Below are 56,802 nucleotides of genomic sequence, written 5' to 3'. Positions count from 1 at the left end.
ACATTAGATTCAGTGATGTCACGCTCAACGGCGTTACCGTCGATGTCGAAGATGTTCACTTCGCGGCGGGTGACCTCGGCCACGTCGCCCTCTTCTAAGAAAGCAAAACGGCGGGTAACCGGCAGCAGTGCCAGTTGATCCGACGCCACAAAATGCTCGCCGACACCGTAACCTATCACCAGTGGCGAACCCGAGCGAGCCACAACCAAACGCTCTGGCTGACGACGGTCGACCACTACGGTGCCGTAAGCGCCGTGCAGTTGCTTAACCGTTACCTGTACTGCAGCCAGCAAGCTATCGGCGGATTTCAGTTCATGATGCACCAAGTGGGCGATCACTTCGGTATCGGTATCAGAAGCAAAAACGTAACCCAAGCCTTGCAGCATGCTGCGCAGCTCTACGTGGTTTTCGATAATGCCGTTGTGCACAACGGCAATGTCATCGCACGACAAATGTGGGTGGGCGTTACGCTCAGAAGGTTCACCGTGGGTCGCCCAGCGGGTGTGGGCAATCCCGGTGCCACCAGATAACGGCTGCTCGGTCAGGGCGTTGCGAAGTTGCTTAACTTTGCCGACGCGGCGAGCACGGCCTAAGTTACCTTGCTCATCTAAGATGGCCACACCGGCGGAGTCGTAACCGCGGTATTCCAAACGCTGCAATCCTTCCACCAGGATCTCTGATACATCACGCTGCGCTACTGCGCCAACAATGCCACACATAAGCAAAATGCTCCTTAAGCTTGGGTAGGGGCGCAAATCACCTGCACCCCTTGAGATTCTATTTGCTGACGGAGCTCTTCCGCCAAGCGATTGTCGGTGATCAGTCGCGTCACCTTGGCCCAAGGCAGCTCCAGATTGGGAATGCGTCGTCCAATCTTATCGGCCTCTACCAATACGTTTACCTCGCGCGCCACTTCGGCCATAACCCGAGATAAACCAATCAATTCATTAAAGGTCGTGGTGCCCCGTTCGACATCAATGCCATCGGCGCCGATAAACAATTGATCGAAATCGTAAGAGCGCAGCACTTGCTCGGCCACTTGACCTTGAAACGAGCCGGAGTGCGGATCCCAGGTACCACCGGTCATCAAAATGGTCGGCTCTGGCTCCAGCTGGCGCAAAGCCTCTGCGCCATTAAGGGCGTTGGTCATCACCACCAAGCCCCGCTTGATTTTCAGCTCGGGAACCAAGGCTGCCGTGGTGCGACCGCTATCAATCACGATGCGTTGATAATCTTTAATTTGCGCCGCTGCCGCTTGCCCTATCGCCTGTTTAAAGCGAGAGATCTTATGCAGTGGATCATCGCTGATCACTTCTTGCGGTAAGGCCAAGGCCCCACCGAAACGGCGCAACAGCAACCCTGCGGTTTCCAATGCCGCCAGATCTTTACGAACGGTCACTTCCGAGGTTTCAAATTGGTGCGCGAGCTGTTCTACGCTCACTTCGCCAAGCTGATTCACCACCGCGACGATGTTATGACGTCGCTGTTGGGTGTTACGTTTCGACATCGCTCATAAGTTTCATTTTGAAAGATGCGTAAGTATATATCGAAATTTAAGTAGCGCAAGTTGACCGTTGTAAGAGATTCACTCGCAGTTACCACAGCAATATCAATTAAGTTTCATATTGAAACTTTTAAGGTTTCTGCCCAAGCAACAATGAAAAAAGCAGCCCTAAGGCTGCTTTTTCGCTAACGCTGACACCAAATGGCCGAGCGTTACTTCTTGGTTTTAACCGGACGCACCCAGTTAGGCAGGTGTTTTTGCTTCGTGCGGGTTAACACCAACTCGTTGGCAGCCACGTCTTTGGTGACGGTAGAGCCGGCCGCAACGGTAGCGCCTTTGCCGATGGTCACCGGCGCAACCAATTGGCTGTCGGAACCCACAAACACCTCATCTTCGATGGTGGTTAGGTGCTTGTTGGCGCCATCGTAGTTACAGGTAATGGTACCGGCACCGATGTTAACCATGCTGCCGATCTGAGCATCGCCAATGTAGCTTAGATGGCTGGCTTTTGAGCCTTTGCCCAAGCGGGCTTTTTTCATTTCAACAAAGTTACCAATGTGGCTGTCTTCCACCAGTTCGGCACCAGGGCGTAAACGAGCAAAAGGCCCTGCGCTGCACGCAGGTCCCATGCTGGCGCTTTCCACAATGGTCATCGGTTTGACCACGGCGTTGTCGCCAATGGTGCAGTTGTGCAGAACACAACCCGCCCCAATCACCGCGTTGTTGCCGATGGTCACCTTGCCTTCAATCACCACGTTAACGTCGATAAACACATCGGTGCCAACGGTTAGTTCACCGCGCACGTCAAAACGAGCCGGATCGGCCAAAGTCGCGCCAGCCAGCATCGCTTTCTCCGCGGCACGGGCTTGAAAGGCGCGTTCCAGCTGCGCCAACTGCACTCGGTTGTTGGCGCCTTCCACTTCGATGGCAGTATCCGGTTGTGCGGTAGCAACGCCACCAGCCGCGGCAGCCATGGCGATCACGTCAGTCAGGTAGTATTCACCTTGGGCGTTGTCGTTCGATAGGTTGGCCAACCACTGTTTCAACGCTTTACCAGGTGCCACTAAGATGCCGGTGTTCACTTCAGCGATGGCACGCTGGGCGTCGTTAGCGTCTTTGTGCTCAACAATCGCCTGCACCGTACCGCTGTCATCACGGACAATGCGGCCATAGCCACTTGGATCGTCCAGGTTAACCGTCAGCAAGCCAATGCCGTTGGCTGGCTGCACATCCAGCAACCGCTGCAGGGTTTCGGTTTGGATCAGTGGTACATCGCCATACAGAACCAACACGGTGCTATTGTCATCCCAGTTGGCTTGATCAACGGCATGGCCCGTGCCCAACTGTTGCGCCTGCAATGCCCATTGCACCGAGTTGTGGCTCAATGCGGCTTGCAGTTGCTCGCCACCATGACCATACACTAAGTGGGTGCGGCTAGGCTGCAGTGCCGCAGCGGCATCAATGGCGTGTTGCACCATCGGCTTACCGGCAATGCCGTGCAGAACTTTCGGTAAGGCAGAGCGCATGCGAGTGCCTTTACCCGCCGCTAAGATGACAACTTCCAACTTCATGCTGTGTTCCAATTAAAAATGCTGGCCGAATTATACCCATGAGTTAGCTTGAGTTAAGTCTAATCTAGGTAAAACAGCGATCTTAGCCGCGATAATGGCGATTGGCTTACCGCATAATGTGCGACTTTCTTACTGCTACCCATAGGCCACCATGACCTCTGCACCACGGGCTCATCTGTATCTACTGATTTATGCGGTGTTGATCAGCACCTCTTACCCTTTGGCGAATTTCTTGGGTCAAAGCTACCCACCGCTGTTAACTACGTTGCTGCGCTACCTGATTGCCGCCGTCGGCTTCATTCTGTTGCTGCTGATGCGTGGTCAGCTCAACCCCATTCGTCTCGAAGCCTTTGGGCGCTATAGCGTGATCAGCTTGCCGTTGATCGCCTTTTTCCTATTGATGTTTGTGGCCGCAGACAGCGCCAGTGCCATCGCCATGAGCAGCCTCTCCACCACGGTGCCACTGTTCAGTGTGCTGTTTGCGTATCTGGGCTGGCGTCAACCCAGCAGCCTCAGTCGGGTACTGGTGTTACTGGGCGGTGGTGCGGGGGCGTTATGGTTGATCAGCCAAGGGCAATTAAACCATCTGTTGCAAGGGGGATGGCCGCTGGGCAACAGTCAATTTTTACTGGGGTGTGCTTTTATGGGGTTATACCCATTGCTGGTAAAGCAATTGCACCGAGGTGAACCAATGCTGGTGATCACCGGCTGGTCGTTGATCTGTGGCTGTCTGTGGCTGCTGTTGGTGTGTGCGGTGGTGCAACCGCACTGGTTGTGGCCCAGTGCCAGCCAAACCGTGGCGATTGTGTGGTTGGCGACCGCCAATACCATGCTGACTTTTTTCTTATTTCAAAGCGCCAGTGTGGTGGTGGGGGGCAGCAGTGCCAGCGCCTATGCGTTGTTGTCGCCAGCAATTGTGATTGTGATTAATGTGCTGTTGGGGCAACCCTGGCCAGCGCCATCGGTACTGCTGGGGTTAATCCCAATTTTTGCAACCTTGCTGTGGCTGTTAAAACAGGATCAGCAGGCATAAAAAAAGCGTCGCAGTTGCGACGCTTTTTTGTAGGCTCTGTAAGCTTATTTGCCCAGATTCTTGCTGATCAGCTCAATCACTCGCAGCTGCGCCAGGGCTTTTTCAAGCTCGACAACGGCTTTGTCGTGATCGATATCAGACGCAGAGGAAGCCAGTTGCTCTTCCGCTGCCTGCTTGGCAGCTTTCGCTGCTTCGGCATCAATATCTTCTGCGCGAACGGCAACGTCAGCCATCACGGTTAAGTAATCTGGCTGTACCTCAAGGATACCGCCAGAGAGGTAAATTACCTCTTCTTCACCGTGCTGCTTAACGAGACGAACCATGCCGGGCTTGATGGCAGTCAGTAACGGCATGTGGCCAGGATAGATCCCCAACTCACCCATTTGACCGGTGATTTGGATCTTCTCTACCAGACCAGAGAACATCTTCTCATGCGCGCTAACGACATCCAGATGAACAGTCATTGCCATCTTATCCTCCCGGAAAGATTAAAGGGTCTTCGCTTTCTCAGCAGCTTCGTCGATAGAACCAACCATGTAGAAGGCTTGCTCTGGCAGGTGATCGTACTCACCGTTCAGAATGCCTTTAAAGCCACGGATGGTTTCAGCCAAAGATACGTACTTACCAGGCGAACCGGTAAATACTTCGGCTACGAAGAATGGCTGAGACAGGAAGCGCTCAATCTTACGGGCACGGGATACGGTTTGCTTATCTTCTTCAGACAGCTCATCCATACCCAGGATCGCAATGATGTCTTTCAGCTCTTTGTAACGCTGCAGGTTAGTCTGCACGCCACGAGCTACACCGTAGTGCTCTTCACCGATAACCAGTGGGTCCAACTGACGAGAGGTGGAATCCAGTGGGTCAATTGCTGGGTAAATACCACGGCCAGCAATTTCACGGCTCAGTACAACGGTTGCATCCAAGTGAGCAAAGGTGGTCGCAGGGGATGGATCCGTTAAGTCATCCGCAGGTACGTATACCGCCTGAACGGAAGTAATGGAACCGCTCTTAGTGGAGGTAATACGCTCCTGCAGAACACCCATCTCTTCCGCCAGAGTTGGCTGGTAACCTACCGCAGAAGGCATACGACCCAACAGAGCAGATACTTCAGTACCGGCCAAGGTGTAACGGTAGATGTTGTCCACGAACAACAGTACGTCACGACCTTCGTCACGGAACTTCTCGGCCATGGTCAGACCGGTCAACGCTACGCGCAGACGGTTACCTGGTGGCTCGTTCATCTGACCGTAAACCATGGCTACTTTAGACTGTACTTTGTCGTCTAAGTTAACAACGCCAGATTCAGCCATTTCGTAGTAGAAGTCGTTACCTTCACGGGTACGCTCACCAACACCAGCGAATACAGACAAACCGGAGTGTGCCTTCGCGATGTTGTTGATCAACTCCATCATGTTTACGGTTTTACCAACACCGGCACCACCGAACAGACCAATTTTACCACCCTTAGCGAATGGACAAACCAGGTCGATTACCTTGATGCCAGTTTCCAGCAGCTCAGTGGCGCTGGATTGGTCTTCGTAGCTTGGCGCTTCACGGTGGATTTCCCAACGATCTTCTTCGCCCACATCGCCACATTCGTCGATAGGGTCGCCCAGCACGTTCATGATGCGGCCTAGGGTCGCAGTACCTACTGGTACCTTAATCGCGCTGCCGGTGTTGGTTACTACCAACCCACGGCGCAGACCTTCAGATGCACCCATTGCAATGGTACGTACAACGCCACCGCCCAGCTGCTGCTGTACTTCCAGCACCAACTTGCTAGCGCCTTCGGTAGCAACGTTCAGTGCGTCGTATACCTGAGGTACGGAATCCTGTGGAAACTCCACATCGACAACCGCACCAATCACTTGAACAACAGTACCTGTGCTCATGATTAATCCTCTGATTCTTAAACCGTTGCCTTAAACCGCTGCGGCACCGGCACAGATCTCACCAAGCTCTTGAGTAATAGCAGCCTGACGAGCCTTGTTGTATACCAGTTGCAGAGCGTCGATAAGGTCACCAGCGTTATCGGTTGCGGATTTCATCGCAACCATACGGGCGGCCTGTTCAGACGCAGCGTTCTCAACCACACCTTGGTAAACCAACGACTCTACGTAGCGTTTCAGCAACATGTCGATGATCGGCTTCGGCTCGTCTGGTTCGTAGACGTAATCCCAAGTCTTCGGTGCTTCTTGAGTGTCGCTCTTTGGCAACGGCAGAAGTTGATCGATCACTGGTTCTTGCTTCATGGTGTTTACAAACTCGTTGTACACCACGAATAAGCGATCCAGTTTGCCCTCGTCATAGGCATCCAACATAACTTTGATGGCACCGATCAGATCGTTCAGTTCTGGCGCATCGCCAAAACCGGACGCCTGAGCGACAACATTACCGCCAAAGCCAGGGAAGAACGCGGCACCTTTGGTGCCCAGGGTAGCCAGCTGTACGTCTACGCCTTGTTTCTGCCAATCGGCAGAGGCTTTCAGTACTTGCTTGAACGCGTTGATGTTCAGGCCACCACACAGACCGCGATCGGTAGAGATTACGATGTAACCTACCGCCTTAACCTCGCGCTCTTCCATGTACGGATGCTTGTATTCGAGAGAGCCCTGCGCGATGTGACCGATCACCTTACGCATGCTTTCTGCATAGGGACGAGAAGCGTGCATCCGATCCTGCGCTTTACGCATTTTCGAAGCGGCAACCATCTCCATGGCAGAAGTGATCTTCTGAGTGTTTTTCACACTCGCGATCTTGGTACGGATCTCTTTAGCGCCGGACATCTCTTACTCTCCTATCCTGTTACCAGGTTTGAGTGGCAACGAACTTTTCCAATGCCGCTTGCAGCTGACCTTCGATGTCGGAGTTGTAGTCTCCAGTCTCGTTGATGGTCTTCAGCAAATCAGCTTGTTCGCTGGTCACGTAAGAAAGCAGAGCATCCTCAAATGCGCCGATCTTGGCTACTTCAACAGACTTCAGGAAGCCTTTTTCAGCGGCAAAGATGACAACAGCTTGCTGTGCAACGCTCATTGGCGCGTACTGCTTCTGCTTCATCAGCTCGGTTACACGCTCACCGTGATCCAGCTGCGCCTTAGTGGCGTCATCCAAATCAGAGGAGAACTGAGCAAATGCAGCAAGTTCGCGGTACTGAGCCAAAGCGGTACGAATACCACCGGACAGCTTCTTGATGATCTTGGTCTGTGCTGCACCACCTACACGGGATACAGAGATACCTGGGTTAACAGCAGGACGTAAGCCAGCGTTAAACAGGTCGGTTTCCAAGAAGATCTGACCGTCGGTAATGGAAATTACGTTGGTCGGTACGAACGCGGATACGTCACCCGCTTGGGTTTCAATGATTGGCAATGCAGTCAAAGAACCGGTCTTACCTTTCACTTCACCGTTGGTGAACTTTTCTACGTAGGCTGCGTTTACACGAGCCGCACGTTCCAGCAGACGGGAGTGGAGGTAGAAAACGTCACCTGGGAATGCTTCACGACCTGGTGGGCGCTTCAGCAACAGGGAGATCTGACGGTATGCAACAGCCTGCTTAGACAGGTCATCGTATACGATCAAAGCGTCTTCACCACGGTCACGGAAGTATTCACCCATGGCACAACCAGAGTATGGCGCCAGGTATTGCAGAGCAGCAGCTTCAGAAGCAGATGCCACCACAACGATGGTGTTCTTCAGTGCGTCGTGCTCTTCCAGCTTACGTACCACGTTGGCGATGGTAGAAGCCTTCTGGCCAATAGCAACGTATACGGAGTAGATGCCAGAATCTTTCTGGTTGATGATCGCATCGATCGCCATCGCGGTTTTACCGGTCTGACGGTCACCAATGATCAGCTCACGCTGGCCACGGCCGATTGGGATCATCGCATCAACAGACTTGTAGCCTGTTTGTACTGGCTGGGATACACCTTCACGTTCAATTACGCCTGGGGCGATAACTTCAACCGGAGAGAATGTATCGGTCGCAATAGGACCTTTACCATCGATAGGTTCACCCAAGGTGTTAACCACACGACCCAACAGGGCACGGCCAACTGGAACTTCCAGAATACGACCGGTGGATTTAACTTTGGTGCCTTCAGCCAAGTCGGCGTATGGGCCCATAACTACCGCACCTACGGAGTCACGCTCCAAGTTCAGTGCAATAGCGAAACGGTTGCCAGGTAGCTCGATCATTTCACCCTGCATCACATCGGCCAGGCCGTGGATGCGGATAATACCGTCGCTTACAGAAACGATGGTACCTTCGTTACGAGCTTCACTAACAACATTGAACTGTTCAATACGACTCTTGATCAGTTCGCTGATTTCAGTGGAATTCAGTTGCATGCTCAAATCCCCAATTAGGATTGCAGCTTGTCAGCAAGGCGGCTGAGCTTGCCACGTACCGACCCATCGATAACCGTATCACCTGCGCGAATTACCACGCCTGCAATCAGTTCCGGGTTGATAGTGCAATTCAGTTTAACCTTACGTGCCAAACGTTGTTCCAGAGACGCGGCTATAGCCTTCTGTTGCTCTGCAGATAACTCTGTAGCGGAAGTCACCTCAGCGGTGATCTCTTCCTTCCACTGTTCACGCAATTGCGTGAACTGTTCTGCAACAGCAGGTAGCGCGACTAGGCGTCCATTTTCTGCCAGAATTTTAATAAAATTCTGACCTTGCTCATCGATCTGCTCGCCGCCAATCTTGATAAAGATGTCGGCCAGTTGCTCGGCATTAGTTTGACCGGTCAGCATGGCAGCAACGGTTTCGTTGGTTGCCACTTCGGCCAAAAAGGCCAGCATCTCAGTCCACTTATCTACCGCTTGCTTCTCGACAGCAAAATCGAAAGCCGCTTTGGCATAAGGGCGAGCAACAGTGGTCAGTTCAGACATTTAGCCCTCTCCCTTTGCTTACAGCTCCGCAGCAAGCTTATCAATGATGTCGTTATGTGCATCGACATCAATAGTACGCTCGATGATCTTCTCCGCACCGGCCACAGCCAAGGCTGCAACGTGAGAGCGCAATTGCTCTTTGGTACGGTTACGTTCCGCTTCGATTTCCACTTCGCCTTGGGCAATGATCTTGTCACGCACCACGACAGCTTCGGTCTTAGCTTCTTCTACGATCTGAGCGCCACGTTTGTTAGCTTGCTCAATGATTTCGGCCGCCTGTAGCTTCGCTTCAGACAATTTTTCAGTAGCGGCTTGTTGCGCCAGCTTCAGATCGTTGCCTGCACGTTCGGCGCTAGCCAAACCGTCAGCGATAGCCTTTTGACGCTCTTCAATAGCACCCATTAATGGGGGCCATACGTACTTCATGCAGAACCACACAAAGACGAGGAAGGCGATACTTTGGCCGATAAGGGTCGCGTTCATGTTCACGACGAAATCCTCCTAAAAAACCCATTGGTCATGCGCATAGCACGACAATAGATGTTGGTTTAAAGGGGTGTCTTATTAAGCAAACAGCATGAACAGACCGATACCAACACCGATCATTGGTACCGCATCCACCAGACCCATCATTACGAAGAAGTTGGTACGTAACAGAGGGATCAGCTCAGGCTGACGAGCGGCACCTTCAAGGAACTTACCACCCAAGATACCGATACCGATAGCTGCACCCAGAGCGGACAGACCCAGCAGGATCGCAACAGCGACGTAATTTAAATCCATTGTAAACTCCAGTTTTTATCAAACTTTAAAAATCAAGTTGTTGAAATTTGTAACTCTAAACCCTAGTGATCTTCACTTGCCATGCTTAGGTAAACGATGGTCAATACCATGAAGATAAACGCCTGCAATGTAATGATCAGGATGTGGAAAATAGCCCAGAACAGCTGCAATGCGCCGCCCATGGTGCCCATAACCCAACCTGCGCTGTACATCACCGCGATAAGGATAAAGATCACTTCACCTGCATACATGTTGCCGAACAGTCGCAAACCCAAAGAAACAGGCTTTGAGAGCAAGCTAATCAGTTCAAGTACCAGGTTAAATGGGATCATTGCCCAGTGATTAAAAGGATGAAGTGTCAGCTCCTTTACAAACCCACCAATGCCTTTGACCTTAATGCTGTAGTACAGCACCAGAGCGAACACACACAACGCCATCGCGATGGTGATGTTGATGTCAGTAGTCGGCACAACCTTGAAGTAAGGTACGCCAGCTGCTGAGGCAACGGATGGCAGCCAATCAATGGCGATCAAATCCATAAAGTTCATCAACCAGATCCAAACGAAAATGGTTAAAGCTAATGGGGCGATCAACGCATTGCGACCGTGGAAGGACTCCTTCACGCTGTTGTCGACAAATTCCACAATCATCTCGACGAAGCATTGCAGCTTGCCGGGAACGCCAGTGGTGGATTTGACCGCAACGCGACGGAACAACCAAAGGAAGAAAACACCAATTCCAATTGAAAACAGCAATGAATCGAGGTTCAAAGTCCAGAACCCTGCATCCTGACAGTGTGCCCACTCGATACCGTGTTCGGTCGAGCAAACCTGTAAGTTCTGCAAGTGGTGCTGAATATATTCCTGCGAATTAGCAGCCATGATTCATCCCAATTGTTTTGGTTGAAACAACAATGGTGCTAACCAATGCATCAGTAGGGCGCCTATGTAACCGACAAACAGAAGGGGTCCTTCCACTTGAACTGCTATAAAGGCCGCGGCAAACATCAACGCGGTTAGCATCAGCTTAATCGCTTCAGCCAGATAAAAGGTGTTAACCGCTTTACCTGCGTCTTGTTCTCGCTTGCGGCGAAAGAAGACGATTGAAGCGAAGGCGTAGTTGGGGATAACAGCGATAGCGCCGCCCAAAAAGAGAAGCATTCCATGCTCTGTATCCTGAACTGCGGTGCCAATTGCACTAAAGAGAACGACCGCCAAGGCTTGGAAGGTGATAAAGCGAAAGGCGATATCCCTGCCAGTTGCTGAAGGTTGTCTAACCAAGTACGTAGACTCCGTAATTCCACTTTAACGATAAGCGACAAACTCCTTTTCAAAGCCGTGCAAATCGCCGCCGTTGCATTTTTAAAGCACTGACAAACGCCAGCGAAACCTTAAAAATCAAGCGAAAGTATACCCCTCTTAATTAAGGATGCAAATTAGGCAAACTGCGTAGTTGTGATTGCGCGCACGAGCGCAGAAAGTTCTGTGAAGCCTCTAATTATTTCAATCACTTACGCATGAGATCGGTATCATTTCCAAAACCATAGTTTATAAATATCATAGACTTAACTAACTTATGCTTTGATAACATTTAGCCTTGTTTGCGCTGTTTTTAAGCAGTTGGGGTATAGCCCTTTTCCTAGTACATTAGCAATTGGGAGCTAGGTTCAATGTCAGGATGCAGGTTTATTCACCACTTTGACTTTAAACGTTCAAATATTCGTACAGTTTATTAATCACTATTTTTCGTGATGCTCAGTAGCAAATATTCCCGATTTTGGAACATGGTTGATCCGCAATAATCACCCTGCTGTCTGCTGGCTCCCAAAATGGGCCACCGCAGCACAAACACCTTGAGCTCGGCCCAGCCACGTGACAGGTTTACATCGGTCTTAAAATGCACAGCAAACACGGTTGTGCGCCAGCTCAAATTTTTGCCATTAAAAAAGCCCGCAAGCGATGCCGGCGGGCTTTCTAGCAGCGTTTTATCGCGGAATTACGATTCCAGCGGCGGCGCTAATTTGGCCATGATCGCATCAAGCTGATCCAAGTCAGCGTAGTTGATCACCAACTTGCCGTTGCCTTTTTTCCCTGGCGCAATCGTCACTTCGGCCCCTAATGAGGCGCTGATGTGTTGGCTTAATCGCTCAATATCCGGATCGGTAACCTTCACGGCTTTCGGCTGTTCCGGCTGCTGCAGCTTGTGCACCAGCTTCTCGGTATCGCGCACCGTTAGCCCCTTCGCCACCACTTGCCGGGCCGCTAAGGTTTGCTCATCGCCTTCCACCCCAAGCAGTGAACGGGCATGACCCATCTCGATATCGCCATGCTCCAACAAGGTTTTCACCTCGTCGTTGAGCTGATTCAAGCGCAGCAGGTTGGTTACGGTAGTCCGTGATTTACCAACGGCTTCAGCCACTTGGGCATGAGTTAGCTCAAATTCATCGGCCAGGCGCTTCAACGCAATGGCTTCTTCCATGGCGTTCAGATCTTCACGCTGAATGTTCTCAATCAGGGCGATGGCAACCGCGGCGTTGTCGTCTACCGGCTTTAAAATGCACGGCACCTGTGCCAAACCCGCTAATTGCGCCGCACGCCAACGTCGTTCACCGGCAATGATCTCATAACGATCACCACTGAGCTGACGCACCAAAATAGGCTGAATGATCCCTTGGGATTTGATCGAAGCACTCAACTCTTCCAACGCATCGTGGGACATATCACGACGAGGCTGATATTTACCACGGCGCAAGCTCTCTACTGGCAACTGCACCAAGCCATGTTCCGCACTGGTGCTGGCCGCGACTGGCGGTTGCTCAACCTGGGCTTGCTGTTGTTGGCTGGCTGCTTGGCTGCTGCCCAAAAGGGCATCCAAGCCTTTACCTAAGCCGCGTTTCTTCAGCGTCATCGGATTCTCTCTGCTGTTATTCGGTTACTAACGAGGTAATGGCACCGGCTTCTTGGCGGCGCAGCATCTCTCCAGCCAACGCCAAGTAGGCTTTGGCACCGGCGCTGCTTTTGTCGTAATACATCGCTGGTGAGCCAAAGCTTGGGGCTTCAGCCAAACGCACATTACGAGGGATCACAGTGCGATACACCTGCTCGGGAAAATGGGTTTTCAGCTGATCGGACACATCATTAGCCAACCGATTTCGAGGATCGTACATGGTGCGTAAAATCCCTTCGATCTGCAGGCTAGGGTTAACCAATTGGCCTAACTTACCGATGGTGTCCATCAACGCGGTCAATCCTTCCAACGCGTAATACTCGCACTGCATCGGGATCAACACCGCATCGGCAGCGCCTAACGCGTTCACGGTCAGCATATTGAGCGAGGGTGGGCAGTCGATAAAGATGTAATCGTAATCGTCTTTCACCGGCGCCAAGGCATTTCGCAGCCGCACTTCCCGAGCGAACACTTCCATCAGTTTGATTTCAGCAGCGGTCACGTCGGCGTTGGCAGCGATAAGATGAAACTTACCGCTGGTTTCACGCTGGATCACCTGCTCGGCGGGCACTTCGTCAACCAACAGATCGTATGCCGTATGCGGCACTTGGTATTTATCAACGCCGCTGCCCATGGTGGCATTGCCCTGTGGATCGAGATCGATCAACAGCACTTTGCGCCGAGTGGCTGCCATTGAGGCCGCTAAGTTGATGGTGGTGGTGGTTTTCCCCACGCCACCTTTTTGGTTGGCAATCGCGATGATTTTAGCCACGGGATCACTCCAGATCAGAGATTATTGGGCACGAACCAACACCAGGTGGCGCTGAGCGTCCAGCTCTGGTACGTCCAATGCGTGTTGATCTACGATGCTAAATCCTGCTGGCATCTGCCCTAACTCAGCGTCGTCTAGCTGACCTTTTAGGGCGTAGAACAGACCCTCTTCCGCTGGCAGGTGATGACACCAGCTCAGCATGTCATTCAACGAGGCAAACGCACGGCTGATAACCCCATCAAACCCTTGTTCAGGCTGATAGGCTTCAACCCGGCTTTCCATCGCAACCACGTTGGTTAAGCCCAACTTGTGGATCACGGTGCGGATAAAACGGATCCGTTTGCCGAGGCTGTCCAGCAGCACAAACTGTTTGTCGGGATTGCAGATCGCCAACGGCAGGCCAGGCAACCCTGGGCCAGTACCGACATCGATAAACCGCGTTCCTTGCAGATATGGGCCAACCACAATGCTGTCCATGATATGACGAACCAGCATCTGCTCCGGTTTGCGCACCGAAGTAAGGTTGTAGGCTTTGTTCCACTTATCCAGCAATTCAACCAGTGCCACCAGTTGTTGCTGCTGCTTGGCTGAGACTTCCAGCTCGGTGCGATCGATCAGGGAGGTAAGGCGTTGCGCCAACACGGACAGTTCCTCTAAAAACAATTAATGGAACATTATGAAGGCGACAACAGGGCATGGAAAGCCCCGTGATGGGTTCCGCGAGTTTGCTTAGGCGCTTTTTCGCAGCAAACCGTGTTTTTTCAGGTAAACCAACAGCAGTGAAATCGCCGCTGGGGTTACCCCAGAGATCCGCGACGCGTTGCCAACGGTTTCCGGTTTATGCTCATTCAACTTGGCCATCACTTCGTTGGAGAGGCCTTTTACGTCGGCGTAATTCAGATCCAAGGGCAGCTTGGTGGCTTCATGGCGACGGGCTTTTTCAATTTCGTCTTTTTGACGTTCGATGTAACCGGCGTATTTGATCTGAATTTCAACTTGCTCGGCGCTGCGCTGATCGTCCACCTTCGGCCCCAACTCGTCTAACGCCATCAACTGATCGTAAGTCACTTCCGGACGGCGGATCAGCTCTTCTAAGTTGGCTTCGCGGGTTAATGGGCTTTTCAGGTTGGGGTTCAGTTTGGCCGCAGCATCGCTGTCTTTTTGAACCCAGGTATCACGCAAACGCTGACGCTCTTGTTCAATGGTGTCGACTTTGTGGTTGAACTTGGCCCAACGTTCGTCGTCCACCAAGCCCAATTCACGGCCTAATGCGGTTAAGCGCAGATCGGCGTTGTCTTCACGCAGCAGCAAGCGGTATTCGGCGCGGCTGGTGAACATGCGGTAGGGCTCTTGGGTGCCCAAACTGGACAGATCATCCACCAGCACGCCTAAGTACGCTTCATCACGACGGGGGGCCCAGCTGGCGTCACCACGGCCGTAACGGGCGGCGTTTAAGCCTGCCAGTAAACCTTGTGCACCCGCTTCTTCGTAGCCGGTGGTGCCGTTGATCTGGCCAGCAAAGAACAAGCCATTGATGAACTTGCTCTCCAGTGACGATTTTAGATCGCGAGGATCAAAGTAATCGTATTCGATGGCGTAACCTGGACGCAGGATCTTGGCTTGTTCAAAACCCGCGATGGAGTGAATGAGATCCAGCTGTACATCAAACGGCAACGAGGTGGAGATCCCATTGGGGTAAATCTCAAAACTGTTTAAGCCTTCCGGCTCAACAAAAATCTGGTGCGAGCTTTTGTCAGCAAAGCGCATGATTTTGTCTTCTACCGATGGGCAGTAGCGTGGGCCAATGCCATCGATCACACCGGTGTACATTGGGCTGCGATCCAGCCCAGCACGAATGATTTCGTGAGTGCGCTCATTGGTGTGGGTGATGTAGCAAGAGATCTGCCGTGGCTGACGGCTGCGATCGCCGATGTAGGAGAAGATCGGCGTTGGATTATCGCCTGCTTGTTCCTGCATCACCTGGTAATTCAAGCTACGGGCGTCTAAACGGGCCGGTGTGCCGGTTTTAAGACGATCGATACGCAATGGCATCTCTCGTAGCTTCTGAGCCAACACAGAGGCGTTGGTGTCGCCAATGCGGCCACCGGCGTAATTGTTTAAGCCGATGTGGATCTTACCGTCCAAGAAGGTGCCAACCGTTAAGACGATGGCTTCGGCATTGAAACGGATCCCAGCGTCGGTGATTACTCCGGTAACGCGATCCTGATCCATGATCAGATCGTTTACCCCTTGCTGGAAGATCTCAAGGTTCGGTTGTGAAAAAAGGATCTGTTGGATCGCGGTTCGATACAAGGCGCGATCCGCTTGGGCTCGAGTGGCTCGAACCGCAGGGCCTTTGGACGCATTGAGGGTACGGAACTGAATGCCCGCACTGTCGGTGGCCAACGCCATTGCGCCGCCAAGGGCGTCGATCTCTTTCACCAGGTGGCCTTTGCCAATCCCACCAATGGCGGGGTTGCAAGACATCTGACCCAGGGTGTCGAGGTTATGGGTAAGCAGCAACGTGCGGCTGCCTGTACGGGCACTGGCCAGCGCCGCCTCGGTGCCGGCATGGCCGCCGCCAACGACGATCACGTCATAGTGTTGTTGTACCTGCATGCTTACCTACCTATCTGCTTAAAACCATGGGTGCCAAAAAAGGCGCTGCATTCTAGCACTGCTCAGCCGCTTTACAAAAGGTCACTTTTCGAGCTGGGGATCTAAGGATCTTGATCTTAATTAAATAAGATCTTTTTAAAGATCCTTTGTTTTTATTTCTATTAAGCAAGACGATCTCTGTTGATAACCGCCGCAAAGCCTAGTGTAGCAAGGCTTTGCGCGGGATCGTTTGTTGTGATCAACGCGGGATCAACCGGATCGGAACCGGTGTATAGATCGCGATCTTATGCACAGGGCAGGATCCTTTTGGATCGCGCCTTTGAATAATGCAACGGTTAACCACAGAGAGATCCAAAGATATACACATAAGCATGTGGTTAACTCGCTATTCTGTGGGTAACTTAGATTAAGCTGTGATCAAAGGATCGTAAAGTGCGATCATTCGATCCCTTTGGGCCACTGTTCGATCCAGCTTAATGCCTGATCTTCGGGAAGATCCAAGTGTTGTACATCGATTTCGATCTTATCCACAAACGGGATCATGCCGCAGGATCGCAATGCCGGTTCGATCTGTTTTAGTGCCCCACAAAAAGTATCGTAACTTCTGTCACCAATGCCACACAGCGCATACTTTTGCCCTTTCAGATCGGGATTTTGCTGCAACCATTGCAGTAACGGCTGCAGATTATCGGGCAGATCACCGGCACCGTGGGTGGAACAAACCACCAGCCACAGCGGGTATTCGGCAATGATTTTCGGCTCTGGAGTAAGGGTATTGAGCACGTCAAAGCCCATGTTTTCGAGTTGCGGTTGCAGTTCATCGGCCACCGCTTCGGCGTTGCCCATGGTGGTGCCAACAATCAAAGCCAGCTTCTGAGTCATGGCGTTAATCCTTATTTGAGGTGAGGTTTAGGTAAGGTAATGGGTCTAAAAAAGCCCACCGTGGGGTGGGCTTGGGTTGTCTGAGGTGGGTTATTTACCGATGCAGAACGACGAGAAGATCCGCCCGAGCAGATCGTCTGAGCTGAACTCGCCGGTGATCTCAGCCAAGTCTTGTTGGGCCAAGCGCAGTTCTTCGGCCAGCAGCTCACCGGCGTGAAACTGTTCCAGCTGTTCGGCGCCTAAGGCCAAGCGTTCGTTGGCGCTGTGCAGCGCTTCGAGGTGACGCTGTCGCGCCATAAAGCCGCCTTCGTTGGTGCCTTCAAAGCCCATGCAGGCTTTTAGGTGCTGCTTGATCTCATCCACACCGGCACCGGTTTTGGCAGACAAACGGAACACCGGTGTGCCTTGTTGTACGCTTTGTCCCATCGCTTCACCGGTGAGATCGGCTTTGTTGCGAATGATGGATAAGCCCATGCCCGCAGGCAGGCGTTCAATAAATTCGGGCCAGATCTGCGCCGGATCCGTGGCTTCGGTGTCGGTGCCATCCACCATCAGCAACACTCTGTCGGCTTGCTCAATCTCATCCCAAGCGCGCTCAATGCCGATGCGTTCTACTTCGTCAGAGGCTTCACGCAGACCGGCGGTGTCGATGATGTGCAGCGGCATGCCATCGATATGGATGTGTTCACGCAGCACGTCGCGGGTGGTGCCGGCAATGTCGGTAACAATGGCCGATTGACGACCGGCAAGGGCGTTCAGCAGGCTCGATTTGCCGGCGTTCGGGCGGCCGGCGATCACCACCTTCATCCCCTCGCGCATCAACGCCCCTTGCTGGGCGCTTTGCTGCACTTTTCCTAGCTGGGCTTGCACGGCGCTCAGCGCCGCGGCAATTTTACCGTCAGCAAGGAAATCGACCTCTTCTTCAGGGAAGTCGATGGCGGCTTCAACGTAGATCCGCAGATGGGTTAGCTTTTCAACCAAGTCGTTCACTTGGGCTGAAAATTCGCCCTGCAGTGAAGATAAGGCACTGCGTACCGCTTGCTCTGAGCTGGCTTCAATCAGATCGGCAATCGCTTCAGCTTGGGCCAGATCCAGTTTGTCGTTTAAGAAGGCGCGTTCGGAAAATTCGCCAGGGCGCGCGGTGCGAACGCCGTCAACGGTCAGCACCGCTCGGATCAGCATGTCGATCACGACGGGACCGCCGTGACCTTGCAGCTCTAATACGTCTTCGCCAGTAAACGAATTAGGCGCTTTAAACATCAAGGCGATGCCTTGATCCAGCACGGCGCCGGTCTGATCTTTAAACGACAAGTATTCGGCGTAGCGGGTTTTCGGTACACGGCCGAGCAGGGCGGTGGCAACGGTTTCGGCTAACTTGCCGGAAACGCGGACGATGCCTACTCCACCACGACCCGGGGCGGTGGCTTGGGCCACAATGGTTTCGCTGTGATCGGTCATAGTATGTGTTTGCTTAAGATTACTGGGGCTAAGAATACCAAAGCGGTTATCGCTACAGGTAAAAAAGGCAAAAAAAATGGCCGCAACACCGAAGTGTTGCGGCCATCAGCATGGGGACATCAGGCTTATTTCAGGCCTTGTTTCTCCAAGCTCTTGTAGATGATCAGCTGTTGAGCAATGGCCACCAGGTTACCCACTAACCAGTACAGAACCAGACCGGATGGGAACCACAGGAAGAACACGGTGAACATCACTGGCAGGTACTGCATGATCTTCTGTTGCATTGGATCCATGTTGGCCATGGTTGGCTGCAGCTTCTGCATGGCGAACATTGAGATCCCCATCAGCACAGGCAACACGTAGAACGGATCCTGTGCGGACAGATCTTGGATCCAGCCAAAGAATGGCGCATGGCGCAGTTCAACGCTTTCTAACAACACCCAGTAGAACGAGATGAAGATAGGGAATTGCAGCAACATTGGGAAACAGCCACCCATAGGGTTCACTTTTTCCTTTTGGTACAACTCCATGGTTGCTTGGCTCATGCGCTGACGATCATCGCCAAAGCGTTCTTTAAGCTCTTGCATCTTCGGTTGCAGGTTACGCATCTTCGCCATTGAGGTGTACTGCGCTTTTGTCAGCGGGTACATGATGCCGCGGATGATCAGCGTCATGGCGATAATGGCCAGACCCCAGTTACCCACTAAACCGTGCAGGAAGATCAGCAGAGCGTATAGCGGCTCAGCCAAGAACCACAACCAACCGTAATCGACAACCAAGTTTAAGGTTTCAGACAACGCCGACAGCGCTTCCTGATCCTTAGGGCCAACGTAGAAGTCGGCTTTCATGGTGGCGGTTGCACCCGCGGCGATCACTTGACTTGGCTGCTTAACCCCAATGATGGCGTAGTTGCCTACGTTGCGGCTGTAGATCTCGTTGTTGCTGTTGGCTGCAGGCACCCACGCGGACACAAAGTAGTGTTGCAGCATGGCCACCCAACCGCCTTGAGTCATCTCGTTCAGATTGTCATCGGCGATGTCGTCAAAGCTGTACTTCTCGTAACGGGTGTCAGCGGTACTGTAAGCGCCACCGCGGTAAGTCGGCATAAACATGCTGCCTTCTTCCACGTTGGTGGTTTGCTTCAGCTGGCTGTACATCTGTACTTGAGCGTTTTGGTTAGAGCCGTTGCGAACGATGTACTCAACCGCAACGTCGTACTGACCTTTATGGAAGGTAAAGCGCTTCTCAAACACAATGCCGTTGGCGTCGGTGTAGCTGAGCGGCACAACCAATTGCTCGCCTTCCATGGTGAAAGACTTCGCGGTGGTTTGGTACTGCGGACGCTGAGCTTGGCCATCTGGGCCTTGGGCACCAATCAAACCGCTTTGCGCGATGTACTGTGCAGACAGGATGGTCAGCGCTTGCTCGCCATCTTGTTCTACTTTGTGCTCTGGCAGTGAAGCCGCGACGATGTCGCCACCGTTGGTATCGATGCTCAGGGTCAAGGTATCGGTTGATACGGTGATCTGATTGGTCGATACGCTGGCTGCCGCCGACGGGATTGCCGCCGCCGTTGCTGGTACATCAGCTGAGGACGCCGCAGGGACATCTTGCTGAGTTTGAGCAACCGGCTCAGGTTGAGGTTGTTGATCAAGCTGCCACTGTTGGAACAGCAAGAAGCTGACAAACAGCAACCCAATCAAAAGTAAATTGCGTTGAGATTCCATAAATTAACAGTCTCTGCCTTGTTTGGCTTTGGGGACCGGATCCTGTCCCCCTTCATTCAAAGGGTGACATCTTATAATGCGCGCGATAGTTAACCAACATCCGTAAACCACACCGTGAGTCGAAATTGCTTCCGCTGCATAGTGTGAGCAAGTTGGCGTAAACCGACAATTAGGCCCCAGTAGGGGACTTAGCCACTTTTGATAGAAACGAACGAAGCCGATTAAGATTCGTTGCAACGGCGAGTGAGTTTGCGCCATAACTTTTCTACCAGTTTGTGAATAGCTGCATTGTCCAACTCATCCACGCCTTTTTTGGCGATCACCACAATATCTACGTTCGGTAAATCGTGTTGGTGAAGGCGAAAGCTATCGCGCACTACTCGCTTGATGCGATTGCGTTGACAGGCTTTTTTGACGTGTTTTTTGGCGACCGTAAGGCCAAGTCTTGGATGGTCTGTATCGGTGGATACAGCAAGAAGAGTGAGATGGGGAGAGGCAGCCCGAGTCGGGTTAGCAAAGACGGATTTAAAATCGCCGGGAGTTAACAGACGTAACTCCCGGCCGAAGGTATATCGCACCTGTGTTGAGGCGCTCTGCATAATAGGATTATGCAGACAGGCGAGCGCGGCCTTTAGCGCGACGACGGGCCAGTACCTGACGACCATTCTTAGTGGCCATACGAGCACGGAAACCGTGGTTACGCTTACGCTTCAATACGCTCGGTTGAAAAGTACGTTTCATAGCTTTTTACCGTAATTCAGTTAACTGTACAGATTAACTTTAGCAGCTGCCTTTAATCCCACTCGGAAGAGTGAAAGCGCGGGCGGCTTAAAAAGAGGCCGAATTCTAATAAAAAACGACCACCAACGTCAATCTCAATTGCGTGCTTTTCTATTCTTATGAGAAATACACCAGTTGTTGTGGATAAAACTGTGTATCAACCACAAGATATAGACACCTCGATCCGCGATCGGATCGAACTGCGGCGATTATAGAGATCATTGCGATCGCTTTCCAGCCCCCGATCTGTCTGAGTTTTTCCATTCGATCTGGTTGTCGATCTGGCGATCCTTGCTGGCGCTAGGATCGCGGATCGGATCTGGGGATAACCTTGGTTTAGTTATGGCGATCAAGCGGTAACCTAGGTAAAATCGACCGCAATTATTAAAAATATTTTTTGGGGTTAAGACGGTGAGTGTACCGATTTGGCAACGTTGTGTGGCTTGGCTCCAGCAGGAGCTACCGGCACAACAGTTCAGCATGTGGATCCGTCCGTTACAGTCCGAAATGCTTGGTGACACCCTAGTGTTGTACGCCCCTAACCGCTTTGTGCTGGATTGGGTGCGCGATAAATATTTGGATAACATCACCGAATACCTGCACAGCGAATTGGGGGATCAGTCACCAACGCTGCGCTTTGATATTGGTAGCAAACCGGAAGCACGACCCAAAGTGGCCATGGGGGAAAGCACTCGCCCAGCGTCAGCGCCGGCTCCCGTGCCCGCCGCCGCCCCCACTTTTGCCCCAAGCCCAGCCCCAACGGCCGCGCCGCTGGTGGCGTCGCCCAACAGCGGCAGTGGCCGCAGCAACATTAACCTCACTTACCAGTTTGATAACTTCGTTGAAGGTAAATCAAACCAATTGGCCCGTGCGGCCGCCACGCAGGTGGCAGACAACCCTGGCGGTGCCTACAACCCGTTGTTCCTCTATGGCGGCACCGGTTTGGGTAAAACTCACCTGTTGCACGCGGTTGGCAACGGCATCATGAAGAACAAACCCAACGCCAAAGTGGTGTACATGCACTCTGAGCGGTTTGTGCAAGACATGGTCAAGGCGTTGCAAAACAATGCCATTGCCGAGTTTAAGCGCTACTACCGCAGCGTGGATGCGTTGTTGATCGATGACATTCAATTCTTTGCCAATAAAGATCGATCCCAAGAAGAGTTCTTCCACACCTTTAATGCGCTGTTGGAAGGCAATCATCAGATCATTCTGACGTCGGATCGTTACCCGAAAGAGATCGACGGCGTTGAAGATCGTCTGAAATCGCGCTTTGGTTGGGGCTTAACGGTGGCGATTGAGCCGCCAGAGCTGGAAACCCGTGTGGCGATTTTGATGCGTAAAGCGGAAGAGTCCAACATTCATCTGCCGGATGAAGTGGCGTTCTTTATTGCTAAGCGTTTGCGGTCTAACGTACGTGAACTGGAAGGCGCCTTGAATCGGGTGATCGCCAACGCCAACTTTACCGGACGGCCGATCACCATCGATTTCGTTCGTGAAGCGTTGCGGGATCTGTTGGCGCTGCAAGAAAAGCTGGTTACCGTGGATAACATTCAAAAAACGGTAGCGGAGTATTACAAGATAAAAGTGGCGGATCTGCTGTCTAAACGTCGCTCTCGTTCGGTGGCGCGCCCACGCCAAGTGGCCATGGCGCTGGCGAAAGAGCTCACCAACCACAGCTTGCCCGAGATCGGCGATGCCTTTGGTGGCCGTGATCACACCACCGTATTGCACGCTTGTCGCAAGATTGAGCAACTGCGGGAAGAGAGCCACGACATCAAAGAAGACTACGCCAACCTGATCCGTACTTTGTCGTCCTGATAGGAGCCTAAATGCTTTTTACCATCACGCAGAATGCACTGTTTAAGCCACTGCAATTGGTCTCTGGCGCGGTAGAGCGCCGCCATAATCTGCCGATCTTGTCGAACGTATTGATGGAAGTCAGCGGCGACGTACTGAAAATTACCGGTACCGATCTGGAAGTGGAACTGATCGGCCAAGTGCAGCTGCAAGGTGAGATCCAACCGGGTCGCACCACGGTGCCAGCGCGTAAGTTTTTAGACATTTGTAAAAGCTTGCCTGATGCGGCTGAGATTAAGATTGAACAGCAAGAAAATCGTCTGCTGATCCGCTCTGGCCGCAGCCGTTTTTCGTTAGCCACTTTACCGGCGGATGAGTTTCCTAATTTAGGCGATTGGCAGGGCGAACTGCAGTTTTCGATGCCGCAAGGCACCCTTAAATCGTTGATTGAATCGACCCAGTTTTCAATGGCACACCAAGATGTGCGCTATTACCTCAACGGCATGCTGTTTGAAACCGAAGGCAATGTGCTGCGAACGGTGTCTACCGATGGTCACCGCTTGGCGGTAAGCCATCGCACCATCGAAGCGCAGCTGCCGGAGAAACAGGTGATTGTGCCGCGCAAAGGGGTGGTGGAGCTGAGCCGTCTGTTTGAAGATGAAAACGAAGTGATCACCCTATGTATTGGGGACAGTTCGATTCGTGCGGTTACCTCCAACGCCATCTTTACCTCTAAGTTGGTGGATGGTCGTTTCCCTGACTACCGCCGCGTATTGCCAAAAGATGGCGATAAAGAGGTGATTGCCGAGCGAGAACTGCTTAAACAAGCGTTTGCTCGTGCGTCGATTTTGTCGAATGAAAAGTTCCGTGGGGTACGGCTGCAACTGGAGAGCAATAAGCTCACCATTACTGCCAACAACCCCGAGCAAGAAGAAGCGGAAGAGGTGCTGGATATTCACTATCCGCACGCGGATCTGGAGATCGGCTTTAACGTGGCTTACGTGTTGGATGTGCTTAATGCGCTTAAGCTCGAGCAGGTTAAGATCACCTTAGGTGGCCCAAACAGCAGTGCGCTGTTTGAAAACGCCGACAACCATGAATCGGTGTATGTGGTTATGCCGATGCGGTTGTAATGCTCACCAAACTGCAACTTGCCCATTTCCGTAATGTTCAGGCCGCTAGCGTTTCTCCCGCTGGTGGCCTGAATCTTATCTACGGCGCCAACGGCAGTGGCAAAACCAGCGTATTAGAAGCGATCTGGTTCCTCAGTGTGGGGCGCTCTTTTCGCAGCCACTTATCCCAGCGCGTGATCCAGCATAACCAACCGCACTTTACCTTGTTTGCCCAACTGGGCAGCGACGATCGCATCGGCTTGCAGCGCGAGCGCGGCGGTGATCATCAAGTGCGTATTAATGGCGAGCCGGCCAAGCGCTTGGCTGAGTTGGCGTCGATGTTGCCATTGCAATTGATCAGCCCAGAGAGTTTCTCATTGTTGTTGGATGGGCCAAAAGCCCGACGGGAATTCATTGATTGGGGAGCGTTCCATGGCGACCCCCAGTTTTTTTCGGTGTGGAGCCGATTTCGACGATTGCTGAAGCAGCGTAATCAGCTGCTGCGGCAACAAGCTTCAACCCGTCAAATCGCCATCTGGGACAAGCAGCTTGTTCAATATGGTCAATGGCTTACCGACGCTCGAAAAGCGTGGGTAAATTCGTTAAATGACGCGTTGAAGGGTATAATAGATCAGTTTTTACCTGATGTGCCGATCCGGATCAGTTTTAACCAAGGGTGGGACAGTAAAACCGAATTAGATCAGGTGTATAGCGCTGGCTTAGCGCGTGATCTTCAATTAGGTTATACGGTTTCCGGCCCCCATAAAGCCGATCTTCGCCTCAGGGTTGATAAAATGCCAGCCCAAGACAGCTTGTCCCGTGGACAGCTCAAGCTCTTGGTATGCGCGCTCAAAATTGCTCAGGGCATGGTTCTGAGCCAACAACAGCAACGGCAGTGCATTTACTTGGTGGACGATCTGGCATCCGAACTGGACCAGACCCGCCGCACGTTATTGTTAGAGCAGCTGCAAAAAACTGGTGGCCAAGTGTTTGTTACGGCGATTGAGCCAGAACAGTTGGCGATGGTGCCCTGGGATAAAAGGTTCCACGTGGAACAGGGTCGGATAACGGAACAGCAAGATTAATAGAGACAGGCGTATGTCAGAAAATAGCTACGATTCCTCAAGTATTAAGGTCTTAAAAGGCCTAGACGCGGTGCGTAAGCGCCCGGGCATGTACATCGGCGATACCGACGATGGCACCGGTTTGCACCACATGGTGTTTGAGGTGGTGGATAACTCCATCGATGAAGCCTTAGCAGGCCACTGTAGCGACATCATCATCACCATTCACTCCGACGGTTCGATGTCGGTGAAAGACGATGGTCGTGGTGTGCCAGTAGACATCCACCCAGAAGAGGGGATCTCTGCGGCAACCGTAATCATGACGGTACTGCACGCTGGCGGTAAGTTCGACGATAACTCCTACAAAGTATCCGGTGGTTTGCACGGTGTGGGTGTTTCGGTTGTAAACGCCTTGTCTGACAAACTGGAACTGACCGTACGTCGTCAGGGTCACGTGCACGAGCAGACCTTCGCTTTAGGCGAACCGGTTGAAGCGTTAAAAGTGGTTGGTGATACCGAAAAAACCGGCACCATGATCCGCTTCTGGCCAAGCCCAAGCACCTTCTCTGACACCACCTTCCACTTCGACATTTTGGCCAAGCGCGTGCGCGAATTGTCGTTCTTGAACTCCGGTGTGTCCATCCGTTTGGTTGACGAGCGTGATGGTAAAGAGGAGCACTTCTGTTACGAAGGCGGCATCAAGGCGTTTGTTGATTACCTTAACACCAACAAAACCCCAATCATTCCGGCCCCGTTTTACTTCAACATTGAACGTGAAGATGGCGTGGCGGTCGAAGTGGCGATGCAGTGGAACGATGGTTTCCAAGAGAACATCTTCTGTTTCACCAACAACATCCCTCAGCGCGATGGCGGTACTCACTTAGCGGGGTTCCGTTCGGCACTGACTCGGACGCTGAACACCTACATGGATAAAGAGGGTTACTCCAAGAAAGCCAAGACCTCGGCTTCTGGTGATGACGCTCGCGAAGGCTTAACCGCGGTTATCTCGGTTAAAGTGCCGGATCCTAAGTTCTCTTCCCAGACCAAAGATAAGCTGGTTTCTTCCGAAGTGAAGACCGCGGTTGAGCAAGCGATGGGTGAGAAACTGGCGGAGTACTTGCTAGAGAACCCAAGCGAAGCCAAGCAGGTGGTGGGTAAAATCATCGATGCGGCTCGCGCGCGTGAAGCGGCCCGTAAAGCCCGTGAAATGACCCGCCGAAAAGGTGTGTTAGATCTGGCTGGCTTGCCAGGTAAATTGGCCGATTGCCAAGAAAAAGATCCGGCGCTGTCTGAACTGTACATTGTGGAGGGTGACTCCGCTGGCGGTTCCGCCAAGCAGGGTCGTAACCGTAAGAATCAGGCGATTTTGCCACTGAAGGGTAAGATCCTGAACGTGGAAAAAGCGCGCTTCGATAAGATGCTGTCGTCGCAGGAAGTGGCCACGCTGATCACCGCCATGGGCTGTGGTATTGGCCGCGATGAGTACAACCCAGATAAGACGCGTTACCATCAAATCATCATCATGACCGATGCCGATGTCGATGGTTCGCACATCCGTACCTTGTTGCTGACCTTCTTCTACCGTCAGATGCCAGAACTGATTGAGCGCGGTTACATCTACATCGCTCAGCCACCACTGTACAAAGTGAAGAAAGGCAAACAAGAGCGCTACATCAAAGACGATGAAGTGTTAACCGAGTACCTGACGACTTTGGCGTTGGATAATGCCGCACTGTACGTCAACAGTGATGCGCCGGGGATCAAAGGCGCCGCGTTAGAGTCTTTGGTTAACCAGTTCCGCGAAGTGGAAGCGGTTGTTGAACGTCAAAGCCGCCGCTTCCCTGTCTCGATGTTGAAGCACCTGGTTTACGTTCCGGCGTTAGTGGAAGCGCAGCTGGCGGATCAAGCACACGTTAGTGCGTGGGCAGAAAAGGTGGTTGCCGAGCTGAACGAGAAAGATCTGGAAGGCGCCTCTTACCGCTTTGAACTGGAACAAGATGAAGAGCGCAGCCTGTGGTTGCCGAAGCTTATCTTGCGTCAGCACGGCGTAGAGAGCGATTACCTGCTGACTTACGACTTCTTGCACTCCAGCGATTACAAGCGCATTAACAACCTGGGCGAGTCTCTGGTTGGCTTGTTGGAAGAGGGGGCTTACATCAGTCGTGGCGAACGTCGCCTGCCGATCGAAGATTTCGAACAGGCACTGGAGTGGTTGTTGAAAGAGTCCAAGCGTGGCCTCTACATCCAGCGCTACAAAGGATTGGGCGAGATGAACCCTGAGCAGTTGTGGGAAACCACCATGGATCCGGAAACCCGTCGCATGTTGCAGGTTACCGTGGAAGACGCCGTTGGCGCCGATCAGCTGTTCAATACTCTGATGGGCGATCAAGTTGAGCCCCGTCGTGAGTTCATTGAACGCAACGCCTTGGCAGTAGCCAACCTCGACGTGTAATTACCCACGCCGAGAAAAACAAAAAGCAGCCTTAGGGCTGCTTTTTTTGTGGCTGCCATTTAGGAAAATAACGGCGGATGTTTCACGTGAAACCATCAAGTTTGCTTTGCTGCTGACTGAACTTACGACCGTAACAAGTGATTATTCAATACTAGAAACGGTTTCACGTGGAACCTCGGTGAGGATTGACGCGGGATATTTGCCAATAAAAAGGCTGTGTACCAATTAGCTGTTGAACTTATTGTGCATGACCAGCTGCGGCATAAAGATCATTGCCGGGACCGCCCGGCGGCGGGCAAGGGACGAGTCCCTTTGCAATCCCGAGCGCCTCCGAGGTGACGACGGCCCCTCGTTCTCGCAGCATTGCGTTGCAGCAACGGCCATATGCGCCATCCATGGCTTAACTGGCCTCTGCGGCATCCTGCCTTCGGCTTTACTTCATCACTGCTGCACTCGGCGTCACCAAGTCGGCAGAAAGCTATCACCGCCAGATGATTACTTAACCGTGACAGATACGCCGCACCGGCTTTACTGCCGCATCACAGCGTTGAGCGGTGTACTGCAAAATGAGGTTAAGCAACAGGATGTTGCGAGTGCATCGCTAAGCCATGGATGGCGCATCGATGCCGTGCCGAATGGCGCAGTGCAAGGAGCGAAAGTTGAGCTGTGCTAAGGCAATGGGATCTCAAAGGGAGGATCCCCCCATTTTTTCTACGAGCTAGTGTGCCGTCGCCACTGCGACATAACCACATGAAAGCAGTGCCATCGAAGCTCGCCGCAGGCGACAATAGCTACCGCGCAGCAACGCCAACAGTTAACTAATACACAGCCAATAAAAAGGCCACCCCGAAGGGTGGCCTTGATTGCTCTTGCGAGTTTGGGCTTACTGCTGCAGCAGGGAGATGTCGCCCACTTGCATGAACAACTTACGCAGTTGTTGCAGTAACGCCTGACGGTTCGCCCGCAGGGCGGCGTCGTCGGCATTCACCATAACGTTCTCGAAGAAGGCATCAACTTTTCCTCGCTTTTCAGCAAGCTCGAAAAGGTAATTCTTATAGCCAAAGTTAATCTTCAACATAGCTTGAAGTTCTTTAATGCTATCAAAGATTTCGTGTTCTTCTTTTTGCTGGAATAGAGAAGTATCTACTGAAGTGGAGATCTCGCCATCCACCTTGGCCAAGATGTTGCCCACGCGTTTGTTGGCCGCAGCCAAGGCCACTGCCGCATCCAAGGCGCGGAACTCTTGCATTGCCTTAACGCGGTGGTCGAAGTCCACTGGGCGGGTTGGGCGTAGCGCCAGTACCGCTAGGATCACATCTGCAGGGAAACCCGCTTCTTGGTACCAAGCGCGGAAACGGGCCAGCATAAAGTCGACTACGGCGGTGATGGTTTCATCGCGTTTCGCATCGTCCAGTTTACCTTGGGAAACAAAACGGTCGTAAGCCACGTTGGCCAGTTCGGATAGATCCAATGGCAGCGCTTTTTCTACTGCGATACGCAGTACGCCGATGGCAGCACGGCGCAGCGCAAACGGATCACGATCCGCTTTCGGTGGCTGACCAATACCAAAGATCCCCACCAGAGAATCCATCTTGTCGGCAATGGCCAGCGCTTGGGCAACGCCAGAAGCCGGCAGATCATCACCGGCATAACGCGGCTGGTATTGCTCGTTCAGGGCAACGGCCACCGCTTCGGCTTCACCGTCGTGACGGGCGTAGTGCATGCCCATGATCCCTTGGGTGTCGGTAAACTCGAACACCATCGAGGTCATCAAGTCACACTTAGACAGCAAACCGGCGCGCTCGGCGTGGGCTTGGTCGGCGCCAATCAGGCCAGCAATGTGCTTCGACATCGCTTGAATGCGATCGGTTTTATCTTTCAATGTGCCTAACTGCTTTTGGAACAAGACGCTGTCTAGGCGTGGCAGTTGGGTTTCCAGCTTTTGCTTACGATCGGTATTAAAGAAGAACTCGGCATCGGCCAAGCGGGGACGAACCACTTTTTCGTTACCGGCGATCACAACCGCAGGATCTTTCGATTCGATGTTGGAGACGAAGATAAACTTCGGCAGCAGCTCACCGTTGGTGCTGTATACCGGGAAGTACTTTTGATCGCCCTTCATGGTGTACACCAGCGCTTCGGCTGGCACGTTTAAGAACTCCGCTTCGAAAGAGGCAGTCAGCACCACTGGCCACTCAACCAGCGAGGTCACCTCTTCCAGCAGCTCATCTTCCATGTCGGCAATGCCGCCCAAGGCGGTTGCTGCTGCTTCAACGTCGGCTTTGATTTTGGCTTTGCGCTGCTCGTAATCGGCAATGACTTTGGTGTCTTCCAGCAGGATCTGTGGGTACTGATCCGCGTGGCTGATCTGCACTTCTGGCTTGCCCATAAAGCGGTGGCCAAGCAGGGTGGTGGCAGACGCTTTGCCCAAGATGGTGGCGTCAATCGACTGATCGTCCAACAGCATGGTCAGGGTTTTTACCGGGCGAATGAATTGGGTGTCGTAAGCGCCCCAACGCATCGGCTTTGGAATTGGCAGCTTGGCTAAGGCCTGACTGATTAATTCTGGCAGCAGTTCAGTGGCCGCTTTACCTGCCACCTGTGCTTTGTATAGCAGCCATTCGCCTTTGTCGGTTTTCAGGCGTTCAGCCTGATCCACGGTGATGCCACACCCACGTGCCCAGCCTTGGGCGGCTTTGGTTGGGTTGCCATCGGCGTCGAAGCAGGCCTTGATCGCAGGGCCGCGTTTTTCTACGACTTTGTCTGGCTGCTGGCCAGACAGTTCGCTGATCTTCAGCGCCATGCGGCGTGGCGACGCGAACCATTCGATGTTGCCGTGGGGCAGTTCGGCTTTCGCCAAACCGTCGCTGACGTTGTGGTAAAAGGCTTCAGCCAGAGTACGCAGCGCCTTCGGTGGCAGCTCTTCAGTACCCAGTTCTACGAGAAAAGTGTGTGCTTGCATCTGGGCCCTCACTTGGTTTTGCCGATAGGGAAGCCCAGGGCTTCGCGGGAGGCGTAATAGGCTTCGGCGACCGATTTGGTCAAAGTACGAATACGCAGGATGTAACGCTGACGCTCGGTAACCGAGATCGCTTTACGGGCATCTAACAGGTTGAAGGCGTGGCCTGCATCCAGGATTCGCTCGTAAGCTGCCAGTGGTAATGGGGTTTCTAGCGACAGTAAGTGCTGACACTCTTTTTCACATTGCTCGAATTGAGCAAACAAGAAATCCACATCGGCGTGTTCGAAGTTGTAGGTGGATTGCTCTACTTCATTCTGATGGAACACGTCGCCGTAGGTGATGGTGCCAAACGGGCCTTCAGCCCACACCAAGTCGTAGACGTTATCAACGTTCTGTACGTACATCGCCAGACGTTCCAGACCGTAGGTGATCTCGCCAGTAACGGGTTTGCACTCGAGGCCACCCACTTGCTGGAAGTAAGTAAACTGGGTGATCTCCATGCCGTCCATCCACACTTCCCAGCCCAGACCCCAAGCACCCAAGGTTGGGTTTTCCCAGTTGTCTTCAACGAAGCGGATGTCGTGTACTTCTGGATCCATGCCGATGGCGCGCAGGGAATCGAGGTACAGCTCTTGGATGTTGTCCGGCGACGGCTTCATCATTACCTGAAACTGGTAAAAATGTTGTAGGCGGTTTGGGTTTTCACCATAGCGACCGTCGGTAGGACGACGCGAAGGCTGAACGTAAGCGGCAGCAAATGGCTCTGGGCCAATCGCGCGCAGACAGGTTAATGGGTGCGAGGTGCCAGCGCCCACTTCCATATCGAGTGGCTGTACCACGGCACAGCCGTGTTGAGCCCAGTAATCCTGCAGAGCCAAAATCAGCCCTTGGAAAGTCTTGGTATCGTACTTATTCATGGGATCTTACCTGAGTGCGGTATGAATGACGGTAAATGGGATCGATTATACCCTGTGCTCTGTGGCGAATGTAGGTTAAATTTTAGCGACCTAGCTTGAAAACTAACGCGATATTTTGCCAATGACAGACCTAAATCGATGCTCCTGGTGCGGCGACGATCCGCAATACGTGGCTTACCATGACACGCAGTGGGGGAAACCGGTTCACAACAGCCGCGAGCTGTTTGAAAAACTGTGCCTTGATGGCCAACAAGCGGGATTATCGTGGCTGATTATTTTGCGTAAAACCGATAACTACCGAGCGGCGTTTGATGGCTTTGATCCCAATAAAATTGCTCAGTACGACGAAGACAAAGTGGATCAGTTACTGCAAAATCCCGGCATTGTTCGCAATCGCTTAAAGGTCAATTCGATCATCAAAAATGCGCGGGCGTATTTGGCGTTAGAAGCACAGGGGATTGAGTTTGCGGAGTTCATCTGGGGCTTTGTTGATGGCAATCAGGTGGTTAATTCGTGGCAGCAGACCAGCGACATTCCGGCCACATCGGCAGAGTCCGAAGCGATGAGCAAAGCCCTGAAAAAGGCGGGGTTTAACTTTGTTGGCCCAACCATTACTTACGCCTTTATGCAGGCATGTGGACTGATAAACGATCACCTTGTTGGCTGCCCAAGCCGTGATCAGTGCATTGAAAAGTAGTGGAAAGGGTCATAAAAAAGGGAGCCGAAACGGCTCCCTTTGTGGTTTACATCGCACTCGCTAGCGTAAATGGTTGCTTACTTCTCGAAGAAAAATGGCTGTCGTTTATCGCCATCACCGTTAAGGCGTTCCATGCTGGCGGCATCGTACAAGCGGCCATTCACCATGGTGTATTGCACCTTATCGCTGTCACGAATGTTGGCCAGCGGATCGCCATCAATCACGATGATGTCGGCTAACTTACCGGTTTCAATGGAACCAAGCTGATGATCCATCGCAAAGTGTTTGGCGGGGTTGATGGTGGCGGTTTTCAGCGCTTCTAGGTTGCTCATGCCACCTTGGGCGAACATCCACATCTCCCAGTGGGCACCTAAGCCTTCACGTTGGCCGTGGGCACCAATGTTGCTGCTGACTCCGAGCTCGTTCATCTCGTTAGCCACTCGGGCAACGTTGAAATGGTTGTAGTGTTCATCCGGTGCGGTTGGGCGACGCATCGAGCGGCTGCGAAGCAGATCTTGCGGCACAAACTTCGACAGACGCGGGTGCGCCCAAACCTCGGTTTTATCGTACCAGTAGTTCTCGCCCCAGATCCCGCCATAGGCGACCACTAAGGTTGGGGTGTAGCCCACGTCGGTTTGCGACCAAAACTGTTTCACGTCGTTGTACAAGTTGGCGGCTGGGATGGAATGCTCAATACCGGTGTGACCATCGGCAATCATGCTGAGGTTATGCTGCAGCAATGACCCGCCTTCCGGTACCACCATCATCTCCAGTTCACGAGCGGCGGCAATCACTTGCTGGCGCTGGTTACGTCGAGGCTGGTTATAGCTTTTCACGCTGAAGGCACCAACCGCTTTCAAACGCTCTAAGTGGAACTTGGCGTCTTCTAAGCTATCGATGTGCGAGGTGTAACCGGGGCCGTTGGCGCCGTACAAAATGGTGCCGGTTGAGAACAAGCGAGGCGCATCGATGATGCCGGTTTTCTGCATCTCGCTGGCGGCAAAGATCTCGGTGGTGTCGTTGGAAGGATCGTGGATGCTGGTGACCCCAAGCGCCAAGCCAGCAAAGTTGATCCAGTTCTGCTCTGGGATGATCTCATCTTGGCCTTGGCTGCCGTGGGCGTGGGCATCGAAAATGCCCGGCATCAAGGTTTTGCCGCTGATGTCGATCTCCTGCGCCCCTTTCGGAATGGCCACATCGCGACCAACGGCGCTGATCTTATTGTCTGTCACGATCACGGTGCCGTTGTCGATCACGGTGTCGCCGTTCATGGTGATCACCTTGCCGCCAACAAAGGCGATGGTTCCACGTGGAACATTGGCATCGGCACTGAAACCGATGTCGGTGATGGTGGGTTCGGCGCTGACTTTTTGTCCCGGTACAAACAGTTGTTCGGTGCCCACTTGGAACAGTTCTGGGCCCAGGCTCCAGTAAAGGTTATCGCTGTTGGCGCTCCAGCTGATGCTTTCACCGGCGCGTTGCGACAACTGGGCGACAGGCAGGCTGCCCCCATTCGGGCCAATTTTAACGGTTTCACCGTGCAGGGTGAGCGGGGTAACAAAAACCTTAAAGCGTTCGGCAAAGGCCAATTGTTTGCCGTTGGGGGCCACGTGGAACTCGGTGGCGTGCTCTGAGGTGTAGTGCACGCGCTCTTCAAACCCATGCACACCAATGCTGGCCAGTGCCGGGGATTTGTCTTGATAGGTCGAGAAGTAAACGCGGCTGTTGTCGGCACCATAGTGTGGCTGTTGGCCACGTTTGCTGATCCGTTGTGGCTGCGGCTTCTTGGCGGTCAGATCCACATGGTAGATCCCCGCTTCGCGGTTCCAGCTGCGCGGGGTGATGTAGAACCCTTTGGCTTTGCGGAACACCAGAGCGTCGCCGTCCGGTGAGAACGCAGGCTCAACGTATTTGCCCGGTTCGACGGTCAGTACCTTGTTGCGCTTGCGGCGCAGATCTCGAACGATCACTTCGCCTTGTTCTTGGTCATCCCAAGTTACGTAAGCCAGCTTTTTGCCATCGCGAGACCAAGCGGGGAACAGCTCGAACTTCTCGTCTTGTTTGGTCAAACGCTTGGGCTTGCCATCCGGCAGGCTGCGTAGCCAGATTTTGCCTTGGGCTTCAAACGCCACCTGTTTGCCATCGGGCGAGATCTGCACTTGGCGTAGCATCTTTAGATCCACTTGGTCGTGATCCAAGTTTTGCTTAAAGCGTACCGCGGGCTGCACCTGTTTGTTGGTGGCAACATGAAACTCAATCGGCTTGTGCTTGCCGCTGTCGATATCCAGTTTATGGATCTTACCGCCGGCCCAAAACACAATGGCGTCGTTATCTGGGGTCCACGCCATGGTGGGGTAAACGCCGTGGATCGCCCAAGTTTCTTGCATGTCGCGATCAAGGTTGCCGTAGATCTTACGTTTCTCACCGGATTTCAGATCGTACAGGTACAGACTGGATTGAAAGCCGTCGCGGCTGATGTAAGCCAAGTAGCGGCCATCGGGGCTTGGGGTTGGGCGAATGGCACCGCCGCTGCCTTCCAGTAACACTTCAATGTCGCCGGTGGCGCGATCGTAGCGTTTGATTTTGTAGATCCCTTTAACCGAATCCTTGGAGTAGTGGAAGGTCTTGCCTGGGGTGGCGTCTTGGCTGAAGTAGATGTATTTGCCGTCGGGGCTGAATGCGGGCTCGCCCAGATCTTTTTGGTCGTTCGGACGCTCGGTAAGCTTAACCCCGTTACCGCCACTGACGTGGTATAGCCATACTTCACCGGCCCCCAAACTGCGTTGGGCGGTAAAGTGCTTGCGGCCGATCAGGTACTGGCCATCGGGGCTCCATGCTGGGCTGTTCAACAGGCGGAAGGTTTCTTCGGTAACCGCTTGTGGATCTGAGCCATCTAAGTTCACGGTCCAGATGTTGTCGCCGCCATCCTGATCCGAGGTAAAGGCGATGCGTTTGCCGTCGGGGCTAAAGCGTGGCTGCATGTGCCAGGCGATCCCTGTAACCAAAGGAGTGGCTTCACCGCCGCTGGCGGGCATGGTGTAGATGTCGCCCAGCAGATCAAACACGATGGTGTTGCCGTCTGGGCTGATATCAACGTTCATCCAAGTGCCTTGGCGTACGTCGATATTGATGGTTTCCAGTGGCGCGGCGGCTGGGGCGTTAACGTCCCATTGTGGCGCGTCTTTGGCTTGAACGGCGGCCGTGGATAAACCAGCACTGAGCAGTGCCGCCGCTAATACGCTTAGCTTGCGGGGTTGAATAGACATAACCTTCCCTGTTTCATTTTTGTTATGGATGTGGCGTTGGCGTTACTTTACCCAAACAAAAACGCCGCTGATAGTCAGCGGCGGTTAGAAAGTGTGTCTATTTCAACGGTTAATCGTTGGCGTGATCAGCCGCCTTTACGGATCAGCCGCCTTTACGGATCAGGTAGCGATAGGGGGCATCGGCGACGTCACTGGCAACCAGAGTGTGATCCATAAAGGTGCAGAAGCTGGGAATGTCACGGGTGGTGGACGGATCGTCGGCGGTTACCAACAAGGTCTCCCCGTCGGCCATTTTACGCACGGTTTTTCGCACCATCATTACTGGCTCAGGACAGCGGAGGCCAATGGCATCCAGTTGGTGTTGTGCGCTTTGAAACTCTGACATGGACAAGGGATCCGGTTAATAACAAGGCGGATATCATACGCTGCTGCTTTGCTGGATCAAGCCGCTGCCATAGCAAAGCTGTGATCCGGTCATCAAAAAAGGGCAGCCGAAGCTGCCCTTTATTCTAGCGTGAACGCAGGAAATTAAACCCGTTCGAACACGGTCGCAATGCCCTGACCCATGCCGATGCACATGGTGGCGAGACCCAGCTCGACGTCTTTGTGCTCCATCATGTTCACCAAGGTGGTGGAGATCCGCGCGCCGGAACAACCCAAGGGGTGACCCAAAGCGATGGCGCCACCATTTAAGTTGACCATGTCGTCCATCTTATCCAGCAGGCCAAGCTCTTGCAGACACGGCATCGCCTGCGCGGCAAAGGCTTCGTTGAATTCAGCGTACTGAATGTCGCCGATGGTTAAGCCTGCGCGTTTCAGCGCTTTTTGGGTGGCTGGCACGGGGCCGTAACCCATGATCGAGGCATCACAGCCAGACACCGCCATCGAGCGAATGCGAGCGCGAATCGGCAAGCCCAGCTCTTTGGCTTTGGTTTCGCTCATCACCAGCATCGCCGCCGCGCCATCAGACAGCGCTGAAGAGCTGCCTGCGGTTACGGTGCCGTTGATCGGATCAAACACCGGGCGTAAACCCGCTAAGGTTGCCACCGTGGTGTCCGGGCGGATCACTTCATCGTGCTTCACTTTAATCAGCTTGCCGTCGGCGTCGTGGCCTTCAATCGCCATAATTTCCCGATCAAAGCGGCCGCTGATGGTGGCTTCGTGGGCCAAACGGTGCGAACGGGCAGCAAAGGCGTCTTGCTGTTCACGGCTGATCCCATGCAGCTTGCCCAGCATCTCGGCGGTTAAGCCCATCATGCCGGACGCCTTAGCAACGTTTTTGGCGATCCCAGGGTGGAAGTCAACGCCGTGCATCATTGGCACGTGGCCCATGTGTTCGACGCCACCAATGATGAAGGCATCGCCGTCGCCGCTCATGATGGCGCGGGCGCCATCGTGCAGCGCTTGCATGGAAGAGCCACACAGGCGGTTAACGGTAACGCCGCCAACGCTTTTTGGCAGACCGGCCATCAGCGAGGCATTGCGAGCGATGTTGAAGCCTTGTTCCAGAGTTTGTTGCACACAACCCCAGATCACGTCTTCCAGTTCGTTTGGATCGAGCGCGTTGTTGCGCTCAACTAAGGAACGCATCAGGTGGGCGGACAGATCTTCTGCGCGCACGTTACGGAATACGCCACCTTTGGAGCGGCCCATTGGGGTGCGGATGCAATCGACAATCACTGCTTGGTTCATCATGCGCTCCTTATCCTTGGTAGAAACGGTCGCCATTGGCGGCCATTTGACGAAGTTTGTCGGTCACTTGGTACATCTGTCCTAAGTGGGCGTACTGATCGGCCATCGCCACAAAGCGATCCAAACCGATGGTATCGAGGTAACGGAACACCCCGCCACGGAATGGGGGGAAACCGATGCCGTACAACAAGGCCATATCGGCTTCGGCTGGGGTGGCGACAATGCCTTCTTCCAAGCAGCGTACGGTTTCGTTGATCATCGGCACCATGGTACGGGCAATGATCTCTTCGGCATCCATGGCTTTGGCTTCGCCGTACTCGGCAGCCAACAAGGCGATGGCATCGGCATCAACCGCTTTCTTCGGCTTGCCTTTGCGATCCGGCGCGTACTGATAGAAGCCTTTGCCGTTCTTTTGGCCTAAGCGATCGGCACCGTACATGATGTCGACGGCGCTCTTGCCAGCAAACTTCATCCGCTCTGGGAAGCCTTCAACCATGGTGTCGTTGCCGTGGTGGGCGGTGTCCATGCCAACCACATCCAGCAAGTAGGCTGGGCCCATTGGCCAACCAAACTGCTTCGACATCACTTTGTCGATCTGTTGGAAATCGGCGCCATCGCGCAGCAACAGATTGAAACCAGCAAAGTACGGGAACAGCACTCGGTTCACTAAGAAGCCCGGGCAGTCGTTGACCACAATGGGGGTTTTGCCCATCTTGGCGGCGTAGGCCACCACGCTGGCGATGGTTTCATCCGAGGTCTTTTCACCACGGATGATCTCAACCAGCGGCATCTTGTGCACTGGGTTAAAGAAGTGCATGCCACAGAACTGCTCTGGGCGTTGCACGCTTTGCGCCAGTTGGTTGATAGAGATGGTCGAGGTGTTTGAGGTGACAATGGCGTCTTTGCTGACGTGGGATTCCACTTCGGCCAACACCATTGCTTTCACTTTGGGATTTTCCACCACCGCTTCCACCACCACGTCGGCGTGTTTTACGGCGCTGTAGTCAAGGCTTGGAACGATGCTGTTCAGCACCCCCGCCATCTTATCGGCCTTCATGCGGCCACGGGCAACTTGCGCCCCCAGCAACTTGGCGGCTTCATTTAAGCCCAGATCCAAGGCGTCTTGGTTGATGTCTTTCATGACCGCCGGTACGCCTTTGCTGGCACTTTGGTAGGCGATGCCGCCGCCCATGATGCCTGCGCCCAAGACCGCGGCACTGCGAGTGGCCTTAGCGGTTTTGGTGGCTTTTTTGGCTAAGCCTTTGACGTACTGATCGTTTAAGAATATGCCGATCATCGCCTTAGCGGCGTCGGATTTGGCCAACTGTAGGAACGCTTGGTTTTCGATCACCAAGGCCTGTTCGCGGCTGTGGCCGGCGGCGGCTTCTAAGGTTGCAACCGCAGCGTGTGGCGATGGGTAATGTGGCCCAGCCTGTTGTGCCACCATGCCTTTGGCGGCATTAAATGACATGGTTGCTTCGATCTTATTCAGCAGCAACGGTGCTTGCTTGCTGGCGCGGCGGGTTTGCCAATCCAGATCTTCTTGGATGGCCGACTTGAGCATACTGACCGCGGCGCTGAGCAGTTGATCCGGCGCGACGACGGCGTCGATCACCCCCACTTTCTGAGCGGCGGCGGCTTTGTTGGGCTTGCCAACGGTGATCCACTCCATGGCGTTATCGGCGCCGATGATGCGGGGCAGGCGCACGGTGCCACCAAAGCCTGGGATTAAGCCCAGTTTGACTTCCGGTAGGCCAATCACGGCGCTGCTGTCTGCTACGCGCAAATCACAGGCTAGGATCGCTTCGCAGCCACCCCCTAACGCAAAGCCATTAACGGCGGCGATGGTGGGGACTGGCAGATCTTCCAGCTTGTTGAAAATGTCGTTGGTTTGCTTTAGCCACAACAGGATCTCTTCATCGGGCTTGGCAAAACTTTGCAGGAATTCGGTGATGTCCGCGCCCACAATGAAGGTGGACTTGGCGGAAGCAACCACAACCCCTTGCAGGCCATCGCTGGCGGCTAGGGCATCAAGGGCTTGGTCGAATTGTTCTAGGGTCGAGCGGTCGAACTTATTGACGGAGCCTTGGGCAGCAAAAGTCAGTTGCGCAATGCCAGGTTCCAGCCAGTCGACACGAAGATCAGTACTCTGATAGATCATGGTCGGGTTCCTTAGTTACCACATCAGTTAACACGTCCGTGTTGCCGAGCACGCGTCGGCACCTTTTAGGAGTGTGACTTGGGTCACATTAACTTGCAAGGCGTTTTTAAACGACCGTTTAACCTAGTTTCCCTGATGATTTTGATTCAGTTGGCGTTGTGAATTGGCAGGTTGCTGATTCATGGTCTACGGTGCTGGCATGACGCTGATCCGACAGGGTGATACACTCTGGCCTTTGTTGAATGATTCCGTTTGCTAGAGAGCCCCTCATGGATGCGATTGCCCAGCACTACCCAGAACATATTCAGACATTACGCCAGCGCAGCGATGCGATTTTGGCCGATCATCAGCTTACCGGTGTGGTGATTGACGCCGGTCGCGCCGCTGGGATCTTTTTGGATGATATGGAATATCCCTTTAAGGTTAACCCGCACTTTAAGCATTGGGTGCCGCTGACCGATAACCCACACTGCATGTTGATCATTCGTGCCGGTGCCAAGCCGATCTTGCTTTACTTCCGTCCGGTGGATTTCTGGCACAAGGTGGCCCCATTGCCAACCGACGCTTGGGTTGATCAGGTTGAGCTGGTGGAGTTTGCCCGTTTGGAGCAGTTGCTCGAATTGATGCCTGCCGACAAGGCCAATTTTGCCTACATTGGCGCCCATGCCGATCACGCCGCGAAGCTGGGGTTGGCGCAGGTCAACCCTAAGCCGTTGCTGGACGCTTACCATTTCAGCCGCAGCATCAAAACCCAGTACGAAATCGAGTGCATGCGCGAAGCCAACCGCATTGCGGTTCTGGGCCATAAAGCGGCCCGTGATGCCTTTATGGCTGGTGGCAGCGAATTTGAGATCCAGCAAGCCTACCTGTCGGCCACGGCTCACGGTGAAAATGATGTGCCGTACGGCAACATCGTCGCCCTGAACCAAAACAGCGCCATCTTGCACTACACCAAGCTGGAGCGGCAGGCACCACAGCAGCGATTAAGCTTCTTGATCGATGCAGGGGCTCAGGTTAATGGCTATGCCTCAGACATCACCCGCAGCTACGCCTTTGAGCAGGGCAATCTGTACGCCGATTTAGTGGCAACCATGGATCAGCACCAGCAGCAGATCCTGACCCAAATTAAACCTGGGGTGCGCTACACCGATCTGCACCTCGAGATGCATAAGCGCGTGGCGCAGATGCTGAATCAGTTTGAGTTGGCGCAGGGCGACGAACAAACCCTGATCGACTTAGGCATCACCAAGGCGTTTTACCCTCACGGCTTAGGCCACCCAATTGGGTTGCAGGTGCATGACGTTGCCGGTTTCTTGCAAGACGCCAATGGCACCGAGCTGGCGCCACCGGCAGGCATGACCCTGCGCTGCACCCGCGTATTAGAGGTGGGCATGGTGATCACCATCGAGCCGGGCTTGTACGTGATTGACAGCTTGTTGAACGACTTAAGCGACGAAGCCAAAGCGCTGCTGAACCCACAACGCATCGACGAACTGCGCCCATACGGTGGGGTACGTATCGAAGACGACGTTGTGGTGCTGGCGGATGGCATCGACAACTTAACCCGTGGTTTCGATCTGGCTTAATGACCACGTCGTTTCTGGTGCCGGCCGCGTCGGCATCCACCGAAGAGGTGATAAAGCGCAGCCGCTTTATCACCGTTATCGAAGCGGTGAGCAGCGGCGCGCAGGCTCGGGCGTTTCACGCTCGCATGCGTGCCGAGCACCCAGAGGCTCGGCACCATTGTTTGGCCTTTAACGCTGGGCCGCCGGGGTGCAGCCGCGACATTGGCTGCTCTGATGACGGCGAACCCGCGGGCTCGGCGGGGCGACCGATGCTGAATGTGGTGTTGGGGGCGGATGTGGGCCAGTTTGCGGCGGTGGTGATCCGCTACAGCGGCGGCATCAAATTAGGGGTAGGCGGGCTCGTTCGCGCTTATGCCGGTGGGGTAAAACAAACCTTAGCGGTACTGCCAACCCAAACCTATGTGGCGCAAACTACGGTAACTTTGCGTTGTGAATACAGTGACATGCCTTTACTTGAACACCTGCTGTCGCAGCATCAAGGCAGCGTGTTAGCGCAAGACTTTTCCTCTGCAATCGATCTGCAAATACAGCTGCCGCAAGCGCAGTTAGTGGCATTTGGCCAAGCCCTGACGGATCGCTCTTCTGGCCGGTTACAGCTTAACGACGATTAGCTTTGCTGGCGGTAAGGTTAAAACCTGATCGCAGTTGGAGTATGCTAGCGCCAAATTGTCTTAAGTTAACCTCATGGAATATCGCACGATCATTCGCATCACCGGGGTGTTGGTAACGCTCTTTAGCATCACCATGCTGCCACCGGCGATCATTGCCGTTATCTATAACGACGGCGGCGGCGCTGCCTTTATGGAAGCCTTTGGCTTGTCCTGTTTTATTGGTGGGCTGCTGTGGTACCCCAACCGCCGCGCCAAGGCCGAACTGCGTACGCGCGAAGGCTTTCTTATTGTGGTGATGTTTTGGACGGTGCTGGGCAGCATCGGTGCCATTCCGTTCCTGCTGTCGGCGTCACCGGATCTGAGCTTCTCTGACGCCATGTTTGAGTCGTTCTCGGCATTAACCACCACCGGTGCCACGGTGATCACCGGCTTGGATGACTTACCCAAAGCCATTTTGTTCTACCGCCACTTACTGCAGTGGCTTGGTGGCATGGGGATCATTGTGTTGGCGGTGGCGGTACTGCCGATGCTGGGGGTTGGTGGCATGCAGCTGTACCGCTGCGAAACACCGGGGCCGGTGAAAGACAATAAGATGACTCCGCGCATTGCCGAAACCGCCAAGGCGCTGTGGTACATCTATCTGACGATCACCGTGGTGTGTGCGGCGGCTTACTACTTTGCTGGCATGAACCTGTTCGATGCCGTTGGCCACGCGTTTTCCACCATCGCCATTGGCGGTTTTTCCAGTTATGACGCGTCGATGGGGCACTTTAACAGCCCCTTGATTAACGCCATCTGTGTGGTGTTTTTGCTGATCTCGTCAATCAACTTTGCGCTGCACTTTACCGCCTTCAGTAAGCAAGGGATGAATTTGGGTTCTTATTGGCGCGATGCCGAAGTACGCACCTTTTTTATCTTCCAACTGGCGCTGGTGGGCTTGGTGTTTGCGGTGCTGTTGGGGCAAAGCAGTGGCGAAAGCGCGGAAGTGTTGCTGGATAAGGCGCTGTTTCAAGCGGTGTCTATTTCGACCACCGCAGGGTTTGCCACCGACAGCTTTGCCGATTGGCCGCTGTTTTTGCCGGTGTTGTTGATCTTCTCGAGCTTTGTTGGCGGCTGTGCTGGATCAACCGGGGGCGGCATTAAAGTGGTGCGGATCACCTTGCTGTTCTTGCAAGGGGCACGGGAACTGAAGCGCTTGGTGCATCCGCGCGCGCTGTTTTCCATTCGGTTAAACAACCAAGCGGTGAGCGATCGGGTGATCGATGCAGTGTGGGGCTTCTTTGCGGCCTACGCCTTGGTGTTTGTGTTGATTATGATCGCGCTGATGGGCACCGGCTTGGATAACGTAACCGCGTTTACCGCCACCGCTGCCAGCTTGAACAACCTTGGCCCCGGCTTAGGGGATGTGGCGGCGCATTACGGGACGGTCAACGACACCGCCAAGTGGATTTTGATCTTGGGGATGCTGTTTGGTCGCTTAGAGATCTTCACGCTGTTGGTGCTGTTTACCCCCACCTTTTGGCGCAACTGAGTTACTCGAAGTAAGGGCTTTATATGCAACGGACGCTGCTGCTGTATTCCACCGTAGATGGCCACACGAAGCGGATAATTGAACGGATCCGCGACCGGTTAGAGGCGCAGGATCATTACGTGCAGCTGGCGGAGCTTGAACGCTGCCAGCTGGATGTCAGTCAATTTGACAAGGTGGTGATTGGCGCGTCGATCCGCTACGGCAACTATCGACCGGCGCTGTTTGAATTTATCCGCAACAATCTGGTGCCGCTGCAGCAGCGGCCTTGTGCGTTTTTCTCGGTGAATTTGGTGGCGCGTAAGCCGGGAAAAAACACGCCGCAAACCAACGCCTACGTGGCGAAGTTTCTGCAGCAGAGCCCGTGGCAGCCAGCGTTATTAGGGGTGTTTGCAGGCAAACTGAATTACCCACAATACGCGTGGCGCGACCGCTTGGTGATCCGCTTTATTATGTGGCTCACCAAGGGACCGACCGCGGCCGACACGGTGCGGGAATACACCGATTGGGGCAAGGTCGAGCTGTTTGCCGATCAGGTGGCGGGGTTGGGCTCGTCGCAGTAAAGCTGGTACAGGGTCGATAAGATCGCCTCGACCTCTGGACTGGCGAGGCGATACCACACCAATAACGACTCTTTTCGAGTGGTCACCAAGCCCTCGCGGCGCAATACAGCTAAGTGCTGAGAGAGCGCCGATTGACTCAGCGGCACCAGTTTATTTAATTCGGTTACGGTCATCTCTTGTTGCAGCAAGGAACATAGGATCACCAGCCGATTGGCATTGGCGATGGATTTCAGCAACCGTGCCGCTTGCTCGGCGTTGCTGATCATCTCGTCAAAATCGGGTGTCGGGAGTTTAGCCACAGAAGTTCTCGCTGTTTTTTTATAGAGTTATGTTAACGCGATGGCGCAATAGATCCAGATCGCGTTTTCTAGTCTGTGACAATAAGATGGCGATAAGACTGTGATCCTCAAGGTAGACAGCTGTGAGCTAGAGCACCATATTGCAGGGTAATATTTGAATTTCGATCGCATCCGTATCAGGGGGAGCAATGTCCGGCACATTAATTGTCTACTTCAGCCGTGGGGGCCACACCGCTCGTGTTAGCCGTCGCATCATGGAAACCATGACTGAGGCGGGCAGCCCATGTCAGATGATGGACATCGTTGAGGCGCAGCAAGAGGGCATCGACTGGGATCAGTTCGACACCGTGGTGATCGGCTGTCCGGTGTTGTACGGCGATTTTGATAAGCGCATCAAAGCCTTTATCAGCGATAACCAAGCTCAGCTGGAAGCCCGCAATAATGGCTTCTTCTGTTTGTCGGTGGTGGCGCGTAACCCGGCCAAGGCCACGGTTGAGGGCAACCGTTACATGCAGAAGTTTATGGCAGAGCAGCCATGGCGCCCGCAGCACATGAAGGTGTTTGCCGGTAAGGTGGATTACCCTGCGTGGGGCTTCTTCGATAGCTTGTCGATCAAACTGATTATGATGATGACCAAGGGCCCTACGGCCGCCGATACGGTGATTGATTACACCGATTGGGATCAGGTTGAAGCCTTTGCCTTGCAGTTGCACGAAGCCCGCAGCGACGACCAGTAACGGGTCGACACTCTGTTGATGCATAAAACCAGTGGCCGTTGGGTCGCTGGTTTTTTTGTGCCGCTGTGATAGCTTGCTGCCAACGTAAATCACAGGATGTGAGTATGAACTTAAATGCAAAGAGGTCGTTGGCGGCGCTGCTATTGACCAGCCTGAGCGCCCCAAGCTACGCCACCACCAGCGAACAAAACGCCTTTTTTACTGAATTGGCGCAACATTGCGGTAACGCCTATGCCGGCAAGGTTGTGGCAGATAACAGCAGCGATTCGTCGTTCCGCGGCAAGCGCTTGGTGATGCACGTGCGCGAGTGCAGCGATAACCAATTGAAGGTGCCGTTTCATGTGGGCGAGGATCACTCTCGCACCTGGGTGATCAGCAAAACCGACTATGGTCTGCATCTGGCGCACGATCATCGCCATCAAGATGGCAGTGAAGACAAGGTGACGCAGTACGGTGGCATGACCGCCACTCTCGGCAGCGCCAGCAAGCAGTCGTTTCCGGCGGACGCGCGCTCCATTAATAATTTTCGAGACAATGGCTTGGATGTGTCGGTGACGAATGTGTGGCATCTGGCGCTAACGCCAACCACCTTCCGTTATCAGCTCACCCGCGATAACCGCAACTTTGAGGTTGAGTTTGATCTCAGTCAGCCGGTGCCATTGCCACCAACCCCCTGGGGCCACCAGTAACCCTAAAAGCAAAAAGCCTCGCAGATGCGAGGCTTTTTCGTGTTGGCGGCAATTCAGAAGAACAGGGCTGAGGGTTGGAACAGTTTTTCCACTTCGCCGATGTACTTTTTATCCACCAAGAACAGGATGACGTGGTCGTCCTGCTCAATCACGGTTTTGTCGTGGGCCATCATCACTTCATCCTTGCGAACGATGGCGCCAATGGTGGTGCCTGGTGGCAGCTTGATCTCTTGCACTTGGCGGCCAACCACCTTGGAGGTGTTGGGATCGCCATGGGCAATGGCTTCAATCGCCTCTGCGGCGCCACGACGCAACGAGTAAACGTTGTTGATGTCACCTTGGCGTACGTGGGTCAGCAGGGCTGAGATGGTGGCTTGCTGCGGTGAGATGGCGATGTCGATGTTGGCGTCTTGCACCAGATCCACATAAGCTTCGCGCTGGATCAGCACCATCACCTTTTTGGCGCCCATCCGTTTGGCCAGCAGCGCCGACATGATGTTGGCTTCGTCGTCGTTGGTCACGGCGATAAACACATCTTGCTGATCGATCTGTTCTTCGTTCAGCAGTTCGTGATCCGAGGCGTCGCCGTGGAATACCGTGGTGTCTTCCAAGTACTCCGACAGCAAGGCAGCCCGTTCTCGATCGCGCTCAATCAGCTTCACGTCATGGAAGGGCTCTAACGCCCGCGCTAAGCCCATGCCGATGTTGCCGCCACCGGCGATCAGAATGTTGCGGTAGCTGGACTCCAGCTTCTGCATTTCACTCATGACCGCGCGAATGTGTTTCGAGTCGGCAACGAAGAACACCTCGTCGTCGGCCTCAATCACCGTGGTGCCACGGGGCATGATAGGACGACCTTGGCGGAAAATCGCCGCCACTCGGGTGTCGATGTTGGGCATGTGTTCTTTCAACGCAGACAGCGCATTGCCCACCAAAGAACCCCCATAGTAGGCTTTTACCGCCACCAAACTGGCCTTGCCACTGGCAAACTCCAACACCTGCAGGGCACCGGGGTACTCCACCAAACGGTGAATGTAGTTGGTTACCAACTGCTCTGGGGCGATGATCTCATCAATGTAGAAACGACCGCGGGCGTCGGGATCGGCACTGCCGCTTTGAAACAGCTTGTCGCGATTGTTGATGTATTCCGCCGAGCGAATACGGGCAATCTTGGTGGGCGTGCCGTACAGGGTGTACGCCAGATGGCAGGCAACCATGTTGGTGTCGTCGGAGTTGGTTACCGCGATCAACATGTCGGCGTCTTCTGCCCCCGCGTCGCGCAACACATAGGGGTAGCCAGCGTGACCGTGCACCACGCGTAAGTCGAGCTTATCCTGCAAGGCGCTGAGCGCCTGCATGTTGTTGTCGACAACGGTGATGTCGTTGTTCTCACCAACCAGATTGGCGGCCAGCGTGCCGCCGACCTGTCCGGCCCCTAAAATGATGATCTTCATAAGCTGCTTGTTATGCGCGTTTTATCAGGCGAGCGTAGTAGAAGCCGTCGCCGCCATCGGTTTGTGGCAACAACTGCCAGCCCGGTTGTTCGGCGCTTTCTTGTGGCTGAATAGGGCTGAGCATAGCATCGTCGGTTTTTTGAAGAAACGCTTTGATTTGCCCAGCATTTTCTTCCGGTAAAACCGAACAAGTGGCGTACAGCAAGGTGCCGCCTGGCTTCAAGGTGGCCCAGATGGCTTCCAGAATTTCAGCCTGTACCAGAGCCAGCTGCTCGATGTCGCTGTCGCGGCGTAACCATTTGCTGTCGGGGTTACGACGGATCACGCCGGTGGCTGAGCAAGGCGCATCCAGCAAGATGCGATCAAACTGCTGCCCCGGTGCCCATTGAGCTGGGTAGCGAGCATCGCCATCTTTCAGTTCGGCGGTTAAGCCGATCCGATCTAAATTTTGCTGCACTCGCTTCAGGCGCTCGGGGTACAGATCGATGGCCAGCATCGAGCCGATCAGTGGCTGGCGCTCGAGCATGTGGCAGGTTTTGCCGCCGGGGGCTGCACACACATCCAACACGGCATCACCAGGTTGGCAATCCAATAATTGGCTGCTGCGTTGCGCCGACAGATCCTGCACCGATACCGCGCCTTGGGCGAAGCCCGGTAGGGTGGTGACGTCCATTGGCTTGAGCAAACGGAAGGCGTCATCGCTGTCGCCCGCAATTGCATCGATGCCTGCATCCGCCAGTGTAACTAAGTATTCACTGCGGCTCTGGCGTTTGTGGTTGCTGCGTAACCACAATGGCGGCTGCTGATTGTTGGCGGTGACGATTTGCTGCCACTGTTGCGGGTAAGCCGCTTGTAAGCGTTTCAGTAACCACCCGGGGTGAGCATGTTGTACCGCATCGGCGTCAAACTGTTCGGCTTGCAGCTGCTCTAGGTTGCGGTGCATGTGGCGCAGTACGCCGTTAACCAATCCGGTCATGCCCGGCGCACCTAACTTGCGGCACGCCTCTACGGTTTCAGAGATCACCGCATGGCTGGCAACACGGGTGTGTTTGAGCTGGTATAGGCCGGCCAATAAGACGCAATGGATAATGCGCTTTTTGCCATTCAGTGGCTTTTCCAGTTGGCGTCGCAGTTGGGTGTCCAGCTGGGGCAGGGTACGCATTACGCCGTAACAGATCTCAGCCAGTAAGCCTTTATCACGGCCATCAATGTAGTGGCGTTGGGCTTGCGGCAGGGCTTGCCCCATGGATTGGCCTTTGTCGATCACCGCCATGATCACTTCGGCGGCATCGGCGCGTAAATTGTGTTTGCTCATGATAGTTGCACACCTTCGGCAAACCACTCTTGCCGTGCGTTAAGCACATCGGCAGCGGCCATCGCTTTTTTGTTGGGGATCTGGATCGATTGCAGCAGTAAGGCGCCTTCGCCACAAGCCACCACGATGCCGTGTTTGTCGGCACGCAACACGGTGCCAGCCGCCGCGCTGTGGTCGTCGGTTAACACTTGGCATTGCCACAGCTTGATGCTGTTGCCTTGGCATTGAAAGTGGCTTACCGGCCAAGGGTTGAAGGCGCGCACTTCGCGCCACAGGGCGCTGGCGGGCTTGTTCCAATCAATGGCGGCTTCCTCTTTCGACAGTTTCTCTGCGTAGTTGGCGAGGCTGTCATCTTGCACTTCGGCAACGGCGCTGCCATCGGCCAGTTGCCCTAAGGCTTCAATTAAGCCCTGTGGCCCCAGTTGAGCCAATTTGTTGTAGAGGCTGGCGGAGGTGTCGCTGTCTTCAATTGGGCAGTACACCTTATGCAGCATCGCACCGGTATCTAGGCCAACATCCATCTGCATGATGGTGACGCCGGTTTCGGCATCGCCAGCCCAGATAGAGCGCTGGATTGGCGCAGCACCACGCCAGCGTGGCAGCAAAGAACCGTGAACGTTAATGCAGCCCATTGGCGGCAGATCCAGCACGGCTTTTGGTAGGATCAGGCCGTAAGCGACCACCACCATGATGTCGAAGTCGATGCTGGCCAGCTGTTGCTGTGCTTCTTCTGCCCGCAGGCTTTTGGGTTGGTATACCGGCAAGTTGTGTTGCAGGGCCAGCTCTTTTACTGGGCTGGCGGTCAATTTTTTACCGCGACCCGCAGGGCGATCCGGTTGGGTGTACACCGCCACAACCTGATGGTTGCTGCTGAGTAACGCTTGCAGGTGATCCGCAGCAAACGCCGGGGTACCGGCAAACACAATTTTCAATTGAGACACTCTGACTCCTAGCCCATTTTCGCGTCGTGACGCGCGGCTTTTTCTAGCTTTTGCTTAATGCGTTGGCGCTTTAGTGGCGACAGGTAGTCGACAAACAGCTTGCCTTGCAGGTGATCCATTTCGTGTTGGATACAGATTGCCAGCAGCTCTTCGCCTTCACAGGTGAACGTTTCGCCGTGGCGATCGTGCGCTTCGATGGTGATCTTCTCGGCGCGTTCCACCTTGGCGTAGATCCCCGGTACCGACAGACAGCCTTCATCGTTGATGAAATGACCGCTTTGTTCGAGTACCTTAGGGTTAATGAATACCCGCGGTTCGCTTTTGTCTTCAGACAAATCCATTACAATCAACTGGATGTGTTGATCAATCTGCGAAGCGGCCAGGCCAACGCCACGCTCTTCGTACATGGTCTCAAACATGTCATCGATCAGTTGCTGCAGCGGGGCATCAAAATCGGTAACAGGTTGAGCGACGGTGCGTAAACGCTCGTCTGGGAAACGGAGCACTTCTCTGATGGCCATTGCGAATCTCGTTAATAAGTAATTGAAAGTAAGCGGCTGCCTTAGGTAACTTTGGCAGCCAATGGGTAATTTTAACCCGTTGCTGGTGTTAATGACAAAATGACCTGCAACAAACCCCAAAGCACAAGGAAGTGGCATGAACAAATTGGTGGTGTTTCTCGTAGCGACACTGACCTGCTCGGCGTGGGCCGACACGTTGACTCTAAAACCCGGTCACCCGCAAACCCACGTGGTGCAGAAGGGCGATACGTTATGGGATATCTCGGCCCTGTTTTTGGATGATCCGTGGCGCTGGCCAACGTTGTGGGGGGCTAACCCGCAGATCGCTAACCCCCACCTGATCTACCCCGGTGACCGATTAACCTTGGTGTTTGTTGATGGGGTGCCGCGCTTGGTGCGAAAGCCGGTGGTGAACCTTAGCCCGACCATGGGCGTTAAGCCGAAAGGCGGCGCGGTGCCCGCGTTGCCATTGTCGATCATCGAACCCTACTTAAGTTTCCAGCGAATCTTAGCGCCGGAACAGCTTGAAGGCACACCGCGCGTGATGGGCGGCGAACGCCAAGCGGTAGGCTACACCAAAGACGACGTGCTGTTTGTCAATGATGAGCTGCAGATCGGTGATCGTTACGGCATTTACCAAGATGGGCGGCCATTGTACGACACCGACGGCGAAACGCTATTGGGGTTAGAGATGGAGCTGGCTGCGACCGGCCAAGTGGTTGAGAGCGGTGACACCTCCAGATTAAAGCTGCTGAGCTCGCGTCAGGAAGTGATCGCTGGCCAGCGGGTGATGCCAATTACCGATTCCACTGTACTGCCCGCGTACTTTTTGCCTCATGCGGCCCCGAAAGGGCTGATGGGCAACATCATTGCAACTGACGCCAAGGCGGTTGAGATTGGCCCATTGCAGGTGGCGATCCTCAATAAAGGCAGCAACGATGGCGCCAAAGCGGGGCAGGTGTTTGCTATCCACCAGCCAGGCACCGAGCTTATCGTCGATGAAGACGACCAAGATAAACCCTATCGCAACCCTGAAGATCGCCGCGCTTACGACAAAGTCGTGGCACTGATGAGCGATGGCCGTACCGTGGTGTTGCCCAAAGTGTACCGTGGCGAGCTGATGGTGTTTAAAGCCTACGACAACGTTTCGATGGCGTTGGTGGTTAATGGCCGCCACCCCGCGCGGGTTCAGGATCATGTGTTAGCGCCAGATCCGTTAGTGTTTGGCAGCAAACGTGACTGAGCTTGCCAGCTGGCTGAGCCTAACGCTGTGGCGTGGGCTCAGTCGTCGCGATAAGCGGCGCTGGTTGCAGCGCGCCTCTGCCGCCGACATCGTAAGCCGCTTACAAGCCGGGGATCTTCCCGGCTTTTTTGCGCCGGATTGTAAACAAATCTATCAATCACAGCAGGGCCTGATCGATCAAGCCTTGCAGTGGCAACAACAGGCTCCCCAGCGCCACATCATCACCTTGCTGGACGACGCCTATCCAGAATCCCTACGCAGTACCGATGACGCGCCGTTGTTGCTGTTTGTGCAGGGGTCGCTGGCCTGTTTAACCAAACCGATGATTGCCATGGTGGGGGCGCGCAATGCCAGTGCCGCTGGTCGGGCTACGGCGCAGGCGTGGTCGCAGCAACTGGCCGCGGCGGGCTGGGGGATCTGCTCTGGCATGGCATTGGGGATTGATGGGGCTTGCCACCAAGGGGCGCTCGATGGCGGTGGCGACACCATTGCGGTGTTAGGCAGCGGCCTTGCCAACCTCTACCCCAAACGACACCAACCGTTAGCCGAGCGCATCGCCAATCAAGGGGCTTTGGTGTCTGAATACTGGCCGCAGCAGGGGCCACTGAAACACCATTTTCCTCAGCGTAATCGAATTGTCAGCGGGATCAGCTACGGTTTAGTAGTGGTGGAAGCGGGGCTCAAAAGTGGCTCGCTGATCACCGCACGATTAGCCGCAGAACAGGGACGTGAAGTGTTTGCGGTGCCCGGAAGCGTCAACGACGCTGGACGGCAAGGTTGCCATTGGTTAATCCAGCAGGGTGCCAAATTGGTGACTGATCCGGTCGATATCATAGAGGAGCTGGCGCCACAGTGGTGTTATCAGCCCTCGTTAACCGCGTCGAAGTTGCCTACGCCGTCGTTGTTGGATAGTGTGGGTTTTGAGGTCACACCGGTTGATATCGTGGTACAGCGCAGCGAGCAGCCAGTAGATGTTGTGGTAACACAACTGACCGAAATGGAACTGGATGGTTTGGTGGCGGCGGTACCCGGGGGCTACGTAAGGCTAAAGGGAGGCTAACGATGTTCGACATTTTAATGTATCTGTTTGAGACATATGTGCAGAGTGACGTCGAATTGCTCTTCGATCGCGAAGAGCTCACCGAAGAACTCAGCCGCGCAGGATTCCATGCTGAAGAGATTGGCAAGGCGCTGATCTGGATTGAGAAACTGGCCGATTTGCAAGGCTCAGAGCACAAGCCTTATTTAGCGGGTGTGAAAGCCAGCAGTGTGCGGGTGTATCACCCGAAAGAGCTGCAACGTTTCGATACCGCCTGCCGTGGCTTTATGCAGTTTTTGGAAAATATCCAAGTGCTCAGTGCCACAACCCGTGAGATGGTGATCGATCGCGTTATGGAACTGGATGGCGAGCCGTTATCACTGGACGACTTAAAGTGGGTGGTGTTGATGGTGCTGTTTAACGCACCGGGCAACGAACACGCCTATAACCAAATGGAAGATTTGGTGTTTGAGCAACCAGAAGGGCTGCTGCACTGATCGCAGCCACAACCAACTCAGGGCGCTACGGCGCCCTGTTCTATGGCGGCGCAGCAGCAATTACAGCGGGCCATTAAGCTGGTAAAATCGGCGTTAATTTCCCTTCGCGGTACCCAAGCCATGGCCAAAATCGATCAGCAGCTGTTTTCCAATCATGAACACGCCCTTGAGAGCGATCACGGCAACTGCCCTGATTGTGGCCAGCCGCTGCAACTGAAGCATGGCAAGCATGGTGCTTTTGTTGGTTGCAGTGCGTATCCCAACTGTGAATTTCATCGGCCTTTGGTGGAAAAGGCGCAAACCGATGATGAGATCATGGAAGGCACCCAGTGCCCTAAATGCAGCTTGCCGCTGGCCTTAAAGTCGGGCCGCTACGGGTTTTACATCGGCTGCAGTGGCTACCCCGAATGCGATCACATCGTTCGCCAAGACGAACCCGAACAACAAGAATCGTTACCAAGCTGTCCCCAGTGCCAAACGGAACCTTTAACCGCCCGCACCAATCGCTTTGGCAAGAAATTCTACGCCTGCAGCGACTACCCGAAGTGCAAATACCTATTGAACGATAAGCCCGTGGCACAATCGTGCCCAGAATGTGGTTGGGGGGTGCTAGTGGCAAAAAAAGTGCGCGGTAAGCGAATGCTGTGTTGTCCTCAGCGTGCCTGTAAATATCAAACGGAATCGCTATAATCGGCGCGCAAAACAATAAATTAAACCCTACAAAACAAAAGGATTTTTCTCATGACCACCCCATTCGTTGCGGTGTTGATGGGCTCAGATTCCGATCTGCCTATCATGCAATCCACTCTCGACGTGCTGAAAAAGCTTGAGATCCCATTTGAAGCTAAGGTGACTTCTGCGCACCGCACGCCAGCCGCTACCCACGCTTACGTGACCAACGCCGAAGAGCGTGGCTGTAAGGTGTTTATCTGTGCCGCCGGTTTGGCTGCTCACTTGGCTGGTGCCGTGGCTGGGATCACCACTCGCCCTGTGATTGGGGTGCCAATCGATAACGGCCCACTGCAGGGGCACGATGCCTTGCTGTCTACCGTTATGATGCCGGGCGGTGTGCCAGTGGCCACCGTTGCGATCGGCTCGGCCGGTGCCAAGAACGCCGGTTACTTGGCTGCACAGATGCTGGCTGTTGGTAACGACGACTTAGCCGTACGTGTTAAGCAAGAGCGTCAACAAGCGGCGGAAGCGGTACAAGCAAAAGACGCCGCGCTGCAGGCGAAATTGGCGGGGTGATCGAATGAGCCGACTCGTTACTGTTGCTGAAGCTGGATTGCAAATCGAACAGGGGGGCGTTATCGCTTACCCAACCGAAGCGGTCTTTGGCCTTGGCTGTGATCCGATGAATCAAGCAGCGGTTGAGCGGCTTTTACAGATCAAACAACGCCCAGTCGAAAAGGGGCTGATCTTAGTGGCCGCCAGTTATGGCCAGCTGCGCCCCTTTGTTGATGAAAGCAAACTCAGCGACGCACGTCGTCGCGACATATTAGAGCGTTGGCCTGGCCCGTACACATGGGTTATGCCAGCCAAAGCTGGGGTGCCAAAATGGCTAACGGGTCAGTTTGATACCTTAGCCGTGCGAGTGTCGGATCATCCGGTGGTGCAGGATCTGTGCTGCGCAGCGGGCATGCCCGTGGTGTCTACCAGTGCGAACTTAACCGGGCAACCCGCGCTCACTGATGGCCATCAGGTCAGCGAACAGCTCGGCCATCTGCTGGATGGGGTTGTGATGGGGCAAGTTGGTGGTAATCTTGCTCCTTCAACGATTTTAGATGCTCAAACCGGTGCGATCCTGCGCGGCTGAGCGCCAATCAAGCCGTTGCCGAACGGGAACGGCTTGGTGCAAAGGAACCACACCATGCCAGTACAATATGAAGCGGTACGCACTTACCTGCATGCCCTGCAAGATCAGATCTGCCAGCGCCTTGAGCAACTCGATGGTGCAGCTCAATTCCAACAGGATCAGTGGCAGCGACCAGAAGGCGGCGGCGGGCAAAGCCGAGTACTGACCGGTGGTAAGGTGTTTGAACAAGCCGGGGTTAACTTTTCGGAAGTTGCAGGCGACAAATTACCACCTTCGGCGACAGCCCACCGGCCTGAATTAGCCGGCCGCCACTGGCGCGCCATGGGCGTCTCGCTGGTGATCCACCCCAATAACCCTTATGTGCCAACAAGCCACGCCAATGTGCGTTTTTTTGTCGCAGAAAAAGAGGGTGAAGCGCCGGTCTGGTGGTTTGGTGGTGGCTTCGATCTCACCCCCTTTTACCCTTTCGATGCCGATGTAAAGCATTGGCACCAAGTCGCCGCCGATCTGTGTGCGCCCTTTAGCGATCAGCATTACCCCAAGTACAAAGCATGGTGCGATGAATACTTCTTACTTAAGCATCGGAATGAAACCCGTGGCGTGGGTGGCTTGTTCTTTGATGATCTGAATGAAGGTGGCTTTGAATCAAGCTTTGCCTTCATGCAGGCGGTGGGTAACGGCTTTATTGACGCCTACGCCCCCATTGTTGAACGCCGTAAAGACACGGCTTTTGCGGAACGCGAACGTCAGTTTCAGCTGTATCGTCGTGGGCGCTACGTTGAGTTCAACCTGGTGTTCGATCGCGGCACTCTATTTGGGCTGCAGTCCGGTGGCCGTACTGAGTCCATCTTAATGTCGATGCCGCCTTTAGCCCGCTGGCAGTACCAATATCAACCGGAGCCTGGTAGCGCCGAAGCCAACTTAGCCAACTACCTCAAGCCTCGGGACTGGTTGACTGAATTAGCATAACGCCAACGGGTCTCACAGTTGCACCCACCAGGGTTGCCAGCGTATAAACGGTGGCAACCCTTTGTTTTTTGAGAGCAACGAATGGATCGTTACACGGTGTTTGGCAACCCCATCAATCACAGTAAATCCCCATTTATCCACCGACGTTTTGCCGCCCAAACCGCACAGCAGCTGCATTACGACACTCACTTAGCGGCGATCGATGGCTTTGCGGAGGCCGTAACCCAGTTTCGCCGCGATGGTGGCTGTGGCGCCAACGTAACCGTGCCATTTAAACAGCAAGCGGTGGCGCTGTGTGATCAGCTTAGTGAGCGCGCCAAGCGGGCCGGGGCCGTGAATACCTTGCATTGGTTAGAAGATGGTCAATTGTTGGGGGATAACACCGATGGCGCTGGGCTGGTGGCCGATCTGCAGCGGCTTGGGGTGACACTCGCGCAGCAGCGCATTTTGATTTTGGGGGCTGGCGGTGCGGTACGGGGGGTCTTGGCGCCATTATTGGCCCAGCAACCTAAGCACATTGTCATTGCCAATCGAACCGCAACGAAAGCGGTGGAGCTGGCGCTCGCCTTCGCCGACATGGGCACCATTAGCGGCGGTGGTTATCAGCAACTCAATGGCGAGTTCGATGTGATCATCAACGGCACATCGGCGTCACTTTCTGGCCAAGTGCCGCCGTTACCAGGCATCCAATTCAGCCCTCAGTGCGTCAGTTATGACATGGCTTATGGCACGGCCGCCACCGCCTTCCAAAAGTGGGGCAGGCGGCAGGGGATCAACGATAATTACAGTGGGGTTGGCATGCTGGTGCACCAAGCGGCAATCAGCTTTAACCTTTGGCGTGGCATCGAGCCGCCAACTCAACGGGTGTTGGATGCCTTAATTGCGGAAAGCGGAGTCGTGCAATGAACCAACAGATCTTATTTAACGATCAGCTGAATGTGCAATGGCAGCAAGGGATGGTTGAATTCGGTGCTCAGTGGGCGGGGCAGTCCGTCGTCTGCCTCATCAGTATTGAACAACTGAGCAAGCGCAGCGGCCAAACAATAGGCAATGCTGAACAGGCAGGCATGGTGTTTGAACAATTGCGCTTCGATCTAGAAGAGGAAGCCGAAGCGCTGATTGAAGACGAAGCCTTCGATGCCCAAGGGCGGATCTGGCTTGGGCATGCGGTGTGCTAACGATTACTGATTAAGGTAAACGTCTTTCAGTTTTACGTAGTTTTCGGCGGATTCGGTCAGAAACGCCAACTCCTGCGGCTTTAAAGGTCGCGCCTGCTTTACTGGGCTGCCTATATATAGGAAGCCCGACTCCAAGCGTTTGCCCGGTGGCACCAAGCTGCCAGCACCAATCATCACTTCGTCTTCAACTACTGCCCCATCCAAGACAATGGCGCCCATGCCAACTAAGACCCGGTTGCCAATCTGGCAGCCGTGCAACAGTGCCTTGTGGCCAACAGTCACGTCATCACCAATCAACAGAGGGTAACCGTCAGCCAACCCTTCATGTTTGCGAGTGACATGCAGCACGCTGCCGTCTTGGATGTTGCTGCGCTTACCGATGCGGATGTGGTTTACGTCACCACGGGCTGCAACTAAAGGCCATACGTTAGCGTCTTTCCCCAGCTCGATGTCGCCATAAAGCACCGCACTGTCATCAACGAAAACGCGGTCACCCAGAACGGGAGAGTGTTGTAAAAATGGCTTGGTTGTCATCATCTATTCCTTAAATTGCCACAATAGCGCGGTAGGTAAGCGGATCGCTGCTATAATGAGCGTTCGGCTGAGTTGTCGCAACATAATGGTTGTGTAACTCCGACCTATGTCTATAATGCGCTTCCTGTCGACGGGGCAGCACAGCAAACGCTGATGCAGCAACGGTTGATACGGCGTCAGCCACTC

55 protein-coding genes (1 of these 55 only partly in view) are annotated in these 56,802 nt (G+C 54.0%); 21 read left to right on the top strand and 34 right to left on the bottom strand.

The window, feature by feature from the left end:
* The 3 genes from glmS to glmU form a co-directional block, all read right to left on the bottom strand.
* Nucleotides 1-719, bottom strand: partial view of a glutamine--fructose-6-phosphate transaminase (isomerizing) gene (gene glmS, locus Q0796_RS15015; protein ID WP_298444624.1) — the start only. The gene continues 1,114 nt to the left of window position 1, outside the view; only the first 719 of its 1,833 coding nucleotides appear in the window; the start codon lies at nt 717-719; the stop codon falls past the left edge of the window.
* Nucleotides 720-733: 14 nt separating this feature from the next.
* Complete coding sequence (locus tag Q0796_RS15010) at nt 734-1,507, bottom strand: DeoR family transcriptional regulator (protein ID WP_298444623.1); 774 nt, start codon at nt 1,505-1,507, stop codon at nt 734-736.
* A gap of 209 nt (nt 1,508-1,716) precedes the next feature.
* On the bottom strand, nt 1,717-3,075 hold the full coding sequence (gene glmU, locus Q0796_RS15005) for a bifunctional UDP-N-acetylglucosamine diphosphorylase/glucosamine-1-phosphate N-acetyltransferase GlmU (protein WP_298444621.1): 1,359 nt from the start codon (nt 3,073-3,075) through the stop codon (nt 1,717-1,719).
* A gap of 151 nt (nt 3,076-3,226) precedes the next feature.
* Here glmU and Q0796_RS15000 point away from each other — a divergent pair, with 151 nt between their 5' ends.
* A complete protein-coding gene (locus tag Q0796_RS15000; RefSeq protein ID WP_298444619.1) occupies nt 3,227-4,108 on the top strand; it encodes a DMT family transporter in 882 nt (293 codons plus the stop codon).
* Between the two features lie 44 nt (nt 4,109-4,152).
* Here Q0796_RS15000 and Q0796_RS14995 read toward each other — a convergent pair whose 3' ends face one another.
* The 19 genes from Q0796_RS14995 to rpmH form a co-directional block, all read right to left on the bottom strand.
* The gene (locus Q0796_RS14995; RefSeq protein WP_298444617.1) at nt 4,153-4,578 is read right to left on the bottom strand and encodes a F0F1 ATP synthase subunit epsilon; all 426 of its coding nucleotides are present in this window, start codon (nt 4,576-4,578) and stop codon (nt 4,153-4,155) included.
* Nucleotides 4,579-4,596: 18 nt separating this feature from the next.
* Nucleotides 4,597-6,003: a F0F1 ATP synthase subunit beta gene (gene atpD, locus Q0796_RS14990; protein WP_298444616.1), complete on the bottom strand. Its 1,407-nt coding sequence runs from the start codon at nt 6,001-6,003 to the stop codon at nt 4,597-4,599.
* Nucleotides 6,004-6,033: 30 nt separating this feature from the next.
* Complete coding sequence (atpG, locus tag Q0796_RS14985) at nt 6,034-6,897, bottom strand: F0F1 ATP synthase subunit gamma (protein WP_298444614.1); 864 nt, start codon at nt 6,895-6,897, stop codon at nt 6,034-6,036.
* Nucleotides 6,898-6,916: 19 nt separating this feature from the next.
* Nucleotides 6,917-8,458 carry a F0F1 ATP synthase subunit alpha gene (atpA, locus tag Q0796_RS14980; protein ID WP_298444612.1) on the bottom strand — a complete coding sequence of 514 codons (1,542 nt, stop codon included), beginning with the start codon at nt 8,456-8,458 and terminating at the stop codon, nt 6,917-6,919.
* 14 nt (nt 8,459-8,472) lie between these two features.
* The gene (gene atpH / locus Q0796_RS14975) at nt 8,473-9,006 is read right to left on the bottom strand and encodes a F0F1 ATP synthase subunit delta (RefSeq protein WP_298444610.1); all 534 of its coding nucleotides are present in this window, start codon (nt 9,004-9,006) and stop codon (nt 8,473-8,475) included.
* Between the two features lie 18 nt (nt 9,007-9,024).
* Complete coding sequence (atpF, locus tag Q0796_RS14970; protein ID WP_298444608.1) at nt 9,025-9,495, bottom strand: F0F1 ATP synthase subunit B; 471 nt, start codon at nt 9,493-9,495, stop codon at nt 9,025-9,027.
* A gap of 75 nt (nt 9,496-9,570) precedes the next feature.
* Nucleotides 9,571-9,789, bottom strand: a complete 219-nt coding sequence (atpE, locus tag Q0796_RS14965) for a F0F1 ATP synthase subunit C (protein WP_298444606.1) — start codon at nt 9,787-9,789, stop codon at nt 9,571-9,573.
* Between the two features lie 62 nt (nt 9,790-9,851).
* Nucleotides 9,852-10,670, bottom strand: coding sequence for a F0F1 ATP synthase subunit A (atpB, locus tag Q0796_RS14960; protein WP_298444604.1), 819 nt, complete (start codon nt 10,668-10,670; stop codon nt 9,852-9,854).
* A 3-nt stretch (nt 10,671-10,673) separates the two neighbouring features.
* Entirely contained in the window at nt 10,674-11,069 is a 396-nt protein-coding gene (locus tag Q0796_RS14955; RefSeq protein ID WP_298444602.1) for an ATP synthase subunit I, read from the bottom strand.
* Between the two features lie 715 nt (nt 11,070-11,784).
* Entirely contained in the window at nt 11,785-12,696 is a 912-nt protein-coding gene (locus tag Q0796_RS14950; RefSeq protein ID WP_298444600.1) for a ParB/RepB/Spo0J family partition protein, read from the bottom strand.
* A 16-nt stretch (nt 12,697-12,712) separates the two neighbouring features.
* The gene (locus Q0796_RS14945) at nt 12,713-13,507 is read right to left on the bottom strand and encodes a ParA family protein (protein ID WP_298444598.1); all 795 of its coding nucleotides are present in this window, start codon (nt 13,505-13,507) and stop codon (nt 12,713-12,715) included.
* Between the two features lie 21 nt (nt 13,508-13,528).
* Complete coding sequence (rsmG, locus tag Q0796_RS14940; RefSeq protein ID WP_298444597.1) at nt 13,529-14,149, bottom strand: 16S rRNA (guanine(527)-N(7))-methyltransferase RsmG; 621 nt, start codon at nt 14,147-14,149, stop codon at nt 13,529-13,531.
* A gap of 87 nt (nt 14,150-14,236) precedes the next feature.
* Entirely contained in the window at nt 14,237-16,126 is a 1,890-nt protein-coding gene (mnmG, locus tag Q0796_RS14935; protein ID WP_298444596.1) for a tRNA uridine-5-carboxymethylaminomethyl(34) synthesis enzyme MnmG, read from the bottom strand.
* 438 nt (nt 16,127-16,564) lie between these two features.
* Nucleotides 16,565-17,008, bottom strand: coding sequence for an FMN-binding protein MioC (gene mioC, locus Q0796_RS14930; protein WP_298444595.1), 444 nt, complete (start codon nt 17,006-17,008; stop codon nt 16,565-16,567).
* A 90-nt stretch (nt 17,009-17,098) separates the two neighbouring features.
* Nucleotides 17,099-18,466, bottom strand: a complete 1,368-nt coding sequence (gene mnmE / locus Q0796_RS14925; protein WP_298444593.1) for a tRNA uridine-5-carboxymethylaminomethyl(34) synthesis GTPase MnmE — start codon at nt 18,464-18,466, stop codon at nt 17,099-17,101.
* A gap of 125 nt (nt 18,467-18,591) precedes the next feature.
* The gene (yidC, locus tag Q0796_RS14920) at nt 18,592-20,193 is read right to left on the bottom strand and encodes a membrane protein insertase YidC (RefSeq protein WP_298444592.1); all 1,602 of its coding nucleotides are present in this window, start codon (nt 20,191-20,193) and stop codon (nt 18,592-18,594) included.
* A gap of 3 nt (nt 20,194-20,196) precedes the next feature.
* Nucleotides 20,197-20,451, bottom strand: coding sequence for a membrane protein insertion efficiency factor YidD (gene yidD / locus Q0796_RS14915; protein WP_298444590.1), 255 nt, complete (start codon nt 20,449-20,451; stop codon nt 20,197-20,199).
* Complete coding sequence (gene rnpA / locus Q0796_RS14910; RefSeq protein WP_298444588.1) at nt 20,415-20,792, bottom strand: ribonuclease P protein component; 378 nt, start codon at nt 20,790-20,792, stop codon at nt 20,415-20,417. The genes yidD and rnpA overlap by 37 nt, the downstream gene beginning before the upstream one ends.
* 7 nt (nt 20,793-20,799) lie before the next feature.
* Complete coding sequence (gene rpmH / locus Q0796_RS14905; protein ID WP_013347301.1) at nt 20,800-20,934, bottom strand: 50S ribosomal protein L34; 135 nt, start codon at nt 20,932-20,934, stop codon at nt 20,800-20,802.
* Nucleotides 20,935-21,384: 450 nt separating this feature from the next.
* Between rpmH and dnaA the strand changes: the two genes are divergently transcribed.
* From dnaA to gyrB, 4 genes are read left to right on the top strand one after another with little or no spacing between them, the layout of a single operon-like run.
* Nucleotides 21,385-22,794, top strand: a complete 1,410-nt coding sequence (dnaA, locus tag Q0796_RS14900; protein WP_298444583.1) for a chromosomal replication initiator protein DnaA — start codon at nt 21,385-21,387, stop codon at nt 22,792-22,794.
* A gap of 11 nt (nt 22,795-22,805) precedes the next feature.
* Complete coding sequence (gene dnaN / locus Q0796_RS14895) at nt 22,806-23,906, top strand: DNA polymerase III subunit beta (RefSeq protein WP_298444581.1); 1,101 nt, start codon at nt 22,806-22,808, stop codon at nt 23,904-23,906.
* Nucleotides 23,906-24,970, top strand: coding sequence for a DNA replication/repair protein RecF (gene recF, locus Q0796_RS14890; protein WP_298444579.1), 1,065 nt, complete (start codon nt 23,906-23,908; stop codon nt 24,968-24,970). Before dnaN ends, recF begins: the two co-directional genes overlap by 1 nt.
* Nucleotides 24,971-24,983: 13 nt before the next feature.
* On the top strand, nt 24,984-27,401 hold the full coding sequence (gene gyrB / locus Q0796_RS14885; protein WP_298444577.1) for a DNA topoisomerase (ATP-hydrolyzing) subunit B: 2,418 nt from the start codon (nt 24,984-24,986) through the stop codon (nt 27,399-27,401).
* A gap of 883 nt (nt 27,402-28,284) precedes the next feature.
* On the opposite strand, the gene glyS is transcribed toward gyrB, so the two are convergent.
* Together glyS and glyQ are read right to left on the bottom strand one after the other, a co-directional pair.
* Entirely contained in the window at nt 28,285-30,363 is a 2,079-nt protein-coding gene (gene glyS / locus Q0796_RS14880; RefSeq protein ID WP_298444576.1) for a glycine--tRNA ligase subunit beta, read from the bottom strand.
* An 8-nt stretch (nt 30,364-30,371) separates the two neighbouring features.
* Nucleotides 30,372-31,280, bottom strand: a complete 909-nt coding sequence (gene glyQ, locus Q0796_RS14875) for a glycine--tRNA ligase subunit alpha (RefSeq protein WP_298444574.1) — start codon at nt 31,278-31,280, stop codon at nt 30,372-30,374.
* A 121-nt stretch (nt 31,281-31,401) separates the two neighbouring features.
* On the opposite strand from glyQ, the gene Q0796_RS14870 reads away from it, so the two are divergent.
* Nucleotides 31,402-31,977: a DNA-3-methyladenine glycosylase I gene (locus tag Q0796_RS14870; protein WP_298444573.1), complete on the top strand. Its 576-nt coding sequence runs from the start codon at nt 31,402-31,404 to the stop codon at nt 31,975-31,977.
* Nucleotides 31,978-32,054: 77 nt separating this feature from the next.
* Here Q0796_RS14870 and Q0796_RS14865 read toward each other — a convergent pair whose 3' ends face one another.
* From Q0796_RS14865 to fadB, 4 genes are all read right to left on the bottom strand, one after another.
* A complete protein-coding gene (locus Q0796_RS14865; RefSeq protein ID WP_298444571.1) occupies nt 32,055-35,243 on the bottom strand; it encodes an amidohydrolase family protein in 3,189 nt (1,062 codons plus the stop codon).
* Between the two features lie 142 nt (nt 35,244-35,385).
* Entirely contained in the window at nt 35,386-35,628 is a 243-nt protein-coding gene (gene tusA, locus Q0796_RS14860; protein WP_298444569.1) for a sulfurtransferase TusA, read from the bottom strand.
* Nucleotides 35,629-35,771: 143 nt separating this feature from the next.
* Complete coding sequence (fadA, locus tag Q0796_RS14855) at nt 35,772-36,935, bottom strand: acetyl-CoA C-acyltransferase FadA (RefSeq protein WP_298444568.1); 1,164 nt, start codon at nt 36,933-36,935, stop codon at nt 35,772-35,774.
* 10 nt (nt 36,936-36,945) lie between these two features.
* Nucleotides 36,946-39,096 (bottom strand): fatty acid oxidation complex subunit alpha FadB, encoded by a 2,151-nt coding sequence (gene fadB, locus Q0796_RS14850; RefSeq protein ID WP_298444566.1) that lies wholly within the window; start codon nt 39,094-39,096, stop codon nt 36,946-36,948.
* 269 nt (nt 39,097-39,365) lie between these two features.
* Here fadB and pepQ point away from each other — a divergent pair, with 269 nt between their 5' ends.
* The 4 genes from pepQ to hemG (Q0796_RS14830) all read left to right on the top strand — a co-directional run bounded on the left by pepQ (nt 39,366) and on the right by hemG (Q0796_RS14830) (nt 43,384).
* Complete coding sequence (pepQ, locus tag Q0796_RS14845) at nt 39,366-40,682, top strand: Xaa-Pro dipeptidase (RefSeq protein WP_298444564.1); 1,317 nt, start codon at nt 39,366-39,368, stop codon at nt 40,680-40,682.
* On the top strand, nt 40,682-41,293 hold the full coding sequence (locus tag Q0796_RS14840; protein WP_298444562.1) for a YigZ family protein: 612 nt from the start codon (nt 40,682-40,684) through the stop codon (nt 41,291-41,293). The genes pepQ and Q0796_RS14840 overlap by 1 nt, the downstream gene beginning before the upstream one ends.
* A gap of 73 nt (nt 41,294-41,366) precedes the next feature.
* Nucleotides 41,367-42,824, top strand: a complete 1,458-nt coding sequence (locus Q0796_RS14835) for a TrkH family potassium uptake protein (protein WP_298444560.1) — start codon at nt 41,367-41,369, stop codon at nt 42,822-42,824.
* Between the two features lie 23 nt (nt 42,825-42,847).
* Nucleotides 42,848-43,384: a menaquinone-dependent protoporphyrinogen IX dehydrogenase gene (gene hemG / locus Q0796_RS14830; RefSeq protein ID WP_298444559.1), complete on the top strand. Its 537-nt coding sequence runs from the start codon at nt 42,848-42,850 to the stop codon at nt 43,382-43,384.
* Here hemG (Q0796_RS14830) and Q0796_RS14825 read toward each other — a convergent pair.
* Nucleotides 43,354-43,650 (bottom strand): metalloregulator ArsR/SmtB family transcription factor, encoded by a 297-nt coding sequence (locus tag Q0796_RS14825; RefSeq protein WP_298444628.1) that lies wholly within the window; start codon nt 43,648-43,650, stop codon nt 43,354-43,356. The genes hemG (Q0796_RS14830) and Q0796_RS14825 overlap by 31 nt on opposite strands.
* Nucleotides 43,651-43,871: 221 nt before the next feature.
* On the opposite strand from Q0796_RS14825, the gene hemG (Q0796_RS14820) reads away from it, so the two are divergent.
* Together hemG (Q0796_RS14820) and Q0796_RS14815 are read left to right on the top strand one after the other, a co-directional pair.
* Entirely contained in the window at nt 43,872-44,420 is a 549-nt protein-coding gene (gene hemG, locus Q0796_RS14820; RefSeq protein ID WP_298444557.1) for a menaquinone-dependent protoporphyrinogen IX dehydrogenase, read from the top strand.
* 104 nt (nt 44,421-44,524) lie between these two features.
* Nucleotides 44,525-45,109 carry a hypothetical protein gene (locus Q0796_RS14815; RefSeq protein ID WP_298444555.1) on the top strand — a complete coding sequence of 195 codons (585 nt, stop codon included), beginning with the start codon at nt 44,525-44,527 and terminating at the stop codon, nt 45,107-45,109.
* 53 nt (nt 45,110-45,162) lie between these two features.
* On the opposite strand, the gene trkA is transcribed toward Q0796_RS14815, so the two are convergent.
* The 4 genes from trkA to def are packed head-to-tail and all read right to left on the bottom strand — an operon-like array spanning nt 45,163 to nt 49,340.
* Nucleotides 45,163-46,563: a Trk system potassium transporter TrkA gene (gene trkA / locus Q0796_RS14810; protein ID WP_298444554.1), complete on the bottom strand. Its 1,401-nt coding sequence runs from the start codon at nt 46,561-46,563 to the stop codon at nt 45,163-45,165.
* Between the two features lie 10 nt (nt 46,564-46,573).
* Entirely contained in the window at nt 46,574-47,878 is a 1,305-nt protein-coding gene (rsmB, locus tag Q0796_RS14805; RefSeq protein ID WP_298444552.1) for a 16S rRNA (cytosine(967)-C(5))-methyltransferase RsmB, read from the bottom strand.
* Entirely contained in the window at nt 47,875-48,819 is a 945-nt protein-coding gene (fmt, locus tag Q0796_RS14800; RefSeq protein ID WP_298444550.1) for a methionyl-tRNA formyltransferase, read from the bottom strand. Before fmt ends, rsmB begins: the two co-directional genes overlap by 4 nt.
* A gap of 8 nt (nt 48,820-48,827) precedes the next feature.
* The gene (gene def / locus Q0796_RS14795) at nt 48,828-49,340 is read right to left on the bottom strand and encodes a peptide deformylase (protein ID WP_298444548.1); all 513 of its coding nucleotides are present in this window, start codon (nt 49,338-49,340) and stop codon (nt 48,828-48,830) included.
* Nucleotides 49,341-49,476: 136 nt separating this feature from the next.
* Here def and Q0796_RS14790 point away from each other — a divergent pair, with 136 nt between their 5' ends.
* From Q0796_RS14790 to Q0796_RS14750, 9 genes are all read left to right on the top strand, one after another.
* Nucleotides 49,477-50,583, top strand: a complete 1,107-nt coding sequence (locus Q0796_RS14790) for a LysM domain-containing protein (protein ID WP_298444546.1) — start codon at nt 49,477-49,479, stop codon at nt 50,581-50,583.
* Nucleotides 50,576-51,643 carry a DNA-processing protein DprA gene (gene dprA / locus Q0796_RS14785; protein WP_298444543.1) on the top strand — a complete coding sequence of 356 codons (1,068 nt, stop codon included), beginning with the start codon at nt 50,576-50,578 and terminating at the stop codon, nt 51,641-51,643. The genes Q0796_RS14790 and dprA overlap by 8 nt, the downstream gene beginning before the upstream one ends.
* Nucleotides 51,644-51,645: 2 nt before the next feature.
* Entirely contained in the window at nt 51,646-52,119 is a 474-nt protein-coding gene (locus Q0796_RS14780; protein WP_298444542.1) for a DUF494 family protein, read from the top strand.
* 120 nt (nt 52,120-52,239) lie between these two features.
* Complete coding sequence (locus tag Q0796_RS14775) at nt 52,240-52,809, top strand: topoisomerase DNA-binding C4 zinc finger domain-containing protein (protein WP_298444627.1); 570 nt, start codon at nt 52,240-52,242, stop codon at nt 52,807-52,809.
* Nucleotides 52,810-52,860: 51 nt separating this feature from the next.
* Complete coding sequence (gene purE, locus Q0796_RS14770; protein ID WP_298444541.1) at nt 52,861-53,367, top strand: 5-(carboxyamino)imidazole ribonucleotide mutase; 507 nt, start codon at nt 52,861-52,863, stop codon at nt 53,365-53,367.
* 4 nt (nt 53,368-53,371) lie between these two features.
* Complete coding sequence (locus tag Q0796_RS14765; protein ID WP_298444539.1) at nt 53,372-53,935, top strand: L-threonylcarbamoyladenylate synthase; 564 nt, start codon at nt 53,372-53,374, stop codon at nt 53,933-53,935.
* Nucleotides 53,936-53,989: 54 nt separating this feature from the next.
* Complete coding sequence (gene hemF / locus Q0796_RS14760) at nt 53,990-54,904, top strand: oxygen-dependent coproporphyrinogen oxidase (protein WP_298444538.1); 915 nt, start codon at nt 53,990-53,992, stop codon at nt 54,902-54,904.
* Between the two features lie 81 nt (nt 54,905-54,985).
* The gene (aroE, locus tag Q0796_RS14755; protein ID WP_298444536.1) at nt 54,986-55,810 is read left to right on the top strand and encodes a shikimate dehydrogenase; all 825 of its coding nucleotides are present in this window, start codon (nt 54,986-54,988) and stop codon (nt 55,808-55,810) included.
* A complete protein-coding gene (locus Q0796_RS14750) occupies nt 55,807-56,082 on the top strand; it encodes a DUF1488 family protein (protein ID WP_298444534.1) in 276 nt (91 codons plus the stop codon). The genes aroE and Q0796_RS14750 overlap by 4 nt, the downstream gene beginning before the upstream one ends.
* Nucleotides 56,083-56,085: 3 nt before the next feature.
* Here Q0796_RS14750 and Q0796_RS14745 read toward each other — a convergent pair whose 3' ends face one another.
* Nucleotides 56,086-56,616, bottom strand: a complete 531-nt coding sequence (locus Q0796_RS14745) for a gamma carbonic anhydrase family protein (RefSeq protein WP_298444532.1) — start codon at nt 56,614-56,616, stop codon at nt 56,086-56,088.
* Nucleotides 56,617-56,802 lie beyond the last annotated feature (186 nt).

This window comes from uncultured Ferrimonas sp. (genome assembly GCF_947489035.1).
Lineage (GTDB): Bacteria > Pseudomonadota > Gammaproteobacteria > Enterobacterales > Shewanellaceae > Ferrimonas.
Note: the sequence above shows the minus strand (reverse complement) of the source record. Positions and strands in the feature narration are given on the sequence as shown.

What these genes read in the sequence shown, in the direction of transcription:
- Q0796_RS14835 (WP_298444560.1), top strand. Translation starts at nt 41,367, where the DNA reads ATGGAATATCGCACGATCATTCGCATCACCGGGGTGTTGGTAACGCTC.
- Q0796_RS14865 (WP_298444571.1), bottom strand. Translation starts at nt 35,243, where the DNA reads ATGTCTATTCAACCCCGCAAGCTAAGCGTATTAGCGGCGGCACTGCTC.
- hemF (WP_298444538.1), top strand. Translation starts at nt 53,990, where the DNA reads ATGCCAGTACAATATGAAGCGGTACGCACTTACCTGCATGCCCTGCAA.
- Q0796_RS14750 (WP_298444534.1), top strand. Translation starts at nt 55,807, where the DNA reads ATGAACCAACAGATCTTATTTAACGATCAGCTGAATGTGCAATGGCAG.
- glmU (WP_298444621.1), bottom strand. Translation starts at nt 3,075, where the DNA reads ATGAAGTTGGAAGTTGTCATCTTAGCGGCGGGTAAAGGCACTCGCATG.
- Q0796_RS14995 (WP_298444617.1), bottom strand. Translation starts at nt 4,578, where the DNA reads ATGGCAATGACTGTTCATCTGGATGTCGTTAGCGCGCATGAGAAGATG.
- mnmE (WP_298444593.1), bottom strand. Translation starts at nt 18,466, where the DNA reads ATGACCGATCACAGCGAAACCATTGTGGCCCAAGCCACCGCCCCGGGT.
- pepQ (WP_298444564.1), top strand. Translation starts at nt 39,366, where the DNA reads ATGGATGCGATTGCCCAGCACTACCCAGAACATATTCAGACATTACGC.
- hemG (WP_298444559.1), top strand. Translation starts at nt 42,848, where the DNA reads ATGCAACGGACGCTGCTGCTGTATTCCACCGTAGATGGCCACACGAAG.
- mnmG (WP_298444596.1), bottom strand. Translation starts at nt 16,126, where the DNA reads ATGCAGGTACAACAACACTATGACGTGATCGTCGTTGGCGGCGGCCAT.
- Q0796_RS14815 (WP_298444555.1), top strand. Translation starts at nt 44,525, where the DNA reads ATGAACTTAAATGCAAAGAGGTCGTTGGCGGCGCTGCTATTGACCAGC.
- fadA (WP_298444568.1), bottom strand. Translation starts at nt 36,935, where the DNA reads ATGAACCAAGCAGTGATTGTCGATTGCATCCGCACCCCAATGGGCCGC.
- Q0796_RS14775 (WP_298444627.1), top strand. Translation starts at nt 52,240, where the DNA reads ATGGCCAAAATCGATCAGCAGCTGTTTTCCAATCATGAACACGCCCTT.
- glyQ (WP_298444574.1), bottom strand. Translation starts at nt 31,280, where the DNA reads ATGAATAAGTACGATACCAAGACTTTCCAAGGGCTGATTTTGGCTCTG.
- Q0796_RS14950 (WP_298444600.1), bottom strand. Translation starts at nt 12,696, where the DNA reads ATGACGCTGAAGAAACGCGGCTTAGGTAAAGGCTTGGATGCCCTTTTG.
- Q0796_RS14765 (WP_298444539.1), top strand. Translation starts at nt 53,372, where the DNA reads ATGAGCCGACTCGTTACTGTTGCTGAAGCTGGATTGCAAATCGAACAG.
- atpA (WP_298444612.1), bottom strand. Translation starts at nt 8,458, where the DNA reads ATGCAACTGAATTCCACTGAAATCAGCGAACTGATCAAGAGTCGTATT.
- yidD (WP_298444590.1), bottom strand. Translation starts at nt 20,451, where the DNA reads ATGGCGCAAACTCACTCGCCGTTGCAACGAATCTTAATCGGCTTCGTT.
- atpD (WP_298444616.1), bottom strand. Translation starts at nt 6,003, where the DNA reads ATGAGCACAGGTACTGTTGTTCAAGTGATTGGTGCGGTTGTCGATGTG.
- dnaN (WP_298444581.1), top strand. Translation starts at nt 22,806, where the DNA reads ATGCTTTTTACCATCACGCAGAATGCACTGTTTAAGCCACTGCAATTG.
- atpG (WP_298444614.1), bottom strand. Translation starts at nt 6,897, where the DNA reads ATGTCCGGCGCTAAAGAGATCCGTACCAAGATCGCGAGTGTGAAAAAC.
- rpmH (WP_013347301.1), bottom strand. Translation starts at nt 20,934, where the DNA reads ATGAAACGTACTTTTCAACCGAGCGTATTGAAGCGTAAGCGTAACCAC.
- recF (WP_298444579.1), top strand. Translation starts at nt 23,906, where the DNA reads ATGCTCACCAAACTGCAACTTGCCCATTTCCGTAATGTTCAGGCCGCT.
- Q0796_RS14870 (WP_298444573.1), top strand. Translation starts at nt 31,402, where the DNA reads ATGACAGACCTAAATCGATGCTCCTGGTGCGGCGACGATCCGCAATAC.
- atpB (WP_298444604.1), bottom strand. Translation starts at nt 10,670, where the DNA reads ATGGCTGCTAATTCGCAGGAATATATTCAGCACCACTTGCAGAACTTA.
- def (WP_298444548.1), bottom strand. Translation starts at nt 49,340, where the DNA reads ATGGCCATCAGAGAAGTGCTCCGTTTCCCAGACGAGCGTTTACGCACC.
- Q0796_RS14780 (WP_298444542.1), top strand. Translation starts at nt 51,646, where the DNA reads ATGTTCGACATTTTAATGTATCTGTTTGAGACATATGTGCAGAGTGAC.
- atpE (WP_298444606.1), bottom strand. Translation starts at nt 9,789, where the DNA reads ATGGATTTAAATTACGTCGCTGTTGCGATCCTGCTGGGTCTGTCCGCT.
- purE (WP_298444541.1), top strand. Translation starts at nt 52,861, where the DNA reads ATGACCACCCCATTCGTTGCGGTGTTGATGGGCTCAGATTCCGATCTG.
- yidC (WP_298444592.1), bottom strand. Translation starts at nt 20,193, where the DNA reads ATGGAATCTCAACGCAATTTACTTTTGATTGGGTTGCTGTTTGTCAGC.
- fadB (WP_298444566.1), bottom strand. Translation starts at nt 39,096, where the DNA reads ATGATCTATCAGAGTACTGATCTTCGTGTCGACTGGCTGGAACCTGGC.
- Q0796_RS15000 (WP_298444619.1), top strand. Translation starts at nt 3,227, where the DNA reads ATGACCTCTGCACCACGGGCTCATCTGTATCTACTGATTTATGCGGTG.
- Q0796_RS14790 (WP_298444546.1), top strand. Translation starts at nt 49,477, where the DNA reads ATGAACAAATTGGTGGTGTTTCTCGTAGCGACACTGACCTGCTCGGCG.
- Q0796_RS14840 (WP_298444562.1), top strand. Translation starts at nt 40,682, where the DNA reads ATGACCACGTCGTTTCTGGTGCCGGCCGCGTCGGCATCCACCGAAGAG.
- Q0796_RS14745 (WP_298444532.1), bottom strand. Translation starts at nt 56,616, where the DNA reads ATGACAACCAAGCCATTTTTACAACACTCTCCCGTTCTGGGTGACCGC.
- tusA (WP_298444569.1), bottom strand. Translation starts at nt 35,628, where the DNA reads ATGTCAGAGTTTCAAAGCGCACAACACCAACTGGATGCCATTGGCCTC.
- trkA (WP_298444554.1), bottom strand. Translation starts at nt 46,563, where the DNA reads ATGAAGATCATCATTTTAGGGGCCGGACAGGTCGGCGGCACGCTGGCC.
- Q0796_RS15010 (WP_298444623.1), bottom strand. Translation starts at nt 1,507, where the DNA reads ATGTCGAAACGTAACACCCAACAGCGACGTCATAACATCGTCGCGGTG.
- aroE (WP_298444536.1), top strand. Translation starts at nt 54,986, where the DNA reads ATGGATCGTTACACGGTGTTTGGCAACCCCATCAATCACAGTAAATCC.
- rsmB (WP_298444552.1), bottom strand. Translation starts at nt 47,878, where the DNA reads ATGAGCAAACACAATTTACGCGCCGATGCCGCCGAAGTGATCATGGCG.
- rnpA (WP_298444588.1), bottom strand. Translation starts at nt 20,792, where the DNA reads ATGCAGAGCGCCTCAACACAGGTGCGATATACCTTCGGCCGGGAGTTA.
- gyrB (WP_298444577.1), top strand. Translation starts at nt 24,984, where the DNA reads ATGTCAGAAAATAGCTACGATTCCTCAAGTATTAAGGTCTTAAAAGGC.
- hemG (WP_298444557.1), top strand. Translation starts at nt 43,872, where the DNA reads ATGTCCGGCACATTAATTGTCTACTTCAGCCGTGGGGGCCACACCGCT.
- atpH (WP_298444610.1), bottom strand. Translation starts at nt 9,006, where the DNA reads ATGTCTGAACTGACCACTGTTGCTCGCCCTTATGCCAAAGCGGCTTTC.
- mioC (WP_298444595.1), bottom strand. Translation starts at nt 17,008, where the DNA reads ATGACTCAGAAGCTGGCTTTGATTGTTGGCACCACCATGGGCAACGCC.
- glyS (WP_298444576.1), bottom strand. Translation starts at nt 30,363, where the DNA reads ATGCAAGCACACACTTTTCTCGTAGAACTGGGTACTGAAGAGCTGCCA.
- Q0796_RS14825 (WP_298444628.1), bottom strand. Translation starts at nt 43,650, where the DNA reads ATGATCAGCAACGCCGAGCAAGCGGCACGGTTGCTGAAATCCATCGCC.